The following is a 56,085-nucleotide window of genomic DNA, read 5'->3' as shown; positions in this document are numbered from 1 at the left end:
AGGATGTAGAAGAGGAACAGCCGCGCCGCCATCGTGCGCAGCGCCGCCGGTATCGCCTCCTTCGGGTCTTTCGCCTCGCTCGCGGTGCCGACGACGAACTCCAGCCCCATGAACGAAAACAGCGCCATCAGCACGGCCATCCAGACGCCCGAAAAGCCGTTGGGCAGGAAACCGCCGGCAAGCCCGGTGACATTGTGCAGCCCGACCGGATCGCCGACGATACCAAAGATACGGCTCAGGCCCACGATGATGAAGCCGACGATCGCCGACACCTTGATGACGGTCAGCCAATATTCGACCGACCCGAAATTATGCACCGCGCGCGTATTGACCCAGACGACCGTCGCCGCGCTGCCCAGCGCCCACATCCACACCGGCGTGTCGGGCAACCACCATCCCATATAGATGCCGACCGCAACCGCCTCGCTGCCGATCAGCAGCACCTGCTGGATCCAGTAGGTATAGCGCACGATGAAGCCCATCATCGGGCCAAGGTAGATTTCGGCATAGGTGCCGAACGAACCCGCCGTAGGATGGACGACCGCCATCTCCGACAGGCTGAACACCATGATGACCGCGACCAGTGCCGCGATCAGATAGCTGATCAGGACGCCCGGCCCGGCGTAGCCGATCGCGATGCCCGATCCCATGAACAGGCCGGTACCGATCGCCCCGCCAAGGCCGATCATGATGATCTGCGCTTTGCTGAGTCCGCGCTCGAGCCCCGCCTCGCGGTCGAGATAGGCCTGTTCGTTCATCGTCATTCCCCCTGCCCCCGCATTCAGGTCACCGCGTCGCGGATTTGATGTTCGGGTCGTTTCCATATCCCGCCATCCATGATCGTCACCAGCCGGTCGACCGCATCCCAGACATCGGCATAGCCGACATAGAGCGGCGTGAAGCCGAAACGCACCGTATCGGGCGCGCGGAAATCGCCGATCACGCCCGCTGCGATCAGCGCGCGCATGATCGGATAACCATCGGCGTGCGCAAAGGACACCTGACTGCCGCGCGCCGCCGCCTCGCGCGGGGACGCGAGGGTGAAGCCATGGCCGACGCAACGCTCCTCGACGAGCCGGATGAACAGGTCGGTCAGCGCCATCGACTTGGTGCGGATCGCGTTCATGTCAGCGGCGCGATGGATGTCCAGACCGACTTCGACCAGCGCCATCGACAGGATCGGCTGCGTGCCGATCAGGAACTGGCGAATGTCGCGCTGCGGCCGATAGCCGGGCTCGAAAGCGAAGGGCGCGGCATGACCCCACCAGCCGGTCACGGGCTGCAGCGCCTGACCCTGGTGCCGCTTTGCCGCGAACAGGAAGGCGGGTGAGCCCGGACCGCCGTTCAGATATTTATAGGTGCAGCCGACCGCGAAGTCGGCGCCCGCGCTACACAGGTCGACCGGCATCGCGCCCGCGCTGTGGCACAAATCCCAGATCGCGAGCGCCCCGGCCGCCTGCGCGCGCGCGGTGATCGCGGCCATGTCGTGGATATGCCCGGTCTTGTAATGGACGTGGGTGATCGCGACCGCGATCGTGTCCTCGTCGATCGCATCCGCGATCTCGTCCTTTTCGCAGAGCCGCACCTCCACGCGCCCGCCGGTCGCGGCGGCAACGCCCTGGGCAATGTAATTGTTGGTCGGGAAATTGCTGCCTTCGAGGATCAAGACCTTGCGGTCCGGGCGGAGCGCGACCGCCGCCGACAGCACCTTGAACAGATTCTGGCTTGTCGAATCGCAGACGATGACCTCGCCGTCCCCCGCACCGATCAGCGGGGCAAGCTTGTCGCCGAGGCGCACCGGCAGGTCGAACCAGCCCGCGCTGTTCCAGCTCTTGATCAGGTCGGCGCCCCATTCGCGGGTCACCACGTCGTGCGCGCGCGCCGCCGCGCCCTTTGGCATCGCGCCGAGCGAATTGCCGTCGAGATAGATCATCCCCGTCGGGATATCGAAGCGATCGCGCAAGGGAGCGAGCGGATCGGCGGCATCCATGGCCGCACAGGCGGCGCGATCGAGACTATCAAGCGTCATGGTAGCAAATCACCTTCGTCTGCGACATTTCGCGCGCCGCAAAGCGCACCCCCTCGCGCCCCATATTCCCGCGTCCGGCACCGCCGAACGGCATGGCATCGAGGCGGTAGTCGGTCGAATCGTTGATCATCACCCCCGCCGCACGCAGCCACCGCGCCGCATGGCGGGCGGTGCGGTGCGATTCGGTGAAGATAGCCGCGTGGATCGCGTAGTCGGCGCCGTTCGCGGCGTCGATGGCTTCGTCCAGGTTAGCGAAGCGAAACAGGCTCGCGATGGGACCGAAGGCTTCATGACAGGCCACCGGCGCGTCGCCCGGAACATCGGCAAGCAGCGTCGGCCGCACCAGCGCCCCGGCCCGCTCACCGCCCGTAAGCAGGGTCGCGCCGCGCGCGACCGCGTCGTCGACCCAGGCGATGACGCGCGCCGCCTCGTCACCGCCGATCATCGGCCCGACGTCGGTTGCCGGGTCCAGCGGATCGCCGACGCGCAATGCTTCGGTCGCGGCGACGAGCGCGGCCTGAAAGACGTCATGGATCGCATCATGGACATAGATTCGCTGCACCCCGACGCAATTCTGCCCCGCCGCGCCAAAAGCGCCCGCCGCGCAGGCGGCCGCAGCCCTCCCGACATCGGCATCGTCCATCACGATCACCGGACCGTTGCCGCCAAGTTCCATCGCCAGCCGCTTGATCCCGGCCGCGCGGCAGATCGCCTGCGCCACCTTTGCTCCACCGGTAAAGCTGACCATCGCCACATCGGCGTGCCCGGTCAGCGCGTCGCCAAAATCGCCGCCGCGCCCGGTGAGCAGGTTGAGCGCTTCGCCGGGCAGGCCAGCGGCGAGCAGCAGGCGGGCGAGCCGGATCGCGACGAGCGGCGCCTGCTCCGCGGGCTTGAGCACAACGGCGTTGCCCGCGGCGAAGGCGGGACCGAGCTTGTGACAGACAAGGTTGAGCGGATCGTTGAACGGTGTGATCGCGGCGACCACCCCGACAGGTTCGAGGACATAGTGGCCCGACCGCGCTTCGCCGCCGGGAAAGCTGTCAAAGGCAAGCGTCTCGCCCGCAAGCCGCACCGCCTCCTCGCCCGACAATCGCAGCGTGTTGACCGCGCGCGCCACTTCGCGCCGGGCGGCGCGGATCGGCTTGCCCGTTTCCGCCGTGATCGCTGCGGCGAAGCTTTCGGCTTCCGCCTCCAGCGCGGCGGCAGCGGCGTGGAGGATGCGCGACCGCGCACCGCTCGACAGATCGCGCATCGCCTCGGCACCGCGCAGCGCGCTCGCCACCGCGCGCGCGACGTGAGAAGGATCGGCGCAGGCGACCGCGCCGAGTGCCTCGCCCGACCACGGGTTGGTCACCGGCATCACCTGCTCCGCCGCTTCCCAGCGGCCGCCGATCAGCAGCGACCGTTCGCTGCCCAAGGCGGCGTGCATCATGGCTTGTCCTTGCGCAGCACCAGGTCGTCATATTCGCGGCTGTCGAGCAGGGCCTCGACGATCACCGGCCCGTCCGCGGCAAAGCCCGCAACGAGTGCCGCCCGAAATTCCGCCGGATCGCGCGCGACCGTTACCGGCACACCGAACAGCGACGGGCCGCCGATCGTTCCCTCGGCGCGCACCGGGGTGCCATAGATGGGATTGGATTTCTTTTCCTGCTTGATGCGGATCAGCGCGAGGTCGTTGTCGGTGAAGATCACGATCACCAGCGGCAGCTTTTCGCGCACGGCGGTCGCCAGTTCGCCCGCGGTCATCAGGAAGCCGCCGTCGCCGAGCACGCAGCAGACCGGCACCTCGGGGCGACAGAGCTTCGCGGCGATTGCGGCGGGAAGGCCGAAACCCATCGCTGACCAGCCGTTGGTCATGATCTGCGTGCCGGGTTTCGGCGTGCGCCAGTGCTGCCCGATCAAATGGGTGTGCGCGCCGACATCGCACGTCATGATGCCATTGTCAGGCAGCACGTCGCGCAGCACGTCGAGGGCCGCGCAAGGCGCGAAGGCGCCGTCCCGCCCCGCAAGCTTCGCGAACATCGCGGCCTTGCGATCGGCGAGCGCGGCGAGGTCCCAGCGCTTGTTGGCAGCGGGCAGCGCCAGCAGCGCGTCGAGCGCCGGCCCGATAGAACCGACGACCTCGGCGGCGACCGGATGCTTGTCGCGGTCGATATCGGCGGGCACGACGTCGATGCTGGCGAGCGCCAGCCCGTCCTTCATCCAGCTTTCGTAATTGAACTCGATCGGGTCATAGCCGACCGCGAGGACCAGATCGGCCTCGGCATGGGTCTGTCCCACCATGTCGGAGAGCGCGTGGAAGAGCACCCCGGCGTAATTCGGATGATCCTCGGCGATCATGCCCTTCGCCATCGGGGTGAGCAGCACCGGCAGGCCGAAGCGCTCGGCGAGCGCGGCGATGCGGTCCTGCACCCCGGCGTGAACGGCACCGAGACCGATTGCGAGGACAGGCCGTTCGGCGGCGGCAAAGGCGGCGACCAGCGCGGCGGTCGCGGCGGGGTCGGGCATCGGCAGCGGGTCGGCCTCGACCGCACCGATCGCCTGCGCTTCGACGGCTTCGGCGCTCATTCCCTGCGGCAGGCCGACATGCACTGCGCCGGGGCGCCCCGACAGCGCGATACGCGCGGCCTCGACCAACGTGTCGACCGCCGTGTCCGCCGCAATCCGCATCGTCGCCTTGGTCAGCGGCGCGAACAGCGCCTGATGGTCGATCCCCATCTGGACCGTGCGGCCGCGCAGCGGCGCCGGCATCTCGTCGGTCAGCGCGAGCATAGGCGATCGATCGAGCGTCGCGCCGCCGACGCCGGTCGCAAGATTGGTCGCGCCGGGACCGAAGGTGCCGAAGCACACTCCCGGAACGCCGGTCAGTCGCCCGCAGACGTCGGCCATGAAGCCCGCGCCGCCTTCGTGGCTGGCCAGAACGAAATCGATACCGTCGGTCGTGCGGATCGCTTCCATATAATCGACCCAGCCGCCGCTCGGCACGCCGAAGATATGGCGGACGCCCAGATCGCGCAGCCCCGTTACGACGTTACGGGCGACTGTGGTCGATGTCATGTGCGATCCTTCATCCGAGAGCCAGTTTCGCGACCGGCCTAGGCGCCGAAGCCATACACAAAAAATACCGAATGGCCGTCATGATATATCGATGCGGTTATAGGAAGCGGTTGGCTATGGTCCCGATGCCGTCGACACCGCCTTCGACGACATCGCCCGCGACGATACGGCCTACCCCCGCGGGCGTGCCGGTGTAGATCAGGTCGCCGGGCCGCAGTTCGACATAGGCCGACAGTTCGGCAATGATGTCGGCCACCGGCCAGATCATGTCGGTGATGTCGCCCGCCTGCCGCGGCTCGCCATTGACCGACAGCCAGATGCGCGCGTGCGTCGGGTGGCCGACCTCGGTGGCCGGGCGAATCGGCGACAGGACGGCGCTATGGTCGAAGCCCTTTGCCATGTCCCACGGCCGCCCGGCGGCCTTTGCGTCGGCTTGCAAATCGCGGCGCGTCAGGTCGTTGCCGACGGCATAGCCGAAGATATGCGACAGAGCGTCGGCCGCCGCGATATTCGCACCGCCTTTGCCCAGCGCCACCACCAGCTCGATCTCGTGATGCAGATTGTCGGTGCGCGGCGGCATCGCGATGTCGGCGGTCGCTCCGACGAGCGCGTCGGCGGGCTTCGAAAAGAAGAAGGGTGGCTCCCGCGTCGGATCGCCGCCCATTTCGCGCGCATGATCGGCGTAATTCTTGCCGACGCAAAAAATACGGCGAACCGGAAAGCGATCGGCGCTGCCGGCAATCTCGGCAGAAGGTGCGGCAACGGCAAATGGCAGGGTCATGAAAAGGGCGTCCTCGATGTCAGGAAGACGGATAGAGCGCCGCGCGACACTTGCCGAGGTCGGCGCCCGCAAGGCCGCCTTCCCTCACCGCATTCCACGGGCTGCCCATCTTGTCTTCGGGGCGATACCAGAAGCCATAGAGCTTGCCGTTCGCCGCGACCAGCGTCGCCGCGCCGATGCTGCCCTCTTCCTTCGAATACCAGGCAAGCCGCATGATGCGCCCGAATACCGTCCCGCGCAGCGTGCCGAGCCCGTCGTTGTAGCAACCGAATATCTCATTGCCCTGCTGCCGCAACAGGATCGGGCCATATTCGTGCGAATAGACGCCGCTCGCATCGGCATCGGCAACCGCCGCGTCGCCGCGGCGATCGAGCGTGCCGAGCACGGCAAGATCGGAAAGCCGCGTCGGCCCGCGGCCCTTCCAATTGCTGTCGATGCGCAGTCGGAGCCAGCGTGCCGATGCGGCCGTCGGCAGTTTCACGACGGTTCGCGCGTCCGCTTTCGCCTCCCCCTCGACCAGTGTTTCATAGGGCCCCTCCGGCCCCTTGTCCGAGCCGAGCAGCGCGAAGCGCCGTACCGGCGACCCTTCGGCGGTCTGCGACATCGATCCATCCTCACGCACCACCGGCTCGAACCGGTTGTCGAGCGCGACGGCATCGATCTTTCCGGTGCCAGCCAGCTCGAAATTCAGCGCGTGCGGCAGCGTGACGCCCTTGTCCGACAGCCAGCCATAGGCAGGCCCACCATCGACCAGGTTTATCGCCCAGGTCGACCAGTGGCGCTTCGCCTCGCCCGCATCCGCTTCGGCAATTCCGCCCCAGCTGATGTGCAGGATATTGTCGCCCGCGGGTTCGGCGGGAGCCTGCGGCGCCTGTTTACCGGGCGTGTTGGAGCATCCGGCAAGGAGCAAGGCCCCCGCCAGCGCCATTGTGGCTGTGCGCATCCGTTTGTCCTTCTAAAACATTTCTTCCGTCATCCCGGCGAAGGCCGGGATCCCGACCTCGCGTCTCACCGCACCGTCTAGACCCCGGCCTTCGCCGGGGTGACGAACAACTTTCTATTTCCGCTCGGGCCAGATATTCTTCGGCGCACCGAGGTTCGGCTTGCCGAGCAGCGGGCTCGACAGCGCGTAGACGCCGTTCACCGAAAAGGCCCAGATGATGTTGCGGTCATATTCGGTGTAGACCGCGAACGTGGAATTGCCGAACGTATAGTCTGGCATTTCCTTTTCGTTGGCGAAGCGCGGAACGAAATAGCCCGCGATCGTCGGCTTTGCCGGGTCCTTGACGTCGAAAATCTGGATACCGGCGTTGTAAAAGGCATAGATGGCAAGGCCCTGCCGGCCGCGCTGGGGCTGGGTCAGCCCGCCCGACCGTTTCGGTCCGAAGCTGCCGCGACGCTGGCAGAAATCGGTGAAGGAGGCCTCGGGCGGCGGCGTCGGGCGCGGGAAAGTCGCCGCGACCTTCGGATGCGCGGGATCGCGCACGTCGATCGAATAGATCGGCTTGAACGGCTCGTAACAGCTTTCGTTCATCGGATAGCCGTTGGAAAAGACGAAGCCGGTGCGGTCATATTGGCTGACATCGACATTGTCGAACTCGGTCCCCGCATAGCTCGGCGGCACCGACAGATGGCCGAGCGTCTTGGGGTTCGCCGGATCGCTGAGGTCGAAGCTGTAGAAGCCGAGGCCGCCCATGCCGCCGAAGCCGATCTTGCCGCCCGCCTCGACCGGCTTCGACGTCACGATCGGATAGCGCGAACCCATCCAGCTCGTCCGGTTGCCCGCGCGCGGATTGGCTCGGTACGCCGCTTCGCTTTCGGGATCGCCGAGGCGCTGGCCGGGGACGGTGATCTGCGAAACGAACTTCGGATCGGCGGGATCCTCCATGTCCCAGACCTGATAGCCGGGCGAATAGAGATAGTCGGGATATTCGGTGAGCGAATAGCTGTCGTCGGGCGCCGACGAGAGAAGCATATATTTGCCCCCGAACCATGTCGCCGCGTCGAGCGCGCCCGATCCCTGCTGCTCGCCCACGGGCGCATCGGGATGTTTGTAGTCGGTGGTGCGCGTCGCGATCAGGTCCCATTTGTCGGGCGTCGGCCCGTTCATAACGAAGACCTTGAAACCCTTGAGCGAATTATAGTGCCGCTGCGCAGCGACCTTGTCGGGCTCGCGGCGCTTGTCCTCCATCAGGCCGAAACGGCCGATCTCGTAAGAGGCGACCAGGACATTTCGTTGCAGCTTCTTGCTCCAAGCCACCGTGACGCCGCCGAAATAATCGGTGACCGCCGACGGATCCCAATCCTCGCTCGATCCCTTGGCGCTCCATACGCCGCCCTTCGACCAGACGATCTTCGCCTTGCGCGGATCGGTAACGTCAAGGATGCGCAGATAGTCGCGGTCGTGGGTGTAAAGATAGCGGCGGCCGGAAAAATCGACGACGTTCGCCCACGCATGCCAGGGCGACGTTACCGTTGGATAGAAGGCGATAACCTTCACATTCTTGGCATAGCTGTTCTGGTCCCAATGATCGAGCTGCCCCGGAAAAGACGGCGGATCGTTGGTCAATCGGGTCGCGACCGGATGCCGGAAGCTGCCATCGGGATTCATGCCATAATCGACGCCCGGCACCGGATCCTTGGGAGGATTGTCGGGCGTCGCCGCGATCCAGGCTTTCAGCCAGGGATCGCGAACGTCGATCGGCGCGTCGGCATGACTGCCGCTCCAATCCGCCGCCATAGGCGCGGTCGCGCTGAGCAGAGCGGCGACTGCCAGACTGGTCCCCGCCATGATCTTGATACCGCGCTTCATTATGATTCCTCCTTCTCGTTGACTCACATCGTCATTGCGAGCGAAGCGACGCGGCAATCCAGAGTAGGCGTAAACCGCTCTGAATTGCCTCACTCCTCGCAATGACGATCATTGTGGTCCTCATCGACCCTAGAAGCGGAACCGCGCGGTCACGCCGTAGGTGCGCGGCGGGATGTAGGTGGAATAGATGGTTCCGAACAGTTCGAGCTTGCTGGTGAAGTTGAGCTCGTTCGTGAGATTCTTCGCCCACGCCGTCACTTCCCATTTGTCGTCGGCATCGCGCAGACCGATCCGTGCATTGAGCAGGATTTCGGAGTCGAACTTCAGGATGGGCGTGTTCGGATTGTCGAAGAAATTCGCGCCGGTATATTGGAAATCGCTACCCAGAACGAGCACCAGATTATCGGCGATCGGCTGGTCGAGATTGGCGGCGACATTGAAGGCGTGTTTGGGCGTGCGGCGACACGTATTGCCGTCGAGATCGGTTCCCTCATCGTCGATGATCAGTTCGCCGGTGAAATTGCAGCGCGAATAGGCATAATTGCCCGACAGGGTGAAGGCGTCGGTGATGCGCGCCTGGAAATCGAGCTCCAGGCCGTAGGCGCGCGTACCGTTCTTCGCATTGAAGACGAAATTGTCGGGCGGCATTCCCGGCCCCGGTGACAGGAACTGGTTGGTCTGCAGATTGTCATAGTTGGTATAATAGGCCGCCGCATTGATGAACAGGCGCCGGCCTGCCAGCGCGAGCTTTGCGCCGACCTCGAAGCTGTTGGCGGTTTCCGGGTCGAACGATACCAGCGCCTCTGCGGGCGTGTTTGCGTCCTCGCCGGTCCAGCCGCCGGGCTTGTAGCCCTTGGCATAGCGGGCGTAGAGCGTGACATCGTTGCTCGGTTCGAAACGCAGCGTCGCACTCGGCAACCATGCATCCCAGCTGCGCGTTTCGCCGACCACGAAATTGACGGCCTCACCCTCGAACGACACGCCGGAGCGGTTGTTCGAATAGCGTTTGTGGTCATAGGCGTAGCGCAGTCCGGCCTCGAAAGTCAGCTTGTCGGTGATGCTGTAGCTGAGCTCGCCGAAGACGCCGACATTGTCGTTGCGCGAGGTGGTGACGGTGTGGTTCGATCCCGGTGACGGCGTCGCGGGGGTGCCGCCATAGGCCATGGCGAAGGCGAATTCCTCGATCGCCTGATAGTCGGGGAAGAGGAAGTTCACATCCTCGGCGCGGCGGATATTCTCGTGCAGATAATAGGCGCCACCTTCGATACGGAGCGGGCCGCCATTATCCCAGCGCAGGCGCAGTTCCTGCGAGAATTGCGTCACATCCTCGCCCTTGCCGCTGTCGAAATAGCTGTCGGGAACGGTGGCCAGATAAGTGTCGAGCCCAGCAACCATCGCCGAGGTGATGTCGGGCGCGTTGGTCGCGGGACCGATCGGGAAGTTGAAAAGCATCCCCGACCCGTCTTCGCGCGCCGTCAGCGAACTGTCGCGATAGACGGTTTGCGACGTGACGCTGAGCCCGCCGCCGGCCTGCCAGTCGATCGTACCGCTGACCCCGTACATGTCGCTGTTCTGGAAACCCGTGAAATTATGATTTCCCGACCGCGGATCGGCGCTCTTGAAGGGCGCGTTGCGGTTCGGCAGCACGAAGCCCGGCAGGCTATCGATCGTCGGCGCATAATAGCCGAGATAGGTCACTTCCTCACTGTCGCCCGGAATGAGGATATCGACCCAGCGCGCCCCGTCGCGGTGGCGGGTGTAGTCGGCAGCCAGATTGACGTCGAGCGATGGCGTCGGTCGCCAGCGAAGCTGGGCACGCACCGACTGCATATTCTGGTCTTCCTCGTCGCCGCCGCGCAAATTCTTCGCATAACCGTCATGGCTGCGCGAACTGGCGACAAGGCCCAGGCTCAACGTGTCGGACACCGGCCCGCGCACCGATCCGGCGACGTCGAGGCGGTTGTAATTGCCATAGGTCGCCTCGAACCGTCCTTCGAACGTATCGCCGGGCTTCTTGGTCACATAGTTGATCAGGCCGCCGACGACGCTCTTGCCGAAGCGCAACGCCTGCGGCCCCTTCAGCACCTCGACGCGTTCAAGGTCATAGAGGTCGAGCAGCGATCCCGTGCCGCGCGACAGATAGGCGCCGTCGACGAAGATGCCGACCGCCGCATCGGCGCCCGCACCCTGAATATCGGAGCCGATGCCGCGAATGAAGAGTTCGGTGTCGACCGCCCGCTCGGCGCTGAGCTTCAGGCCCGGAACGCGGTAAGCGACTTCAGAGAAATCCTTGATTCCGGCGCGTTCGAGCGCCGCGCTGCTGAACGCCTGAACCGAGATCGGCACATCCTGCAGGCTCTCCTCGCGCTTGCGCGCCGTCACCACGATCTCGTCACCCGGTGCCGCGGCCGCAGCCTCGTCGGGTGCCGATTGCGCAAATGCCGTCGCCGGCGTCAATTGTGCCGCCGCGGTTGCCAGAAGCGCCCAGCGCAGATTCCCCCTAGATCCCATTTTCTACCTCCCGAGCAGCCATGCGCCTTTGCCTTCAAATGCGGCACTGTCGACACTGGCCTTGTTGATCGCCGGGTATGGATAGGTCGCCACAATATATCGATATAATAGATTATGCACGCATCACTATTCCAAAATGGCCATATCGCGAGCGACACTTGTTGCGCCGATCACCCGCCGCCGCCGACGACACGACCGCCCGCGCCCGAAGATGCCATTTTTTGAAAGACATAAGCCCGACGCCGACCTTCACGCCCGTGCGAAAGCCGCATGTTATGCGGTTCAACGCCTGCGCTGGGATGCGCTCGAGCGGGCGGACACCCGTGAAAATGCCGTAAGGGACTTGGTGCGCCCGACAGGATTCGAACCTGTGGCCCCCAGATTAGGAATCTGATGCTCTATCCTGCTGAGCTACGGGCGCGTCGGCGCTCGTTTAGCGGGGCAAGGCGCGCAGCGTCAATCGGCGCGGTCAGTTGATTGCGTCGGGCGGCGCGATCGGGACGAGGAGTGGCATGGCGGCGATCCCGTCGTCGTGCAGCGCCTGCGCCTCTTCGGGCGAGGTCTGCCCGTAGATCAGGTCTTCGGGCGCGCGGCCTTCGTGCATCGCGCGCGCGGCATCGGCAAAATCGCGTCCGACCCAGCGCGATTGCGGCAACATCTCGGCCTGTTTGGCGGCGATCGCTGCAAGAACTGCCTGGACCATTTCGGCAGAGGGTGCTGCATCGGGTGCCGGTGCGGCTGTCGGCGCGGCGACCGCCTGCTGGTTCGACTTGGCGCCGACGCGCGGCGCCATCACCGCCTTCTTCACCCTGCTGTCGCCGCATATCGGGCAGGCGATCAGGCCGCGGGCCTGCTGGTCGGCGAAGCTGTCGCTGCTCGCGAACCAGGCCTCGAACCGGTGATCCCCGGCGTCGCAGCAGAGATCGAAGACGATCAAGAGTCAGCCCGCGCCGAGCAGCGGGTCGAGCCCGCCCCGTGCATCGAGCGCCGCCAGATCGTCGCTGCCGCCGATATGCCGGCCATCGATGAACACCTGCGGCACCGTGCGGCGACCGCCAGCCCGTGCGACCATCGCGTCGAAACCGGCGCGGTCCATCGTCACGTCGATCTCCTCGAACGCGGCGCCCTTGTTCTCGAGCAGCGCCTTCGCCCGCGTGCAATAGGGGCAGAGGAATTTGGTATAGACTTCGATCCTGGCCATGGGACTGATTTCATCCTTTCACCGCTGCATATCGGAATCGAGCGCCGCAAAGTCAAATGGCGCGGCATTGTCCGGCACATCGCGGACGACGCGCGCCCAGCAGAGCGCCGACACGCGCGCGGCACCGCTGCGGCGCAGCGCCCGCGCCGCAGCACGCAGCGTCGCCCCGCTGGCATGCACATCATCGATAAGGATGAGGTGCCGACCCGCGGCGCGCACCTTGGCATCGGGCGCCAGCGCGAAGGCCCCCGCGACGATCTTCTCACGCTCGCGGCGCCCCTTGCCGCGCAGCGCCGCGGTCGCCTTGCGCCGGACAAGCAGATGCGGATCATGCGCCGCGCCGGTCAGCCGCGCCAGTTCGTCGGCGATCAGCGCCGCCTGATTGAAGCCGCGCGACCAGAGCCGCCAGCGGTGCAACGGAACGGGCACGAGCAGCGGTTCGGCTTCGCCCGCCAGCGCCTCAAAAGGCCGCGCCATCAGGCGCGCCATCAGCCGGGCATGGCCAAGGCGCCGTCCATATTTGAGCCGTAGCGCCACCGTCCGTGCGACGGGTCCATAGGCCAAAGCCGCTGGCGCGCCGTCGAACGGTGGCGGATCGGCCAGGCACGCGCCGCATTCGCTCACGACGCCGGGGAGCGCCGTCGGCAGCGGCACCGAACAGCGGGCGCATGAAGGGCCATCCAGAAAATGCAGCGAATTCCAGCAATCGAGGCAGAACTGCCCGACTTCACCCACCACCAGCCCGCACCCCGGACAACGCGGCGGCAGCGCATAATCGAGGAGCGCCGTGCCCAGTCGGCGAATGCCGCGCGACAGGACGGGCGCCGCCGGCGCCGGCGCATCATCCTCGCTGTCTTCGGCCATCGTCGCCATCGGCCTCTTGTGAAACATCGCGCCCGGCGGCACAAGCGCGCCCATGTCGCAGCCGCCGCCGCTCTTTTCCGCCGCCCGCCACCGCGCCCAACGCGACCGGCTGGCGCGCCTGCCCGCTGATGCCAATTTCCTGGCGCCGATCCTGGCCGAAACGCTGCTCGACCGGCTGGAAATGGTCACGCGCGACTTCGACCGCATCTTGCTGATCGGCGCCCACGATGCCGCGCTTGCCGACGCGTTGCGCGCACGCGGACGGGCGCTCGACCTCTTCGAGGCCGGACCGCGGCTCGCCGCGGCGACGGGAGCGATCGTCGGTGAAGTCGATGCAATCAACCTGCCGCTCGGCCAATATGATCTGATCGTCTGGCCCGGCGGTCTCGACGCCGTGAACGACGTTCCCGGTGCGCTGGTGCGGCTGCGCGCGCTGCTGGCGCCCGACGGCCTGCTGCTCGGCGCCTTTGTCGGCGACGGCAGCCTGCCGCGCCTGCGCCGTGCGACGATGGCAGAGGGGGTGCGCACCATCGCGCGGATGCACCCGCAGATCGACCTCGCCGCGATGGGCAATCTGCTCCAGCGCACCGGCTTTGCGTTGCCCGTCGTCGATGTCGAGGCGCTGACGGTGCGCTATGCGGCGCTGCCGGGGCTCGTGCGCGATCTGCGCGCGGCGGGCCTCACGAGCCGCCTCACGCCGACGCCGCTGCCGCTGACACGCGCCGAAGCCGCGCGCATCGCGGTCGCCTTTGCCGAAGGCGCCGACCCCGACGGGCGCATTGCCGAGCAATTCCGTATCATTCATTTCAGCGGCTGGGCGCCGCACCCCGACCAGCCCCGTCCCGCCCGCCGCGGCAGCGGCACGGCGTCGCTGATCGACGCGCTGTCTCCCCGCCCCTAGGTCGGCTGCGCAGTCCGGCGACCGGCGCCTATTGCTTCGCCATGTCGAGCGCGACATCGACGATCATGTCTTCCTGTCCGCCGACCATCTTGCGGCGGCCGAGTTCGACGAGGATCGCGCGCGTGTCGAGGCCGTGCTCGGCCGCCGCTTTTTCGGCATGTCGGAGGAAGCTGGAGTAAACCCCCGCATAGCCGAGCGTCAGCGTCTCGCGATCGACGCGCACCGGGCGGTCCTGCAGCGGGCGCACCAGTTCCTCGGCCGCATCCATCAGCGCGAACAGGTCGCAGCCATGGTTCCAGCCATATACATCGGCGGCGGCGATGAAGACTTCGAGCGGCGCATTGCCCGCCCCTGCCCCCATGCCGGCGAGGCTGGCGTCGACGCGGATCGCACCATTCTGCACCGCGACGATGCTGTTCGCGACGCCGAGGCTGAGATTGTGGTGCGCGTGGACCCCGCGCTGCGTCTCGGGCTTGAGGACGCAGTCATAGGCGGCGAGGCGCGCCGCATAACCGTCCATCGTCAGCGCGCCGCCGCTGTCGGTGACATAGACGCAATGTGCGCCATAATCCTCCATCAGCTTCGCCTGGTTCGCGAGCGCGTGGGGCTCCGACATGTGGCTCATCATCAGGAAGCCGGCGACGTCCATGCCGAGCCCGCGCGCAAACTCGATATGCTGTTTCGCGACATCCGCCTCGGTGCAATGCGTCGCGATGCGGACCGAGCGCACGCCCATTTCGTAAGCGTGCTTCAGGTCGTGGATCGTCCCGATGCCGGGGAGCAGCAGGGTCGTCAGCACGCTATGCTCGAGTACCTCGGCGACCGCGCCGATCCAGTCCCAGTCGGTGTGGGCGCCGAAGCCGTAATTGAAGGAGGAACCGCTCAGCCCATCGCCATGCGACACCTCGATCGCATCGACCTTTGCCCGGTCGAGCGCGCGGGCGATCGCCTGCACATGATCGAGCCCATATTGGTGGCGGATCGCGTGCATTCCGTCGCGGAGGGTGACGTCCTGGATATAGAGTTTGGTCGTGGTCGGGTCGAAGCTCATGCGGCCACTCCTTCGTTCATGCGGAGCGCGATCTTCTCGGCGGTCTTGAGTGCCGCCGAGGTCATGATGTCGAGATTGCCCGCATAGGCCGGCAGATAATGCGCCGCGCCCTCAACCTCGAGGAAGACGCTGACCTTCAGGCCCGTGAAGCTGCCGCCCATTTCGGGAATGCGTAAGGGCGCATTGCCGCCGATGCTTTCGAACTGGACCGCCTGCTTGAGGCGATAGCCGGGGACATAGGCCTGTACTTCGGCGACCATATCCTCGACCGACTGGCGGATCGCCGCACGGTCGCCGTCGTCGCACAGGCAATAGACGGTATCGCGCATGATCAGCGGCGGTTCGGCGGGGTTGAGGACGATGATCGCCTTGCCGCGCGTCGCACCGCCAACCTTTACGATCGCCTCGCTCGTCGTTTCGGTGAACTCGTCGATATTGGCGCGCGTGCCGGGGCCGGCGCTTTTCGACGAGATCGAGGCGACAATCTCGCCATAATGCACCTTGGCGACGCGGTTCACGGCCGCGACGATCGGGATCGTCGCCTGCCCGCCGCAGGTCACCATGTTGACGTTATCGGCATCGAGGTGCGCGTCGCCGTTGACCGGCGGGATCGTGTAGGGACCGATCGCCGCCGGGGTCAGGTCGACGACGCGCTTGCCGTGCGCGATCAGCACGTCGCTGTGCCGCTGGTGCGCCCCCGCCGAGGTCGCGTCGAAGACGATGCCGATGTCGGCGAAGCCCGGCATGGCGATCAGCCCATCAAGACCGTCGGCGGTGATCGGAACGCCGAGCCGTTCGGCCCGCTTCAACCCGTCGCTCTCGGGATCGATGCCGACGAAGGCGCCCATTTCGAGCGTGTCGGACAGGCGCATGATCTTGATCATCAGGTCGGTGCCGATATTGCCCGACCCGATGATCGCGACCTTGGTCTTGCCATTGGCGGTCTTCGTCATTTCGCTATGCCTTGTATGTAAAACTGCAGGTGCCGATGCCGGCGATGCGTGCCTCGACATGGTCGCCGGGGGTCAGCGCAACCATCGGCCCGAGCGCGCCCGCGAGCAGGATATCGCCGGCCTTCAGCGGCTCGCCGCGCCCCGCCAGCGTCCGCGCGAGCCAGGCCGCGGCATTGAGCGGGTTGCCAAGCGCGGCGGCGCCGACGCCGGTCGAAGCGACCGCGCCATTGACGGTCATCTCCATCGCCGCGCCTTCGAGGTCGAGCCCGGCGAGCGGCAGGCCTTCGTCGGCCAGCACGAAGAAGGCCGAGGAGCCATTATCCGCCACGGTGTCGGCGAAGCTGATTTTCCAGTCGGCGATGCGGCTGTCTACGATCTCGATCGCGGCGTGAACCGACGCCACTGCCGCTGCGACCTGATCGGGCGTCGTATCGGCACTCGGCAGGTCGGCATCCAGGATGAAAGCGATCTCGGCCTCGGCCTTCGGCTGGATCGTGCGTGCCGGGTCGAGGCGTCCGCGATCGGCGACGCGCATGTCGTCGAACAGGACGCCGAAGTCGGGCTGGTCGACGCCGAGTTGCGCCTGCACCGCCTTCGCGGTCAGCCCCGCCTTGCGCCCGACAATCCGCCGGCCCTGCGCTTCCCAGAAGCGCGTGTTGATCGTCTGCACCGCATAAGCGCCCGAGGCATCGGTCGGATCCAGCGCATCGCGCAGCGGCGGGACAACCCCGCCCGCATAGGCATCGCGCAGGCGACGGGCGACGGCTTCGTGGGTTGCCGTCATCGCGCTTTGCCCGGATGGACGGCGCCGCAGTGGCCGCAGGTGCGCAGTTCCTCGCTGGCGTAGAAGGCTTCGAACAAGGGCGGCAGATCGCGGACGATGCTCTGGAGCTGCACCTCGACGCGATGGACGATATGGCCGCAATCGTCGCAATACCATTGGAAGGCGTCGATCAACCCGTCGAGGCGCTTGCGTTCGATAACGAGGCCGACGCTGCCCGCGACGGGGCGCTGCGGCGAGTGCGGGACGTTCGGCGGCAACAGGAAAATGTCGCCTTCGCGGATCGGCATGTCCTTCGGGCCGTCATCGGTCCACAGGCGCAGGTTCATGTCGCCCTCGATCTGGTAGAAAAACTCCTCGAGCGGATCGACATGATAGTCGGTGCGCTGGTTCGGACCGCCGACGACGGTGACGATGAAGTCGGCATCTTCCCAGATCTGCGCATTGCCGACCGGGGGTCGCAGCACGTCGCGATGATCTTCGATCCATTCGCGGAAGTTAAAGGGCAGTCCATAAGTCAGCATGGCGTCATCCTTTGGGCGCGCGCGGGATGAAGGCAGTCGCCTTGATCTCGATCAGCAGATGCGGGTGGGGAAGCTGGTGGACCGCGACGGTCGTCCGCGCGGGACCGGCTTCGTCGAAATATTCGGCATAGACAGCGTTATAGCCGCCGAAATCGTTCATGCTGACGAGGAAACTCGTTACATCGACGACGTCGGCGAGCGAACCGCCCGCGTCGGCGAGGATCGCGGCGATATTCTCTATCACCGCGCGCGTCTGCGCGGCGATGTCGAGGGTGACGGTGCCGAACTCGTCGGCTGAGGCGCCTGCGAAACTGTTGTCGGCGCGGCGCGAGCTGGTGCCCGAGACGAAGACGAAATCGCCGGCGCGGCGATAGTGCGGAAAACGCCCGCGCGGGCGCGCCTTGCCGGGGATAACCCTGCCCTCACTCTCGCTCATGCCGCGCCTCCTTCGATCGTGAAGCCGACGCGGCCGAGATGGCCTGCGTCGAGCGATACGCTGCGCGCGGTGCCGATCGCGGCCGCGGCGGTCGCGCCGCCGAGCATTATGGTCCAGCCCGGCTGAAGCACCAGCCCTGCCGCCCCCGCAAGCCGCGCCGCGGCGACGAGCGAGCGGATCGGATCGCCGAGGATCGCCGCGCTCGTCCCCGTCTCCACAAGCTCGCCATCGACGCGCATCGTCATCGCGACGTCCGACACGTCGGTATCGGCGGCAAGCCACGGCCCGGTGACGAAGGCCGACGACGACGCATTGTCGGCGACGACATCGCCGAGCGCGAAGCGGAAATTCTCGTAGCGGCTGTCGATGATCTCGAGCGCTGCGGCGACCGCATCGACCGCGGCGAGCGCTTCCGCACGCGTGACCTCGCCCGCGAGCGGCGCCTTCAGTCGCACAGCGACCTCGGGCTCGACGCGCGGGTGGATGAAGCGTGCGCGCTCGATCGCGGCGCCGTTGACGACGACCATGTCGGAGGTCAGCCGGCCCCAAATCTGGTCCTTGAGCCCCATCTGGATCATCTTGGCTTCGCTGGTGAACCCCATCTTCACCCCGACGAGCGTTGCGCCGCGCGCGAGGCGCCGGTCGATCGCGGCGCGCTGGATTTCATAGGCTTCGGCGAGCGGCAATTCGCCCTCTTGCCCGGTGATCTGCGCGATCGCGCGGGCACCGAGGGCGGCTTCGTCGAGCCTTGCGGCGATGGCGGCAATGTCGGCCATATTATCCTCTTACAGCTTCACGCAGATATTGGTCGGTTCGGAATAGAAATTCAGCGAATGTTCGCCGCCTTCGCGGCCGATGCCCGACAGCTTCATACCGCCGAAGGGCGTACGAAGGTCGCGCAGGAACCATTCGTTGACCCAGACGATGCCCACCTCCATCTGTGCCGCAACGCGGTGCGCACGACCGGCGTCGCGCGTCCAGATCGCCGCGGCAAGGCCATAATCGGTATCGTTGGCGCGTTCGATCGCCTCTTCCTCGCTGTCGAAGGGCGCGATGTGGCAGACGGGGCCGAAAATCTCCTCGCGCACGCAGCGCGCATCGTCGGCGAGCCCGGTCAGGATCGTCGGCTGTACGAAGGCGCCGCCCGCGAGTGCACCATCGAGTTCGGGAACGCCGCCGCCTGTCACGACCGTCGCGCCTTCTTCGCGCGCGAGCGCATAATAGGACAGCACCTTCTCGCGGTGGCCATGCGAGATCAGCGGTCCCATGTCGGCACCCGACCACGGATCGCCGACGGTCAGCGCCTTCGCGCGTTCGGCGAGCGTGGCGACGAAGCGGTCGAAGATCGGCCGCTCGACATAGATGCGCTCGGTGCACAAGCACACCTGTCCGCAGTTCGAGAAGACCGAGCGCATCGCCCCCGCGACCGCCTCGTCGAAATCGCAGTCGGCGAAGACGAGCGCGGCATTCTTGCCGCCGAGTTCGAACGACACGGGTTTCACCCCGGCCGCGGCGACGCGCATGATCGCGCCGCCGGTCGCGGATTCGCCGGTGAAGGTGATCGCGTCGATATCGGGGTTGGCGGTCAGCCATTCGCCGGTCGAGTCGGCGCCGAAGCCGTGGACGAGGTTGAACACCCCCGGCGGCAGCCCTGCCGCATCCATCACCTCGGCGAGCAGGGTCGCAGTCGAGGGCGTTTCCTCGCTCGGCTTGACGACCACGACATTGCCGCAGGCGAGCGCGGGCGCGACCTTCCACGTCATCAGCAGCAGCGGCAGGTTCCACGGCGAGACGATCGCGACGACACCCAAGGGCCGCGCGATCGCATAGTTGATCGCGCTGCGTCCGCCCGGCAGATCGGTGCGGAAGCTCGGCATCGCGCGCGCCTCGGCGATCGCGGCGAAGGCGCGGAAATTGGCGGCGCCGCGCGGGATATCGATCGTCCGTGCCTGATGCAGCGACTTGCCGGTGTCGGCGATCTCGGCCGCGGCGAACTCGTCGAAGCGCGCTTCGATCCCCTCGGCGATGCGGACGAGCAGCTTGCAGCGCTCGGCCTGCGACATCTTGCCCCACGGCCCCTTGAGCGCCGCGCGCCCGGCAGCGACGGCGCGGTCGACGAGGTCGCGGCTCGCCTGCGACACGCGCCCGGCGACGCTGCCGTCGACCGGGTTCACATTGTCGAACCAGCCATCGCCCTCGACGAAAGCGCCATCGACATAGTTGAGAACGGGCCGATCAGCGAAGGGATAGCCGGTCACGCCGCACCCCCGACCGGGACGTAGCCCGCGGCATTGCTGTGCGCCGCGCCCGCCTTGCCGACGTGGCCCGCCATCTGGAGCAGCGACAGTATCGTGTCGTTGAACTGTGTGGGTGCTTCGAGAAAGGCCGAATGGCCCGCGTCGTTGATCTCGACGAGGAAGGAGCTCGGCACCTCGGCCTGCGCGACGCGCACCGCCTCGATCGGGAAAAGCCGATCCTCGACCCCGCAAAGGAAGAGAATCGGGAACCCCTTACCGCCGAGATCGACCGCGGGACGCGCGTCGAAGCGGCCCGCCAGATTGTGGCGATCGGCGATGTTGAAGCTTGCGATCTGGCGATAGAGCGCCGCCAGCTCGCGCGGTGCATTGGCGCCAAGCACGCGCTCGATCTGCGCGAGGTCGGCGGTGTTCGCGCGCGCGGCGTCCATGATCGTCTTGATCTCGGCGCTTTCGGCAATCCCGTGCAGGCTGTCGCAGATCGCGAGCGCGGCAACACGCTCGGGCGCGCGGTGTGCGAAACCGATGCAGGTGCCGGCGCCCATCGATTGACCGACGAGCGCCACCTTCGCTTCCCCCAGGTGGTCGAGCAGCGCCGTCAGGTCTTCGACGAAGGCGTCGCGCCCGCGCCCGTCGAGGTCGCGCGACAGGCCGAAGCCGCGATGGTCGAAGGTGATGACGCGGTTCGAGCGCGAGAGCGCATCGATCTGGCGATACCAGATCGCATGGTTGCCGCCGACGCCGTGCGCAAGCACGACCGCGGGGCCCTCCCCAAGCGCCTGCCAGTATATTTCGGCACCCGCCGTCGCCAGCATACCGCTGTCCATCACGATACTCCCATCAATTTGCTGAGCCGCACGACATAGTCGCCAAACGCCGGATCCTCGCGCGTCATGCTCGGATCGCGCGGGCGCGGCAGGTCGATGCGGACATCCTCGATAATCGTCCCCGGCCGCTCCGACATCACCAGCACGCGGTCGGAGAGCAGTACGGCTTCCGAAATGCTGTGAGTGACGAGCAGCACCGTCTTGCGGTCGCGCTGCCAGATGCGCAGCAGCTCCATATTGAGCCGGTCGCGCGTCAACGCGTCGAGCGCCCCGAAGGGCTCGTCCATCAGCAGCACCTGCGGTCCGCGGGCGAGCGCCTGACCGATCGCGACGCGGTGGCGCATCCCGCCCGAAAGCTGGTGCGGATGGCTGTCCTCGAAACCTGTCAGCCCCAGCGTCTCCACCAGTTTGGCCAGCGCCGCCGCGTCGGGACGTTTCGCCGCCGGGTCGAGATCAACCCCGAGCAGCAGATTGTCGCGGACATTGAGCCAGGGCAGCAGGTTCGAGGTCTGGAAGACGAAGCCCATGTCGGGCGACGGGGCCTGCACCACCGCGCCGTTGAACAATATGCCGCCGTCTTCGAAGGGCTCGAGTCCGGCGATCAGGCGGAGCAGCGTGCTCTTGCCGCAGCCCGAAGGCCCGAGCACCGAGACGAATTCGGCCGCGCCGATTTCGGCGCTGACGTTGGTCAGCACCTTGCGGCCATCGAATGCCTTGCCGGCACCGGCCATGGAGATCACCGCGCTCATGCCGCGCGCCACCAGATGAAGCGTTCCCAATAGGCGACGCCATAGAAAAGAAGGAGCGACAGCAAGGTCACCGCGATCAACGCTGCAAAGGTCAGCGTCGTATGGCCCGAACCGGAGGCCGTGAGGATAAGATTGCCGAGCCCGTCGTTAGAGCCGACGAATTCGCCGACGACCGCACCGATCACCCCGAGCGGCATCGCGACCTTGCAACCGTCGAGGAAGCTCGGCAGCGCGGCGGGCACACGCAGCCGCCAGAAGCTTTGCATCGGCGAGGCACGGAGTGCGCGGAAATGCTCTTCGAGATGCGCGGGCGTGCTCGCCAGTCCACCGAGCGTCGCGATGATGATCGGGAAGAAGGCGAAGAGGAACGCCATGATCAGCTTCGACGCGAGGCCGTAGCCGAACCAGACGACGATCAGCGGCGCGAGTCCGATCTTGGGGACGCTCTGCAACGCGACGAACAGCGGATAGACCGTGCTTTTCGCGGTGCGCGAGAAATAGATTAGCGCCGCGATTGGGACGCCGAGCGCGACCGCGATGATGAAGCCCCAGAACACCTCGGTCAGCGTGACGAGGCTCTGCGACAGGATCGGCCCGCGCGACTGCCAAAGCTCGCCGAGGATCGCGCTCGGCGGCGGCAGCAGGTAGGACTGTACCCCCGACCAGCGGACGCCATATTCCCATGCGAGGCCGAGCGCCGCAAAGAAGGCGATGCTGATCGCGGCGTCGCGATTGAACCACCTGCTCACGCGTCGCCGTCCTTGCCCAGCAAGGCGACGATGCGCGCCGGTGGCGGTACGAGGAAGCGATCAAGGTGCCAGCGGTCGAAGGTTTCGAGGTCCTTGCCGTCCCAAACCGAGGGTTCATAGGGGCTGCCGGCGGTGATCTGCGTCATGTCGGTGTAGAATTCGACATTGTTGCCGTCGGGGTCGCGGAAGACGAGGAAGCTGTTCGCCCCCGGGCCATGCTTGCCGATGCCGCGGTCGATCGGGATGGCGCGCGCGACGAGCATCTCGGCGACCTTCTCCATCTCCTCGATCGTTTCGAGGCGGTAGGAGAAATGCTCGACCGCGGGATAATGGCCTTCGGGAATATCGGTATGACCCGGCGGCAGCTGGAGCAGCGCGAGGTCGTGGTGATCCTCGCTGGCACGCAGGAAGACCATATGATGGTCGATCCAGTCGGACACGGTCAACCCGACGACCTCGGTATAGAAAGCGAGGCTCCGGTCGATGTCGCGTACCTTGAGCACGAGGTGGCCGAGCCGCGTCGGGCGCGGGCGGTAGGAAGCGGGATCGGTCATGGCTGATGCCCCATCGGAACGAAGGCGTTGGTGAAGAGCTGCGGCGTCTGGTCAAAGCCCCGAAGCTGGCCGCTCGCCTGCAGATAGGTGACTGTGCGCGCGACCTTTTCGGGCGTCAGGCGATGCGAACCGCCCTCGGCCGCCATCAGGTCGGCGGTCTCGCGGATCTGGCGTTCGGTCACCGCCTCGTCGAGCAGCGGATAGGATTCGCGGATGATCGCGAGCGCTCCCTTCGGATCGCGCGCCGCGTCGGCGTAACCGCGATAGGCCGCCTTGAGGAAGGCGCGCACCAGCTCGGGATCCCTCTCGATAAGCACGTCCTGCGTCGCGAAGCCGCTGCCGTATACATCGAGCCCGAAATCGGCATAGGCGATGCGGCCGATGCTGACGCCCTTCGCCTTCGCCGCCTTGTCGAACAGCGCCATCGAATTGCCGAGCCAGCATTCGGCGGCGTCGATCCGCCCCTCGACAAGCGACGAAACCACGATCGCCGGATCGAGCTGGATCTGCTCGACGCGCGCCGGATCGACGCCATTGTCCTTGAGCCACGCCGGAAGCAGCGCCTGGATCATCGAGCTTTGCCCGGCGCCGAAGCGCAGTCCGGCAAGGTCGGCGGGCTTCGCGATCTTGTGCCGCTCCTTGACGAAGCAGGCGCCGGCGGGAAGCCGCATGTTGATGCCGCCGATCATCCGCACCTTGCCACCCTTCGCGCGGCTGAGCGCGACCGACAGCGGGTCGATATAGGCGAATTCAAACATGCCCTGGTCGAGTTCGTTCGCGGTCCGCATGCCGCCGAAACCGCGCACCGCTTCGACGTTGAGTCCGGCATCGGCGAAATAGCCTTTGTCGATCGCGACGAAAATGCCCGCCATGCTGCCCTGCGGCAGCCACGCCATGTTGAAGCGCACGGTTCGCGCTCCTTCCGCCTGCTTCGCGGCCTGCGGCGCGTTGCCGCCGAAGGCGCTCCACAGCGTCAGCACGGCGATGGCCGCAACGACGAGCAGCGGCGCGATCAGCGCGTGGCGCGAAAAGGCGGCCCGAGGCGTCATGCGCGCGGCAGGTGTGGCGCGGAAACGGGGTTGCGAAGCTCGCCGATCCCTTCGACCCAGGCATCCATGACGTCGCCGTCCTTCAGGAAGACGCCGCGCCCCATGCCGACCCCGGCGGGGGTGCCCGAGGCGATCAGGTCGCCCGACCGGAGTTCGAGGATCGTCGACAGATAGGCAATCTGTTCGTAGATGTTGAAGATCATCTCGGACGTGTTGCCGTCCTGCATCGCCTCGCCATTGACCTTGAGCCCCAAGCGGATGGCGTGCGGATCGCCGAGGCAGTCGCGCGGGACGAATACGGGGCCGAGCGGCGTGAAGCTGTCGAAGCTCTTGCCGCGGAACCAGTCGTGCGAGAAGGGAAAGTCGCTGCGCCGGGTGCGGTCGCGCGCCGAGACGTCGTTGACGATCGTATAGCCAGCGATCAGGTCATGCGCGTCGGCCGCCGCGACATTCTTGCCCGCGCGGCCGAGGACGACGCCGAGTTCGACCTCCCAGTCGGGGCGCGACACCTGCGACGGGACGACGACCGTTTCGTTCAGGCCGACGACGCTCTCGACGGTCTTGAGGAAGATATACGGCTCGCTCTCGGCCTTGGCGGCGAGCTTGGTCTGCATTTCCTCGGCATGTTCGATGAAGTTCGACGCGGCGGCGAAGATGCGCCGCGGCTCGAACGGCGCCGCAAGCGTGGGCGCGTCGATTCCGCCCGCCGCGCCTTCCAGCACATGGGCGAGCGCGAACAGCCCTTCGCGGCGGGTATCCCAGTCGCGTATGATCGTGGTGACATCGTCCGCCACCGCGGTAAAGCCATGCGTTGCCGCCGCATCGTGCAAATCATGAAAAGCGTCGCCGACCCGGATCATCGGGCGCGCACCGTCCGGTGTGAGGCGGGTGGCAAGGGCAAAGCGGGTCATGCGTAGATCATCCTTCTGAAAATTGCGTGCGAAGCCGGGCGCGGCGCAGCCGAGAGCAAGGCCGGCGCCGATCGCGGCCAGTGCCGCACGGCGGTCGAATGTCGCCACCCCCCGCTCACCCGAAGGCCCGGATCAGCATCCGCACCGCGACGACGGTGAGAAAGAGGCCGAACAGGATGCTGAGCTGGCGTTTGGAGAGCGCATGCGCGATGCGGGCGCCCCACGGCGCGGTGACGAAGGTTGCGGGGCCGATGACGGCAAGGCCGATCAGATTGACATAGCCAAGGCTGCCCGGCGGCAGGCCTTCGACGTGCCAGCCGGTAACGACGAAGGCGACCGCGGCGGGCGCGCTGATCAGCAGCCCGAATAGCGCCGCGGTGCCCACCGCGCGATGGATGGGCACGTTGAACAAGGTCATCACGGGCACGCTGAGCGTCCCGCCGCCGATCCCCATCATGCTCGAAATGCCGCCGATCGCGAAGGGGATCGCCTGCCCGGCCACGCCCTCCGGCATCGTCTCGGCGATATGCTTGCCCTCCAGCGGCAGCAGCATCTTCACCGCGACGAGCAAAGCGACGATGCCGAACACCGCCGACAGCACGTCGCCGCTGACGCGGCTCGCGAGCAGCACGCCCGCGATCGCTCCGAGGAAGATCGCGACGCCCCAGCACCTGAGCTGGTCATGATCGACCGCGCCCTTCGCTTCGTGCGCGCGCGATGAGGAGATAGCGGTGGGGATGATCGTCGCAAGCGAGGTCGCAACGGCGACGTGCATGCGCACGGAGGAATCGATGCCCAGTGCCGCGAGCACGAGGTCGAGCACCGGGACGATCACGATCCCGCCGCCGACGCCCAGCATCCCCGCGATCACGCCGCCGACCGCGCCGGTCAACAGCATCATCGCCGCGAGCATCGCCATATCCGGATTCAAAAGCGCCTGCATGGCCTCCCCCAACAGTTCGATCCTGCTTGTGCGGGGCAGACGATATGCAGTCAAAGATAGAAAATGCGCCTATCTATAATCAAAAATAGATAGCGGTGGTCCAAGCGTCTTTATAGCCGTTCGCAGATAGCGAAACGGACAATCGATATTATCGCATATAGCAATACCCCCTTAGCGCAAGGTCATGAAACGCATTGGCATCGCCGGGTTCGGCACCATCGGCCGCGTCGTCGCGCGCCATATCGAGAATAGCGATCTGCCGCTGGCGCTTGCCGCCGTCTCGGCAGGTGATCGCACCCGCGCCGAAGTCGCCATGGCACAGCTTGCACGGCCGGTGCCGATCGTCGACACCGACGAACTCGTCGCCTTGTCCGATGTCATCGTCGACAGCGCGCCGACCGCGGCGTTCCGCGACATCGCCGAAGCGACATTATGCGCAGGCAAGACGCTGGTTACGGTCAGCGGCGCGGCGTTGATGCAATGGCCCGGGGCGGCCGGGTTCGCGCGCGACCATGGCGGCCGCATCATCCTGGCCACCGGCGCGCTGCTCGGTCTCGATGCGGTGCGCGCGGCGGCGGTCGGCTCGATCCATTCGGTGACGATGGTGACGCGCAAACCGGTCAAATCGCTCGTCAAGGCCGACCATGTCGTGCGCAACGGCATCGATCTCACTGAAATCGACGAACCGCTGAAGATATTCGAAGGCAGCGCGCGCGAAGGTGCCATCGCCTTTCCGGCCAACGTCAATGTCGCCGCTGCATTGGGCCTGGCCGGAACAGGCCCCGACCAGACGCGGCTCGAAATCTGGGCCGACCCGGCCCTTACGCGCAACACGCACCGCATCATCGTCGATTCGGACAGCGCGCGCTTCGAACTCGCGATCGAGAATATCCCCACCGACGAAAATCCCGGCACCGGCCGCATCACCGCACAAAGCATCGTCGCGGCGCTGCACGATCTCGTCAGCCCCATTCGTATCGGAACATAGAAAGGTTTCCCCGATGACCACCCGCCTCCGCCATGTGGCAATCGCCTCGGCCGACCCCGACAATTCGGTCGGCTTCTTCACCGAAGTCCTCGGCTGGACCGTCGCGGGCAAGATCGATAGCCGCAACGCGCGCGGCTATTATGTCACCGACGGCCACATCAACATCGCGCTGCTCTGCTTCAAGAACCGCCCCGCCGCGGGAATGGAATTTCCCGAAGGCTATACCGGGCTGCACCACATCGGTTTCCAGTGCGACGATATCGCCGAAGTGGTCGAACGCTTCGAAAATTCGGGCTACGCGCCGCGCCACGACGTCAATCTGGCGCAAGGCCTCGGCAAAAACCCCGCCAAGGACAATGCCGAGTACAAGATGACGGGGCCGGAGAATGTGATGGTGGACGTGTCCGAACGCGGCTGGGCCGGTACCGAAAGCTTCAAAAGCGCCAGCTAGGAAGCGCGGCGGCGGGCTAGTGGCGGCGCAATGTGCGTCGTCCCGGCTCCGCCTAGCGCGCCTTCGCCTTGCCGTCGATCAGCACCGCCTGTTGCCACCGGCTTGGCGCCTTGTCGGTGCGGTGGATGCACCCCGCCCAGCAGCAGGGGCGCTTCTTGCCTTCCTGCAACTCCTCGACGGTCCGGCCGATGCGCCGGGCGCGCGTCGCCGCCTGTTTCGCATCCTCCACCCAGCAGATGAATTCATTGCGCCCGAGCGGCGTCAGCCCTTGCCACAGCGCGAAGACCGCCGGATCGGCGCATATCGCGGTCTGCATATCGTCGCCCGCCTGATGCACGGTGCCCTGAAGAAAATCGTCGCTCATGCCAGCGTCCCTTCCGTGTCCCGCCGCGCGCCCTAGCGCGCCCTGCCGCACGCCACCGTGCCGGTGCCGACGTTGCGCACGGTGCAGACGGGGCGCCCCAGCACCACGGTCTTGCCGCTGCCGCGCGTGGTGATCGCGGCCGATTTGACCGCGTTGAAGATATGGTCGCCCGTCCCTTCGCTGTCCGAAATCAGTCCGTCGACCGCCAGCTTGCCGGCATCGACGACTCCCGAGCCCGACAGCGTCATCTGCGCCTGCTTCGCCTTGCCGCCAAGCGTCAGCGTGCCGTTGCCGATCATCGCAACGGCCAACCGGTCGGTATCGACGGCGTCGACGCTCAGCTTGCCCGGACCGCGCAGGCCGAGTGCGACGCGCTGGCCCTTCATCCCGTCGATGTGAAGCGACCCCGCGCCGACCAGCGTTGCCGATTGCAGCGTCGCGGCGTTGATGCGGAGCAGCACCGCGCCCGGCGAACTGCCGCGGCGGTCATCACCCGCGAACTGGCGCATCCCGATCACCAGCCGTCCGTCGCGATTTTCGACGGTCAGCCGGTCGAGCGCATCCTGCGATCCCGTTGCCACCGCGCTCACCGGCGCGCGCGTCACCACCTCGACATCGACATCGGCGCCGACTTCGATCGCCGCGAAACTGGTGAGGCCGAAGCGCTTTTCGGCGGCGTGCGCCGACGCAGCGGACAAGAGGGCGGTCGCCGCGATCGCGGCCCATCGCATGATGCTGGTCATGCCGCCGCCTTAACCGGTTCGCGGCGGCGGCACCAGCGCGCGATCATTTGCAGGTCGCGGTGCCCGATCCCATTTCGCGCGAGGTGCAGGTCGCACCGCCGGTCAGCGTCACATCGCCTGACCCCAGGATATTGATCGCCGCGGTGCCGCTCGCCCGTCCTTCGACATTGCCCGATCCCGCGACCGACACGTCGAGCGTCTGCGCCGCAAGCCCCTTGGCATCGACGTCGCCCGATCCGGTCACGCTGATCGCGCCCGAATTGACCGTACCGCCGCCGATATCGACGTCGCCAGACCCCGAGATCGCGATTTTAGCGCTCTGTCCGGTCATCTTCGCGATCTTGAGGTCGCCCGATCCGGTCACCGTCGCCTCCAGCGCGTCGCCATCGACGCTGTCGGCGTCGATCGAACCCGATCCGGTCAGGCGCAGCATCGACAGTTTCGGCATGGTGATGCTGATCTCGACACCCTCATGGTCGCGCCCGCCGAAGCTGAAGCCGTCGCGCTTGCGGCCGATCGACAATGTCGAGCCGTCGGTCACGATCTCGAGCTGGTCGAGCTCGCCTTGCGGCCCCTTGGCCGTGATGGCGAAGGCGTCGCCCTGGCGAATCGTGACATCGTCGGGGCCGGTGACCTTGACGCCGGTGAAGCCGTTCAGCGCGAAGCCGCGGGTGGTAACCGGTCCCGCATCGCGGGCACCCGACTTGCTGTCCTTGTCGCTGTCGATCGTGAAAGATCCGCCACAGGCCGCGGTCGCCATCACAAGCGCCAGCGGCAAAACGCCAATCAACCGGTTTCGCATCATCAATCTCCTCTGTATTAGTCGCCTAACACAGAGGAGGCATACTGTCCAGTCCGTCCTACCAGCGCAGCAGCGGCGGCAGGATCAGGCGCCCGGCAATCGCCGACAGGATGACGACAAGCCCGTGCCACAGCGCGATATGGACCATATTGTCCGACGAACAATGAAGCGCGAGCACCGCCGCACCAGCCGCACCTGCCGCGACCCCGACAACCCAGCCGGCGCGTTCGAGCGAGGTCGGGGCACCGCCCTTCAACCACGCGAACAGCGCGGCTCCGACCCCGAGCCCGGCAACCAGTCCGTCGAGCGTGCAGCGCATCCCGCCGTGCGGGTCCATCCCGTGCATCGCCGCATGGGTATCGCCCAGCCCGACGACGAGCGCCGTCAGCGGCAGCGCGAGCGCCGCGAGCCCGGCCCAGCGCCACCCGCTATAGTCGCGCCCGACTCCGGGCAGCCCCATGCGCAAGGCGCTCCAGGTTGCGGCCAGTCCCAGCGCGACGATTAGCCAGAAGGCGAACATCGGCATCGGCGCCATAGAGGCACCATGAGCCAGATCGTGCCGCATCCCCAGCAGCCACAGCAGGGTGCCGCCGCCGATCAGCCACGCCGCCGCGGCCCAGGCCCCGCCGCGCAGCAGCCGGCGCGGCCGGATCGGCTTCAGATCATCGGCCAGGCCGTCGATCAGATCGTCGATCGATACGTCCGTCATGTCATTCGCTTTCAATATATTGGCTGAGCTTTTTCAAGCCGCGATGAATATTCACCTTCACCAGCGATTCGCTCTGCCCGCAAATCCGCGATGCCTCGGCGATCGACGCGCCCTCGATCTTGACCAGCGTGATCGCCTGCGCCTGTTTCGGCGGCAACAGCGCGAGCAGATGATCGAGGCTGAGCCGTGCATGGACCGCTTCGTCCTCGGCGCCCACGGCGGCGTCATTGTCGCCGAGCTCGGCCTCGTCACGCTGGCGGCGCAGCATGTCGATCCAGCGATAGCGCGCGATGGCGGCGAGCCACGGCAGAAAGGCGCGATCGCTGTCCCAGGTCGCCAGCTTGCGATGCATCGACACCAAAGTTTCCTGGATCAGATCGTCGACCTGATGCGGCGCGATCCGCCGCGCGAAATAGCGCGCGAGCCATGTCCGGCAATCGCCGAGCAGCGCGCGATAGGCCGCACGGTCCCCCCGCTGCGAAGCGGCCATCAGGCGCGCGAGCGAAGGTTCGTCGAGGCTCATTTCCCGCGCATCCTAACAAGCAAGGCGTCGAGGGAAAACAGGCCGCCGCCGCGCACGATCAGGATCGCGGCCATCGCGGTCCACAGCGAATGGACCGGCCACCACGCGTCTGGAAAGACGAATATCTGGATGACGAGCGTCATCACCAGCAGCGCGGCCGCCGAAAAGCGGCTGGCAAGGCCGATGATCAACAGCGCAGGGAAGATATGCTCGGCCCAGGTCGTCAGCGGCACCGCGATCGAGGCGTCGAGCGGCAGGCCTGCAAATTCGTTGCGGAACAGATCATAAGTGTTGGGATCGATGGTAAGGAAGCTCCCTTCGACCACCTTCGTCTGCCCCGATCGCCAGAAGACGCCGCCCAGCGCGACGCGCAGCAACAGCAGGGCGACACTTTCGGCGAGCCGGCCGGAAACGATCGCCACGCCGCGATCGTAAAATGCGACAATCTGCTTCATGCTATCCTTCTTCCTGCGCCGTTTCGAGCGCCCCGGTGGCGATCAGCGACGCGATCGCCGCGCCGCCGCCCGGATGCTTTTCGGCAAGAAGCGCGATCAGGTTACGCAGCGGGCCGAAATCATCGGCCAGCGCCAGCGCCGCGGCTTCGGCAGGGGCAAGCGCGTGAACGCGCACCTCCGCATCGGGCCGGGCGAGGAGCACGAGCCGTGCCGCCGCGAGCGCGGGGTCGAGCGCCGCCGCTGCATCGCTCGACAGGCGGACGATCCGCGCGGCGGGATGCCGCCGGACCGCCAGCGACAGCAGCGCCGCCTCGCTCTGCCCCGCCAGTTCGGCCAAGGTCAGCGCGGGCGCGTCCGCGGCGTGATAACATTCGAGCCACGCCCATTCGATCCGGGCGAGGTCCTGCGCGGGCGGCGGTGCTTTTACGCGCAGCCAGTCGGCAAAGCCGGCGCCGATATCGGCCAACGCCCGACGCCGCGCGCCGTTTGTTTCGACATAATGCCGCGACAGCCGGTTGAATGTTTCGGCGCCCAGCAGATCGCGGCATAGCGGAAACGTCTCCTCCAGCGCGACGAGCCGCGCGTGCGAGATCGTATTGGCATGGACGCGCAGCCCGCGCAGGATCTGCGCCGGATCGCCCGCGAACAGCCAGTCGGGCAAATGGTCGGGCCCGCCGTTGATCGCCGCGGTGATGGCGGCCTGATCGCGCTCAAGCATCGGCGGTGACGGGTGAACAGGCCGCGATGAGCGTGTCGGCGCGCACGGCTTCGGCGTGTAGCACCGCATAATCCGGAACGTCGCTGTCCCATTCGACGAGCACCGGCGTCGGCCCTGCCCGGTGCAGAAAGCGGTCGAGCAAAGTCCAGCAGGCCGCGCCGACCGGCGATCCATGATCGTCGATGGCGATCGTGCCGCCGTCGCCATCGGGCTTTACCGCATGGCCCGCCACATGAATTTCGCCGACCAGCCGCGGGTCGAAGGCGTCAAGCCAGGCTTCGGGGTCGCGATCCAGATTATGGGCGGAAACGAGAATGTTATTGATGTCGAGCAACAGGCCGCAGCCGGTCCGGCGACACAATTCGTGCAGGAAATCGACCTCGCACCAATTGCTTGCCGCAAAGGCAAGATAGCGCGACGGATTTTCGATGAGGATCGTGCGGCCGAGCCGGTCCTGCACGCGCGCCACTTCGCCCGCAAAATGCACGAGCGCGGCGCTGGTATAGGGCATCGGCAACAGGTCGGGAAATTTGTCACCGGGGCCGTTGCTCCAGCTCAGATGGTCCGACACCATGGCAGGCACATAGCGCGCGCACAGCGCCGCCAGCGCATCGAGCTCGCCGCGATCGACGCCGCCCGACGACCCCAGCGACAGGCCGACCGAATGAAAGCTGAGCGGCATATGCTCGGCGACCGCGGTCAGCCAGCGATGCGGGGCCCCGCCCGGGCCGAAATAATTCTGGGGGTGGATTTCGGCCCAGGCGGGTGCCGTGCCCGCCTCCACCGCGGCAAGAAGCGCGGCATAATGCTGAGATTTCAGTCCTATGCCGGCGCTTCGGGGCAGCCGGGGGGTAGTGGAGGCGGACACGGCGGGGGCTCAGCTCTTCTTTTGCGGCACCGGCTTGGCATTGCCCTCATGCGCGGTCAGCGTGCCGCCCATCTTGACGCAGGTGCCGGCCGGAACCGACTTCCAGGCATTGCCCTGATAATTGACGGTCGAGGTACCGGCGCAGCTCGTGCCCGGGCCGGCGGCGCAATCATTCTTGCCCTTCAGCGCGACACCGAAGCATTTTTCGGTCTTTCCGGCCGCGGCGGCGGTTCCCGGCGCCATCGCGCCGGCGGCCATGGCCAGAACGGCCGAGGCGGCCAGCGACAGTTTCAAGGCATTGCTCATTCTTCACTCCATTCACAACAAAGGGGGATGCGGGGGGATGGCATCGAAGGGAAATTCGCCGCGCCGCCCGGCAAGGTTACAGCGCGCCATCTTGTCGCCACCTTCGCGCGGCAAAGGAGCCTTTCCCTTCCCCGATACCGAGAGAGAAACGTGAGCGTAGCGTTCCGCCGCGGAATGCTACGTAATTTTATTACAACGTAAGCGTCTGAAAAGATTATAAAATATCGAGTTTTGGCGATTTTAGTGGGATACGATTACGTTGCTCCGTGCGCCCTAATGCGCCGTGGGATATGGGCGGGATACGGGAACAGATAAAAATCACGCTATTTCAGTTGCTTGATGCCGACCGTAGCCTTTCAGGCTGAAAGGCTACCGCGAGCGGATAAACGGGATGTTTGACCTTCTGGTTGGGTCGCTGTGACGCGCCCAGTCATTGCCTACAATTCAGAGCGATCGACGGGGCCAACGCCTTCTGACTGGGCCGGTTTGATGAAGGACTCTGAATCGCCTGGCGCAAATGCGTCCGCTAGGGAAATGCGTCCTATGCACACCCTATAGACTGAATCTCGCAGATTTGCTATATGGCCCCCAGCATGACGGCTGGGGGCCTGCCGGTTCAACCGGCTAGATTCTTATTAACGCCGTCATGCTATCACCTTCCTTTCTCCCGTGCAGGGAATGGGGGTTGAAACGGATCCTAACTTCGGGGTGTCGTCCCAAAGAGAGGACCATCTGAGGCGCCAGCGGTTCGTCCGCTTGGCGCTTCAGTCCTTTTTGCCAACGGGATTACGACGCCCGATTTGGCCAATCTTTTAAATTCCTCGCTTGCATTCGGACCGATCCGCAACTGTCGCTCCAGATGGCCGAACCCTTCAATTTCTCCGCGCTTCTTGAAGCGCGCAATTGCATTGTAAGCGCTACCGTCATTGCCTTCCAATCGCTCTGCAATCTCCGCATCGCGCTTGCAGAGCTCTCCGATGACTTCCTTCGCTACCAATCCAGGCGAGGCCGCGACGACCTCGAGAATCATGTTAGTCATTTTGGTCGCACGGGACATTGAGCGCGTCGTGTCCTTGTCCGGCTTGATGCCTGCTTCGACCTTTCGCAGATAGCTTCGCAAGTTTTCAGGCGTAAACACGTAACCGCGATAATCGACGAGCGCGTCAGCGTTTTTCAGCCGTCGCAGCGCATGGTAGAACCCTTTATCACTCTTGCGGAAGCGTTTGGAGAGTGGGCTAAGGAGGATTGCCTCCCTAATGTCATCATAAGTGGCACCATCTGCCGCCCTCTCGACAATGGCCATGACAGCCTTGGGAAATGCGTCCTTTTCTTCCAGCTCACTAAGAGCTTCATTGATGAATTTTCCAGATGATGAGTCATCACCTCTCGCGGCCGCGAGCCGACGCGCTTCGTCCGACAACCTTTCCGCCATCGAAATTAGCGAGACCAACTTCTCCTTTTCCGCACCCAAGCTCCGAATCTCCTCTTCGATCTGTTGGACGCGATGACGCCAGCCAAAAAGCTGGCTTTCGTTCACGATCTGATGATGGGGATTCTCGCCACTCATTAGTCACTCATACCATGTTCAAGCCGAAATGCAATATGGAGTGTGGCTATGACCGAAGGGGCGGGTTTGGCATGAAAGTTCCAGCTATGTCCCTCCAACCGCTCACAATTGAAGCTGCATAATGTCGGGGCTATATAGGGCATACAGCGCCGCTGCGCGGTGCAACGAGATAGACCAGTGAGCCGGCTCATTCCGACAAGTCGCATTACGCGATGCCTTTACGGGCTAGGTGTGGGTCGGCTCCACCCTTTTAGGGGGCGCGTTTGCAAAAGCCGCTATACGCAATTCTGGTCGATGGTGGGTATATCACCAAGCTCCTTAAAGACCGCAATAAACAACCTGCGACGGCTGATCAGGTCGAGGCGGAATGCCAGCGCATTATGGCGCTGCCCTTAGTCGCTGATTACGAGCTGCTGCGCATTTATTATTACGACGCCTACCCGTCCACTGATACCGTCAAAAAGCCCATCTCTGGGGAAGCATTTCCTCTGGCGGCGACCACGCGCTTCAATGAGGCGCAAGCGCTCTATGACCGATTGATTCTAAAGCCTCATTTTGCTCTTCGTATGGGTTCGGTATCCTTGTCGCCTTATGTCTGGAAAATGAAGTCTCGCGTCGCGAAAGAGTTGATGAAAACGCCACGCGCTTTGCAAGATGACGACTTCGTCCTCGATATGAGCCAGAAAGGCGTCGATATCCGCATTGGGATGGATATGGCACGGCTTGCGCTGCGCGAAATGGTTCGAGCGGTCGTCGTCGTGACAGGTGACACTGACTTTGTCCCGGCATTCAAATACGTCCGGCGGGAAGGCGTTAAAGTATTCCTAGAAACCCTTGGTGGTGGTGGGCGCGTAGAATTACGCAGCCATGCGGATATCGTAATCTCGTAAAAGCCCCACTAGGCAGTTGGAGAACGCGCTTCTCTACACGTGCGTCAAAGGGATAAACGGGTAAAAGTCATCTAACGATTGGCCGCAACAGCTCCATGGGGTCTATTCCCAGAGGCCGGCTTAACTCGTGAAGCGTCAAGACCGTCGGGTTGCGGCGTCCACGCTCAAGGCCGCTTAGATACTGCTGGCTCACCCCGGTCAGTTCGGATGCCTGCTCCTGGGTCAGTCCGCGGGCAATGCGCAGCCTCTTGAAGTTCAACCCAACTTGGAGGCGCACGTCCATGTAGCGGACCCTGCCGGAATGGAGGATTGAAATTTATCAACTATAATATGTAATTGCTGATGAGGGATGCGAGCGGTTGGCTCGCTCGGTCTGAGGTTTGCGCGACATGAAATCTGTCAGGAAGTCTCCAACGGATCGCACTGTAACGACGCCGCCAGTGCCTCGACTGCTGGGAAACGACATGGCGGCCGCATACCTCGGCGTCAGTGAACGGACTTTCGACCACATAAAGTCACAAGCCAATTTTCCACTCCCGATCAGATTTGGCCGAAGGACACTATGGGATCGGAAAGCGTTAGATGTTTTCATTGATCGCCTTTCGGCGGAGTCTTTGACTCCCTATGATCCATGGGATGACGTCAGAGTAAGCAAAGCGGGCGACCAACGAAGAAAATGGCGCCGAAAAAAGCTCGATTGAGACCAAAGAGCATAAAAAATTTTCGATCGGCGGACGAACGGAAGGAGGGAGGGGCCATGCAAGCGAAAGCAGGCCAAGGCGCTCAACCCTCCATCGCTTATGCACAAACTGAACCTCTGCTGCATGCGACTTAACATACATGACGGCGATGAAATCGTGTTCGACCGCTACGGCGAGGAGTGCTACGGGGGCATCTGAACTCGTGCCTCACGACGAGACCCCAGTGGGATACGTGACAAACTCGGCGTATCCCACCAAAACACAACTATGCACAACTATGCACAATTTGGGGTGATTTCGTATCCCACCCTCTAAATTTTATCGTTTATTTTCAATAGGGTATGTATGAGTGTAGCTTTTCGCCGCGAAAGCGATGACGAACATATGGAACCGGTCTTCGAATGGCCGATCCCGCCGGGCGCCAATCTGGTGACCCCGCGCGGACATCGTCTGCTCGGCGAAGAACTCGCGCAGATCGAAGCCGCCATCGCGGCGGCGGAAACCGACGATGCGCGCAAGAAATTGCAACGCCGCCAGCGCTATGTCGCCACGCGCCACGCGACCGCGGAGGTGCAGGTCGCGCCCGCGGACGGGATCGTCGGGGTCGGCAGCGCGGTACGCTATCGGCTCGCGGGTACCGAGCGCGCCGTGACGATCGTCGGGCATGACGAAGCCGATCCGGCGGCAGGGCGGATCGCCTTCACCGCGCCGCTCGGCCGCGCCCTGATGGGCGCCGAGGTCGGCGAGAACGTCGAATTCCAGAGCCGCGAGGATGCCATCACCGTCCTTGCCGCCGCGCCCGATGCGGAGGAAATGGCATGAAGGACAAGTTCGAACGCCACAAGCAGCCGTGGACCGCCGCCGAAATCGACAAGCTCCACACGCTGGCAAAAAAGGGCATGGCGCTCAAGGCCATCGCCAAGGCCCTGACGCGCAGCGAAGAGTCGGTTAAGATCCGCGCCAAGGCCGACGGCCTGTCGATCGCAAAGCTGCGCTGACGTCCCTCGCATGACCGCCCCCGATTATGATGCCATCGTGCTGGGTGCCGGCGCGGCCGGGCTGATGTGCGCCGCGGTCGCGGGGCAAAGGGGTCGCCGCGTCCTGCTGCTCGACCATGCCGAGCAGGTGGGCAAGAAAATCCTGATCTCGGGCGGCGGCCGCTGCAATTTCACCAATATCCACACCGCGCCCGACCGCTATATTTCGGCGAATCCGCATTTCGCCAAATCGGCGCTCGCGCGCTACACGCCCGCCGATTTTATCGCGCTGGTCGATGCCTATGGCATTGCACATCACGAAAAGACGCTCGGCCAGCTGTTCTGCGATGGGTCGGCGAAACAGATCGTGGCGATGCTGCTCGAGGAATGTGCAAAGGGCGGAGTTGAAGTCCGCTGCGGCCAGCCGGTGCGCGCGGTCACGCATGCGGATGGCATCTTCTCCGTCGCCTTCGGCGACCGGCCTGTCCGCGCGTCCAACCTCGTCATCGCTACCGGCGGCCCATCGATCCCGAAGATGGGTGCGACCGGCTTTGCTTACGATCTGGCGCGCCAGTTCGGCCTGAAAATCGTCGAGCCGCGCCCCGCGCTCGTCCCGCTGACGCTCGGCGGTGACGATGTGCTGTTCCGCGACCTGTCGGGTGTCGCAACCCCGGTCGAAGCACACGCCGGCAAGGCGGCGTTCCGCGAAGCGGCGCTGTTCACCCACAAGGGGCTGTCGGGTCCGGCGATCCTCCAGATCAGCAGCTATTGGCGTCCCGGCGATCCGGTAACGATCGATTTCCTGCCCGCCGCCGCACCCGGCTGGCTGATCGACGCAAAGCGCGCGCGTCCACGCGCCACGCTCGCCGCAACGCTGCCCTTGCCCGATCGGCTGGCGCAGACACTCGCCGAGCGGCTGGCGCTGCCCGGCGAGCTCGGCGCGCAGACCGACCGCAAGCTCGCCGATGCCGAGGCGCGGCTGGCGCGCTGGACCTTCCGTCCGAACGGCACCGAAGGCTTCGCCAAGGCCGAAGTGACGGTGGGCGGCATTTCGACCGCAAATCTCTCATCGCAAACAATGATGGCCAAAAGCGTGCCGGGACTGTATGCGGTCGGCGAAGCCGTGGACGTCACCGGGTGGCTGGGCGGCTATAATTTTCAATGGGCTTGGGCCAGCGGATACACGGCGGGTCAGGCTCTTTAGGAAAAAACCCAGATATTTCTTCGTCATGCCGAACGGGTTTCGGCATCCATGACCAGTGTTTCGATCGCGGGCGACAGACCCCGGGACGCAGACTGGGCAGCGAGGACCAAACAGCGGCGCCTTTGCTGCACAGGATAAGAAGAATAAAATGCCTTTTGAAAATCTCTCGCCCGTCCTTGCGGACGCCCTTGCCGCGCGCGGCTATGAAGGACTCACCCCCGTCCAGACCCACGTCGTCGAAGCCGAAGCTGTCGGCCGCGACCTGCTCGTCTCGGCACAGACCGGATCGGGCAAGACCGTTGCCTTTGGTCTCGCCATGGCCGGCGAATTGCTCGAGGATGGGCGCCTGCCCTTCGCGGCCGCGCCACTGGCGCTGATCATCGCACCGACGCGCGAACTCGCGTTGCAGGTCAGCCGCGAACTGAGCTGGCTCTACGCGAAGGCCGGCGCGCGCATCGCGACCTGCGTCGGCGGCATGGATGCAAGCCGCGAGCGCCGGATGCTCAGCCAGGGCGTGCACATCGTCGTCGGTACCCCCGGCCGCCTGCGCGACCATCTCGAACGCGGCGCTCTCGACCTGGAATCGCTGCGCGTCGCCGTGCTCGACGAGGCCGACGAAATGCTCGACATGGGCTTTCGCGAAGACCTTGAGGAAATCCTCGACGCGACCCCCGAAACGCGCCGCACTTTGCTCTTTTCGGCGACGATCCCCAAGCCGATCGCCCAGCTTGCCAAACATTATCAACGCGACGCGCTGCGCATCTCGACCGTCGGCGAAGATCGCGGCCATGGCGACATCGCCTATCAGGTCGTCACCGTCGCCCCCGCCGATATCGAGGGCGCGGTCGTCAATTTGCTGCGGTTGCACGAGGCCGACACGGCAATGCTGTTCTGCGCCACGCGCGACAATGTCCGCCGCCTCCACGCCAGCCTCCTCGAACGCGGCTTCGCGGCGGTGGCGCTGTCGGGCGAGCACAGCCAGTCCGAACGCAACCACGCGCTGCAGGCACTGCGCGACCGCCGCGCACGCGTCTGCGTCGCGACCGACGTCGCCGCGCGCGGTATCGACCTGCCGAGCCTCAGCCTCGTCATTCACGTTGAAATCCCGCGCGATGCCGAAACGCTTCAGCACCGCTCGGGCCGCACCGGTCGCGCGGGGAAAAAGGGCACCGCCGTGCTCATCGTCCCCTATCCGCGCCGCCGCCGCGTCGACGGTATGCTGCGCGGTGCGAAGATCGACGCTCAATGGATGAACGCGCCGACGGCGACCGACGTGCGCGCGCGCGACAAGGAACGGCTGATCGAGGCGCTGCTCGCGCCGGTCGAACATGAGGCTGATGACATCGAACTCGGCCAGCGCCTGCTCGCGGAGCGCAGCGCAGAAGACATCGCCGCCGCGCTCGTCCGCGCGCACCGCGCGACGATGCCGCCGCCCGAGGATCTGATCGATAACGGCCCGCGCCCGCGCGGCGAGCGCCCCGAACGCGGTGAGCGTCTCGAGCGCGCCGATCGTGGGGCGGACCGCGAACAGTTCGACGACAGCGTCTGGTTCCGGCTCAACATCGGCCGCCGCCAGAACGCCGATCCGCGCTGGATCCTGCCGCTGCTCTGTCGCCGCGGCCATGTGACCAAGCACGAAATCGGCGCGATCCGCATCGGCCCCAACGAAACGCTGTTCAACATCCCGCTCGCGATCGCCGATCGCTTCGCCGAAGCCGTGTCGCGCACCGCGAACAAGGATGGCGAAGACGATAGCGGCGTCGCCATCACCCCGGCGCCCGAAGGCAGCACCTATCCGCCGCGCCGCGACACGCGCCCCCATAAGGGCGGGCGCCGCGACGCTGGCCCGCGCCACGACGGCCCGCGCGGCGACGGTCCGCGCAAACCGCGCGGCCCCGGCGCCCCCGGCGGCGGCACAGACCGTTACAAGCCCAAACCCTACGGCCAGCGCAACCCGCGCAAGACCGGGAAATATTAAGGCGTAGAGCCCTTGCGCCCTCTCCGCCGCCGTCCCAAATCGGGCGAACAGCAGGAGAGGACGTATGGAAGCGGTTGAAGCCTTTATCGAGAAGCAGGGCGGACCCGACGTCATCCAGTGGCGCAGCGTCACGCTGGGCGCCCCCGGCCCGGGCGAGGTGCTGGTCCGCCAGACTGCGGTCGGGCTCAATTATATCGACGCCTATCATCGCGACGGCACCTACCCGGTCGACCTTCCTGGCGGTCTGGGGCTCGAGGCGGCGGGCGAGATCGTGGCGATCGGTGCCGACGTCCACGGGCTGAAGCCCGGCGACCGCGTCGCGACCTTCGGCCCCCGCCGCACGGCCTATGCGACCGCGCGGCTCGTCCCCGCAGCCGCGCTGTTCAAGCTGCCCGCGGCGATCGACGACGAGACCGCGGCCGCCGCGCTGCTCAAGGCCTGCACGGTCGAAGCGCTCGTCGAACGCTGCGCCAAGGTCGAGGCGGGCTGGCCGGTGCTCGTCCACGCCGCCGCCGGCGGTGTTGGCCTGATCCTCGTCCAATGGCTGAAAGCCGTCGGCGCCACCGTGATCGGCACCGTCAGCACCGCAGCCAAGGAACAGGCCGCGCGCGACGCCGGCGCCGACCATGTCATCCGCTACCGGGACGAAGATGTCGCCGCGCACGTCCGCGAAATCACCGACGGCCAAGGCGTTCCCGTCACTTTCGACGGCATCGGCATGGCGACCTGGGCGACCTCGCTCAAGGCCACCGCGCGGCGCGGGCTGATCGTCAGCTACGGCAATGCCGGCGGGCCGGTGACCGGCGTCAATCTCGGCATCCTGGCGCAGCACGGATCGCAGTTCGTCACGCGCCCGACCTTGTTCGACTATTATCTCGATCCCGGCGAACGCGCCGCCGGCGCCGCGCGCGTGTTCGAGATGATCGAAAACGGCGCGGTCGCGATCACCATCGGTCAGCGCTACCCGCTCCGCGATGCGGCTCGCGCACACGAAGATCTGGAAGCGGGACGGACCACGGGATCGACGCTGCTGCTTCCTTGACCCTTCCCCTCCCGCAGGCGGGAGGGGAGCAACTAAGCCTTCAACCGCTCCGCGTGCCAGGCGACATGCTCGGCCATGAAGGTCGAGATGAAATAATAGCTGTGGTCATAGCCCGGCTGCATGCGGATTTCTGCTTTCTGCCCCGCCTTCTCGCACGCCTCGACCAGCAGATGCGTCTTGAGCTGATCTTCGAGGAAGCTGTCCGCCTCTCCCTGATCGACGAGCAGGTCGGCAACGCGCGCGCCGCCTTCGATCAGCGCGCAGGCGTCATAGTGACTCCACGGCTCGCGATCGGCGCCGAGGTAGTTCGACAGCGCCTTTTCGCCCCATGGGCATTGCAGCGGCGCGACGATCGGCGAAAAGGCCGAGACCGAGCGGAAGCGGTCGGGCGTGCGCAGCGCCACGGTCAGCGCGCCATGACCACCCATCGAATGACCGCTGATCCCCTGCCGCGTCATGTCGGCCATCGGGAAATTGCGCAGTACTACCGACGGGAGTTCATCCTCGATATAGGAGCGCATGCGGTAATTCTTTGCCCATGGCGCCTCGGTCGCATCCACATAGAAGCCGGCGCCGAGTCCGAAATCCCATGCGCCTTCGGGGTCGTCGGGCACGCCCTCTCCGCGCGGGCTCGTGTCGGGAGCGATGAAGATGATGCCGTGCTGCGCGCAGGCGGCGCGATATTCGCCCTTTTCCATCACATTGGCATGGGTGCAGGTCAGCCCCGACAGATACCACAGCACCGGCAGCTTCGCGCCCGGCGCATGATCGGGAACGAACACCGCAAAGGTCATGTCGGTGCCGGTGGTGTCGCTGGCATGGCGATAGACGCCCTGCGTGCCGCCATGGCTGCGATTGGTCGATAGCGTTTCGAGGGTCATGGATTGTCCTGCACGGGTATGGAAGCGATCAACGGCTCATGCCCCCAATGACGCAAGAGGTCGAGGATCGTTGCGCCCGCAAGGCCGATGGTTCCGGTGTTGCGCAGCGGATGGACGTTGACGCGCTCCGCAGCCGCAAGCCCGGCATCGAGCACCACCGTGATGCTTCCCGGTGCGGCGTTGATCGCGGCAAGCGGCGTCACCGATCCCGGGGCGATGCCGAGCAGCCGCTGCATGTCGTCGGCCTTGCCGAAGCTCACGCGCTTGCATCCGATCGCGGCGGGCAGCGTTTTCAGGTCGACGCGCGCTTCGCCCGGCACGGTGACGAGCCAGAAGGCCCCGCCCGCGTCCTTCAGGAACAGATTTTTGGTGTGCGCGCCGGGAATCGCGGCATTCACCGTGTCGCTTTCGGCGACGGTGAACACCGCGACATGCTCGTGCGCGATGAAGGGGATGGCGAGCGCATCCAGATCCGCCAGCAATCCCGCCTCACCGCGCATAAGCCCTCAGAAAGTCAGACGACGCGGTGCAGCGCGCACAGCTTGTTGCCCGACGGATCGCGGAGATAAGCGAGGTACAGGCTGCCGAAGCCGCCTTCGCGCACGCCCGGCGGATCTTCGATCGAAGTGCCGCCCGCGGCGACGCCGGCGTCATGCCACGCCTTCGCCTGCTCGGGCCCTTCCATTGCGAAACCGATGGTGCAGCCATTGCCCGCAGTCGCTGGCTGGCCGTCGATCGGTGCCGTCACGAGGAACAGTCCGCCATTGTGCATATAGATGAGGCGCCCCTTGTCGTCGACGATGCCCGGCTTGCCGCCGATCGCCTGAAAGGTCGCGTCATAGAATTTCTTCGATGCGTCGAGGTCGTTCGATCCGACCATATTGTGACTGTACATCGCCCTTGGCTCCTCCTGATTTGGTTGCGAATCGGGACTTATCCTGTTCGCGTGACTAACGGAAGACCACCGTCTTGCGTCCGTCGATCAACACCCGCTGTTCGGCGACCCAGCGCACCGCGCGCGCGAGCACCTGCGCCTCGACATCGCGGCCGATACGGATCAGGTCTTCGATCCCGTCGCGATGATCGACGCGCTCGACCGCCTGCTCGATGATCGGGCCTTCGTCGAGGTCGCTCGTCACGAAATGCGCCGTCGCACCGATCAGCTTCACCCCGCGTTCGTGCGCGCGATGATAGGGCTTGGCCCCCTTGAAGCCGGGCAGGAAACTGTGGTGGATATTGATGCAGCGCCCCGACAGCCGCGCCGACAGATCGGCCGAAAGCACCTGCATATAGCGTGCGAGCACCAGATAATCGGCGCCGCCGTGTGCCATGACGTCCAGCATCGCGGCTTCCTGTTCGGCGCGGTTCGCGTCGCTGACGGGCAGATAGTGGAAGGGCACGCCGTGCCATTCGGTCAGGCGGCGCAAATGTTCGTGGTTGGACACCACGCCGACGATGTCGATCGCCAGATTGCCCGTCGACCAGCGGTGGAGCAGGTCGTTGAGGCAATGGCTGCCCTGCGACACGGCGATCACGAAGCGCGGCTTGGCCCCGGCATCGCTGATCCGCGCCTCCATAGCGAACCGCGCGACGATCGGCGCGAACGCCGCGCGCACCGCGTCCAGCGTCTGCGGAAAGCGCGGCCCCGCGCCGCGAAATTCGACGCGCATGAAAAAGCGCCCCGAATCGAGGTCGGCATATTGCTGGCTGTCGAGGATGAAGCCGTCGGTTTCGGCAAGCAGCCCCGTCACCGCCGCGACGATGCCCACCGCATCGACGCAGCTGAAGGTCAGGACGAAAGCGGCCGGACGTTCGGTCGTCATGTCAGCCCGAAATCTTGTGGAATGCGCACAGCTTGTTGCCCGCCGGATCGCGCAGATAGGCCAGATACAGCACCCGGCCTTCGGTCGCGTTGCGAATGCCCGGCGGATCCTCGGCGCTCGTCCCGCCATTGGCAAGGCCCGCGGCGTGCCACGCATCGACCGCCTCGGGCGAGGCCGCGAGCAGGCCGAGCGTATGGCCGTTTCCGCACGCCGCCGCTTCGCCATTCACCGGCTTGGTGATGACGAGCCGTCCGCCGTCATGCGCGTAGATCAACCGGCCACGCTCATCGACGCGGCCGACGGGGATGCCGAGCGCACCAAGCGCCGCATCGTAAAAGCGCTTGGTCGCCGCAATATCGTTGGCGCCGAGCGTGACATGGCTGAACATGCTGCGCGTCCTTCCGCGTCAATACACGACAACGCTGCGGATGCTTTCCCCCGCATGCATCAGGTCGAACCCCTTGTTGATCTCTTCGAGGCCCATGACATGGGTGATCATCGGGTCGATCTCGATCTTGCCCTGCATATACATGTCGACGATCTTGGGCACGTCGGTGCGGCCCTTGGCGCCGCCGAAGGCCGTGCCGCGCCAGTTGCGGCCGGTGACGAGCTGGAACGGCCGCGTCGCGATCTCCTTGCCCGCCTCGGCGACGCCGATGATGATCGAGGTGCCCCAGCCGCGATGGCAGGCTTCGAGTGCGATCCGCATCACCTCGGTGTTGCCCGTCGCGTCGAAGGTGTAATCGGCGCCGCCGTCGGTCATCGCGACGATCGCCGCGACGACATCCTCGCGGCTCATGCCCTTCGAATTGAGGAAATCGGTCATGCCGAACTTGCGGCCCCATTCTTCGCGATCGGGGTTGATGTCGACACCGATGATCTGGTTCGCACCGGCAAGCCGCGCGCCCTGGATCACGTTGAGCCCGATGCCGCCCAAACCGAAGACGACGACATTGTCGCCGACCTGCACCTTCGCGGTGTTGATCACCGCGCCGACGCCGGTGGTCACACCGCAGCCTATGTAGCAGCTCGACTGGAAGGGCGCGTCCTCGCGGATCTTCGCGACCGCGATTTCGGGCAGCACCGTGAAGTTCGAGAAAGTCGAGCAGCCCATGTAATGGAAGATCGGCTGGCCCTTGTACGAAAAGCGCGTCGTGCCGTCGGGCATCAGCCCCTTGCCCTGCGTGGCGCGGATCGCGGTGCAGAGGTTGGTCTTGCCCGACAGGCAGCTTTTGCACTGGCGGCATTCGGGGGTGTAGAGCGGGATCACATGGTCGCCCGGCTTCACGCTGGTGACGCCCACGCCGACCTCGCGCACCACGCCCGCGCCCTCATGCCCCAGCACGCTCGGGAAGATCCCCTCGCTGTCGAAACCGTCGAGCGTATAGGCGTCGGTGTGGCAGATGCCCGTCGCCATGATCTCGACCAGCACCTCGCCCGCCTTCGGGCCTTCGAGGTCGAGTTCGACAATCTCCAGCGGCTTCTTCGCTTCGAAGGCAACGGCTGCACGGGTCTTCATGGGGCGATCTCCTTTTCGCCCGCCCCAATCAGACAAATGGGGTCGCAATGCAAGATACTCCCGATCCTCCCTGCTGCGAGGCCGTGGGGAGGGGGACCGCCCGAAGGGTGGTGGAGGGGCCGCGACGTCACGCCATTGCCCCTCCGTCAGCGCTTCGCGCTGCCACCTCCCCACCGCGTCGCGGCAGGGAGGATCAGGCCATCAACACTCCACGACGCTGACCGCCAGCCCGCCCTTCGACGTTTCCTTATATTTATCGCGCATATCCCGCCCCGTCTGCAGCATCGTTGCGATCACCGTGTCGAGGCTGACGACGTGCGTGCCGTCGCCGATCATCGCGATGCGGCTGGCGTCGATCGCCTTGATCGCGCCCATCGCGTTGCGCTCGATGCACGGGATCTGCACCAGCCCGCCGATCGGGTCGCAGGTGAGGCCGAGGTTGTGCTCCATGCCGATTTCGGCGGCGTTCTCGACCTGCGCGTTGGTGCCGCCGAGCGCCGCGGTCAGCCCCGCCGCCGCCATCGAACAGGCGACGCCGACCTCGCCCTGGCAGCCGACCTCGGCGCCCGAGATGCTGGCGTTGCGCTTGTACAATGCCCCGACCGCCCCAGCGGCGAGCAGGAAGGTGCGCACCCCCGCCGCGTCGCCGCGATAGCTGCGCCGGTAATAGCGGATCACCGCCGGGATGATCCCCGCCGCGCCATTGGTGGGCGCGGTGACGACCTTGCCGCCCGCGGCATTTTCCTCGTTCACCGCCATCGCCCACAGGTTGATCCAGTCCATCATCGCCATCGGATCGGACAGGTTCGCCTCGTGCCGTTCGCGGATGTCGGCGGCGATCTGCGGCGCGCGGCGCTTGACCTTCAGTCCGCCGGGCAGCGTTCCGGTGCTGCAGCAACCCGCATCGATCGAGCCGTCCATCGCCGCGGCGATCTGGTCGAGCCCGGCCTCGACCTCCTCGACGCTGCGGTGCACCAGCTCGTTGTCGAGCATCATTTCGGCAAAACTCTTGCCCGACGCCGCGCCCATGCTGAGGAGGTCGGCGCCCGAGGTGAAGGCGAAAGGCAGCGCCACCTCGTCCTCGGCGCCGCGGCTGTTGCGCCCCGCCTCCTCCTCGTCGACGACGAAACCGCCGCCGATCGAGAAATACATGCGCTTGGCCAGTATCTCGCCATCGCCGTCACGCGCGGTGAAGCTCAAGGCGTTGCTATGAAAGGGCTGGCGCTGCTTCATCTGGAAATGCAGGTCGCGCGCCGGTTGAAAGCGGACGCGCTGGCGGCCGAGCAGATAAAGAAACCCCTCATTCTCGGCGCGGTCCCAATGCGCCTTGATCGCAGCGAGGCTGGTTTCGGCCGGGATTTCGCCCGCCAGCCCGGCAACCACTGCGGTATCGGCCGCGTGCCCCTTCCCCGTCAGCGCAAGCGAGCCATAGAGATCGGCCTCGACATGCGCCGCCTTGCCGAGCAGGCCGCGTTCGTCGAGCCAGACGGTGAAGCGCCGCGCCGCAACCATCGGTCCGACGGTATGCGAGCTCGATGGCCCGACACCGATTTTGAAAAGTTCGAAGAGGCTGATCGTCATGCCGCGCCTATAGGCGAGGAAATAGTCTTATGACAGAAGCCAATGCCTTGACGTCTAAAGCCGTGTCCCCCCGCGAAGGCGGGGGTCCATCATCCGTGGGCGAAAAATAGCACCGACCGGAGATGGGTCCCCGCCTTCGCGGGGACGCACGGCCTTTTCTTTGACGGGAAATTACGCCGGATAGGTCCAGGCGCCGTCGCGCGCCAGATTCTCGGCGGCGAAATCCCAGTTGAGCAGCTCGTCGACCACCGCGTCGACGTAGGCCGGGCGCAGGTTCTTGCGGTCGATGTAATAGGCATGTTCCCACACGTCGATGACGAGCAGCGGCTTGATCCCCGCGGTCACTTCGGTGCCGGCGTCATGCGTGTCGGTGACCGACAGCTTGCCGTCCTTGGCGACCAGCCACGCCCAGCCCGAGGCGAAATGGTTGACCGCCGTGTCCTTCAGCTTCTTCTTGAGATCGTCCAGCGACCCGAAGTCGCGGTCGATCGCGGCGGCGAGATCCCCCGACGGGGTGGTCTTGGTCGGTGACAGGCAGTTCCAGTAGAAAGCGTGGTTCCACGACTGGGCGCTGTTGTTGAACAGCCCCTTGTTGCCCGACCCTTCGGCATGGTGGATGATTTCTTCCAGGCTCTTGCCGGCGAGGTCGGTGCCTTCGATCGCGGCATTGGTCTTGTCGACATAGGCCTTGTGATGCTTGCCATGATGCGTCGCGAGCGTGTCGGCCGAAATATGCGGCGCCAGCGCGTCCTCGGCATATGGCAGCGGCGGAAAAGCGATTGTCATGGCAGTCTCCTTTTTTGGTGTTCGGGGGTGTAACTCGGTATGTTTGACGCGAGTTGCAACCCCGTGACGACGAATTCTGGCGTTATTTTTACGTCACCATGCTGCGCAGCGTCGCGATCCGGTCGGCTTCCTCCGCCGGCTTGTCGCGCCGGATGCGCGCGATGCGCGGGAAACGCATCGCCAGCCCCGATTTGTGCCGCTTCGATGCGTGGATCGAATCGAAGGCAACTTCGAGCACCAGCGTCTTTTCGACCTCGCGCACCGGGCCGAAGCGATCGACCGTGTTGTCGCGCACGAACTTGTCGAGCCACTTCAGCTCCGCGTCGGTGAAGCCCGAATAGGCCTTGCCCACCGGCAGCAATTCGCCCGCCTCGGTCCAGCAGCCGAAGGTATAATCCGAATAGAAGCTGGCGCGGCGCCCGTTCCCGCGCTGCGCATACATCATCACGCAATCGGCGGTCAGCGGGTCGCGTTTCCATTTGTACCACAGCCCCGCCCGCCGCCCGGCGACATAGGGGGCATCGCGCCGCTTGAGCATCACGCCTTCGATCGCGGCGTCGCGCGCGCCGGCGCGCAGATCGGCGAGTGCACTGAAATCTTCGGCCGCGATGAGCGGCGACAGGTCGAAATGGCTGGCGGCCAGCCGCGGCACGAACGCCTCCAACTGGCGTCGTCGCTCGGTCCACGGCAGCCCGCGCAGATCGTCGCCGGCAACGGCGAGCAGGTCATAGACGCGCACGAAGGCTGGATAATCGGCGAGCATCTTTTTCGACACGGTCTTGCGCCCGAGCCGCTGCTGCAGCGCGTTGAAGCTCGCCGCCCCTCCCTGTGTTTCTGGCCCGCCCTGCACCTCGCCGCGCACGAGCAATTCGCCGTCGATCACCGCCTCCTGATCGAAGGCCGCGACCAGTTCGGGGAACGCCCCGCTGATCTCCTCGCCGCCGCGGCTGTAAATACGCGTCTCGCCGGCGGCACGCACGATCTGGACGCGGATGCCGTCCCATTTCCATTCGGCGGCGAAGTCGGCAAGGTCGATAGCCTCTTGCTCAAGCGGGTGCGCCAGCATGAAGGGCCGAAAGAAGGCGACGTCCGCAAGGTCGGGGCGCGGCGCCCGTCCCTCACCCCAGGCGAACAGCGGCGCATAGGGCGGCGGGATCGCGTGCCACAGCTCCTCGACATCGTCGACCGGCACGCCGAACGCCTGTGCAAACGCCTGTTTCGCCAGCCGCGCCGACACCCCGACGCGCATCCCGCCCAAAGCCAGTTTGAGCAGCGCATAACGCCCGTCGGCGTCGAGCCGGTCGAGCAATGCGGCGACGATCGCGGGCGCATCGCTGCGGCTGGCGGCGGCCAGCGCGTCGACGGCTTCGGAGACCGAGAGTGAAGATTGCGCAGTGTCCGAATCCCGCATCCCCGAGCGAAGCCGAGGGGCCATGCCGAGCGAAGTCGAGGCCGCAACGCCCGATATTCTCGCTGCGCTCGAAAGAGCCCCTCGGCTTCGCTCGGGGATGCGGATTGTTTCTGTCCGGTTGTCTGAATCAGGCCATAACAGCGCCGCCGTCTCCGCCGTATCGCCGACGAAATGCCGCGACAGCCGGAACAGCTCTTCATCCAGGCGCGTCGCGAGCAGCGTCCGCACCGTCCCCGCCTTCACCGCCGGAAAGTCGAGCGCCTCGGTCAACGCCGCAAGCGCCCAGCCGCGATCGGGATCGGGCGTATGCTTCAGATAATCGACGATCAGCGCCAGCTTGCTGTTGCGCGAGCGCGTGTAGATCAGCCGGTCGATCAGGGCGGCGAAGCGCTTCACGCCTCCTCCTCCAGGTCGCGGCCGACGAGGTGCAGCGCGCGCGCCTTGCGCTGGGTGAGTTCGCACCAGCGCAAGAGGCCGTCCTCGCTGCCGTGGGTGATCCAGCTCTCCTTGGGGTTCACTTCGGCGATCGTCGCGGTCAGTTCGTCCCAGTCGGCATGGTCGGAGATGACGAGCGGCAGTTCGACCATCCGTTGCCGCGCGCGCTGGCGTACCCGCATCCAGCCCGACGCCATCGCGGTGACGGGATCGGGGAGCCGCCGCGACCAGCGGTCGTTGAGCGCGGACGGCGGGGCAATGACGATCTGCCCCGCCATCGCCGCCTTGTCGGTTTCGGATACCAGCCGCAATTCGCCCAGATCGACGCCGTGCGCAGCATAGAGCGCGCACATCCGTTCGAGCGCGCCGTGAATATAGATCGGCGCATTCCAGCCCGCGCCGCGAAGTTCGGCGATCACCCGCTGCGCCTTGCCGAGCGCATAGGCGCCGACGAGTATCGCGCGGTCGGGCTCGGCACGCACCGCGCCGATCAGCTTGGCGATCTCGTCCCCAGTCGGCGGGTGCCGGAACACCGGCAGGCCAAAGGTCGCCTCCGTCACGAAAATATCGCACGGCACCACCTCGAACGGTGCGCAGGTCGGGTCGGCCCGGCGCTTGTAATCGCCGGTGACGACGATCCGCTCGCCGCGATACTCCATCAATATCTGCGCGCTGCCGAGCACATGGCCGGCGGGATGGAAGCTGAACCGCACCCCGCCGCGCTCGAACCCGTCGCCATAGGCAAAGGCCTGATTATGGCTCGCCTCGGCATCGACGCCATAGCGCAGGGCCATGATCGCGAGCGTCTCCGGCGTCGCGAAGACCGCTCCATGCCCGCTGCGCGCATGATCGGCGTGGCCGTGGGTGACCGCAGCGCGCGCAACGGGGCGCGACGGATCGATCCACAAGTCGGCGGGCTTCACATAGATGCCGCTCGGGTGCGGCTCGATCCAGCTAGCGCCGGGCATCAGGCGGCCAGCTTTCGCGCGCGGATCAGGTCGGCGACGAACATGTCGCGCTCCTTGGCCGCGCGTTCGCGGTCGGGCAGGCGGAGCAGGAACGACGGATGGACCGTCGCGATCAGCTTCGACCCGCCCTCCAATTCATGCACCGACCCGCGCATCGACGCGATCGTCGCGCTTCGCCCCGTCACCCCGCGCAGGGCGCTGCCGCCCAGCGTCACGATCACGTCGGGCCGGACCAGCGCGCGCTCCTTGTCGAGCCACCAGCGGCACAGGTCGATCTCGGCAGCCGTCGGATTCTGGTGCAGCCTTCGCTTGCCGCGCGGTTCGAATTTGAAATGCTTGACCGCGTTGGTCAGAAACAGCCGCCGTCGGTCCATGCCCGCTTCGTCGAGCGCTTCGTTCAGCACTTGCCCTGCCGGGCCGACGAAGGGCCGTCCCTGCAAATCCTCCTGATCGCCGGGCTGTTCGCCGACCAGCATGATCCGCGCCGTCGCCGGTCCCTCGCCCGCGACCGCCTGCGTCGCGTCGCAATAGAGCGGACAGCGCGTGCAGCGATCGAGCGCGCGCGCGATCGCGTCGAGCGTATCAAGGGCTTCGGTCGAGGCGTCGTCGTCGGTCACGCGTTTGCGCCATTTCTCCGTTCGCGCATTCGCAGCCGAAACGGCCACCGCGCGCATCCGTTCCACGCGCGCCTCGGCGCCTGCCAGCAACCGCGCAATATCCTGCGCCTCGGGCAGGTTGTGCCAATATTTTTTCGGCATTTCGGCGCGCATCGCGGCGATATTGACGCGCGCGGGGTTGAAAATCGCGCCATAATAGGTGCGCCACTGATCCTCGACCACATCGCTCTCCGGCACTTCGTCCCGCGTCCCGCCGGGGCCGTAACGCAGCGCCTCGTCCTCCCAGATCGCACGCGCGTCGGGGGTTACGATCGCCCAGTCCATGCCGGTGAAGCGACGCTGGAAAAAGGGGGCGGTCAGCCGCAGGATGCGGTGCGCGGGCTCGAACCACGCGGCGAAGCGCTCGCGCTCGCCATCCTCGCCCAGCCGCCGGAACCGCACGAAGGCGTGCATCTTGTGCACATCGCGGCGGATCGCCTTGTCGGCCTTCATCAGCCAGTCGACATCGACGTCGGTGCGCCGTTCAAGCAGCCGACGGTCTTGCAACGCGCGCCAAAGGACGCGGTAAAGACGTGCGGGCACCGCGGCATCGCGGTAACAGATCACCCGCTCGGCGATCGCAACCAGCTCGCGCGGCAGGCTGAGCGCGCCGGACGGCGGCAGCACCGCTGCCGCCTCGCCGAACAGCGATGCGCCCTCGCCGCCGCCGCGCCAGCTGATGTCCTCGGGCGCAATCCCGTCCGCCAACAGGCTGCGCGCGGCGCGGCGCCATTCGCCGAAATCGCCGGGCGTTTCGAGGACGACCTCCCTCACAGCGCCAGCGTCAGTTGTTCCGCGGGCGGCGCGAAGCGGGCGCGCAGGTCGGCACTGTCGGTGAGCTTGCCCGGCCGCCAGTCGGGTGTGACGATGAAGGGCAGCAGCTTTTTGACCGACGCCGTCAGCTTGGCGAGGTCGCCGAGCCGCACCTTGCCCAGCCGCCGCGCCGCCACGATGCGGTCGACCGCGCGCGTGCCAAGACCGGGCACGCGGAGCAGCAGTTCGCGCGGCGCCCGGTTGATGTCGACGGGAAAGCTCTCGCGCCGCTGGAGCGCCCACGCAAGCTTGGGATCGATCGCCAGGTCGAGCATACCGCCGCGCCCGCCCGCCATGATTTCGGCGCGCTCGAAGCCATAGAAGCGCAGCAGCCAGTCGGCCTGATACAGGCGGTGCTCACGCATCAGCGGCGGCCGCACCGGGGGCAGGTCGCTGCTCGCGTCGGGAATGGGGCTATAGGCCGAATAATAGACGCGGCGCAGCCTATAGCCCGAATAAAGGTTGGTCGCCGCGTGCAGAATGTCATCGTCGCGCGCGCCGTCGGCGCCGACGATCATCTGCGTCGATTGCCCGGCAGGCGCAAAGCGCGGCGGCGGTGCCTTGCCGATCAGCCGTCCCTTCGCGGCGTCGAGGACGTCGGCCTCGCGCGTGCGCACCGATGCCATCGTCTTGCGGATGACGCCGGGCTTCTTTTCGGGCGCAAAGCTCGCCAGTCCTGCCTCGGTCGGCAGTTCGACATTGGTCGACAGCCGGTCGGCATAGATGCCGGCAAGCGCGATCAGCGCGGGATCGGCGCCCGCGATCGTCTTCAAATGGATATAGCCCTGAAAGCGATGCTCCTCGCGCAGCAGCCGCGCGACCTCGACCAGCTGCTCCATTGTATAGTCTTCGGACCGGATGATCCCCGACGACAGGAACAGCCCCTCGATATAGTTGCGCTTGTAGAAATCGAGTGTCAGCCGCACGACCTCCTGCGGATCGAAACGCGCGCGCGCGACATTGCTCGACGCCCGGTTGATGCAGAAGCGGCAGTCATAAACGCAGAAATTGGTCAGCAGTATCTTGAGCAGCGAAATGCAACGGCCGTCCGGCGCGTAGCTGTGGCATATGCCCATGCCTTCGGTCGAACCGATGCCCTTGGTCGCGGTCGAATCGCGCCGCACCGTTCCCGAGGAGGCGCAGGAGGCATCATATTTCGCCGCATCGGCGAGGATCGCGAGCTTTTGCAGAATCGATTTTCCCGACATGCCACCCGTTTAACACGAGAACATTTTAGGAACAAATCGCCTCGTCGCGTTTCAGGCTTCGCGCCATTTGGCGGGCAGCGATATCTCGACGCGCAGGCCCTCGGGGTTCCAGTGCCGCGTAATCGTGCCCCCCAGATTGTTCCGGACGCTGCGCTCCATCAGCAGCGTGCCAAAGCTGGTGCGATCGGGCGGACCGATCGGCGCATCGCCGCCGCTTTCGGTCCAGTCGAGCCGGAACAGGCGCGGCTCGCTGCCTTCGGGGTCCTGGCTCCAGCTGACATCGACCTGCCCGCGCGCGCCGGTCAACGCGCCATGCTTGACCGCATTGGTTGCCAGTTCGTTGAACAGCAGCGCCATCGCCACCAGCGCATTTTCGGGCAGCAGCAGGTCGGGGCCCGACCAGCGCACGCGCGGAAAGGCGGCTTCGACCTCGCGCATCAGCGCGTGTATCGATCCGGTCATGAAATTTGCGCCGAGCAGGACGTTCTGCGCACGGTTAAGCGCGTCGAGCCGGCTGCTGATCCGCTCGACATAATCGTCGACATCGCGCGCCGAATTTTTGGTGAGCGAAATGATCGCGCCGACCGTTGCAAACAGGTTGCGCATCCGGTGGTGCAGCTCGCGCATCAACAGCGTCGCATTTTCCTGGCGGCTCTTCTGTTCGGTGATGTCGGCGCTGATCCCGGTCAGAATGGCATCGTCGCGGCGCACATCCCAGTCCCCGCGCGCCGCGATCCAGCGCACACCGCGTTCGGGATGGTCGATGCGGTACTCCATCGAATACGGCGCGCCGCTGTCGACAGAGGCATAGAGCACGCGGCGCACCGCGTCGCGATCCTCGGGATGGACGCGCGCGAAAAACCCCTCGCCGGTCCTCAATGCGGTTTCGAAATCGGCGCCCCATAGCTCGGTGGTGGCGCCGCGCCATTTGAGCTCGTCGGTGCGCGCGTCGAACTGCCAGGTCGCAATGCACGAAAAGTCGAGCGCGCGTTCCAGCATGTGCCGCGCCTCGTCGCGCTCCATCACGGTGCGCCGCAGGTCGGCCTCGGCCATGATGATCGCCGCCAGATCCTCGAGCCGTTCGCGCTCGCGGTCCGCAAAATCGGCGCGCGGCCGCCGGTCGATGATGCACAAAGTCCCCAGCACCGCGCCATTATAGGCGCGTAGCGGCACGCCGGCGTAAAAGCGGATCAGCGGTTCGCCGGTGACCAGCGGATTGCCGCGAAAACGGCTGTCCTCCAGCGTATCGGCGACGATCATCGCCTGCTCGCTGGTCACGACATATTGGCAAAAGCTGATCTCGCGCGGCGTTTCGGGCACATCGAGGCCGTAGGAGGATTTGAACCATTGCCGGCAATCGTCGACCAGCGAAACAAGTGCGATCGGCGCCTCGAACAAATCCGCTGCAAGTTTGGTGACACGGTCGAACGCCGGTTCGGGGGCGGTATCCAATATCCGGTATTCGCGAAGCGTCTCGAGCCGGCGGCGTTCGTGCTCGCGCATCTCCCTCGAACCCCCTTCGTCGCCCCCGTCGGCCAAAGCCCGCCCTCCGTCTTTTCCCGCCGCGCTCTTCTCCGAAGCGCCCTCGCTCGATGCCGTCGCATCGATTGCCGTGGTGGGGCGCTGTGCCATGAATCTGGTCCCTGCAAAAGCTTGTGAATGAGCGCGCAAGAAAAAGGCCATCTTTCTGCTACTTACGCGGCGATCCGGTAGCGTCCCGGCAGACTCTACGCATCAGGCGCGTGGTGGTTGCAGAAAATGGGGGGCTTTTTTGCGTCAATCCGGGAACCCGCCCCCGCGGGGCGCGTATGATCGGTTCAAAGAGGGAGGTTCCTGCATGAGCTTGGGCGAAGAAATCCGTGGCCATCTGCCGTTCCTGCGCCGCTATGCGCGCGCGCTCACGGGCAGTCAGCAACATGGCGACAATTTCGTCCACACCACGCTGGAAGTCATTGTCGCGGCGCCCCAGGAATTTCGCACCTGTCCCGATACGCGTATCGACCTCTACCGCAGTTTCCACCGCATCTGGGAAAGCGCCTATATCGACGACGGCGAAGGCAGCGACGCCGAACTCGACCCGGTGCTGCGCGCCGCGAACGACCGGTTGCGCCGGATCACCCCTCTCGGCCGTCAGATCCTCCTGCTGACCGCGCTCGAAGGCTTCTCGGCCGACGAGGCCGCGGCGATCACCGGCACCGACATCCCCACCGTCGAAACGCTGCTCGCCGAAGCGGTCGGCGATCTCGACCGCGAATCGCGCACCTCGGTCCTGATTATCGAGGACGAGCCGCTGATCGCGATGGAGCTGGAACAGATCGTCCGCGAACTCGGCCACGAGGTTGCCGGGATCGCGACGACGCACGACGATGCGGTTGCGGCGTTCGAACGCACCGAGGCCGGCCTCGTCCTCGCCGACATCCAGCTTGCCGACGGATCGTCGGGGATCGACGCGGTACAGGATATTTTGGCGATCGCCCCCGTCCCGGCGATCTTCATCACCGCCTTTCCCGAACGGCTGCTCACCGGCAACCGGGTCGAGCCGACCTTCCTGATCTCCAAGCCCTTCCGCCAGAACATGGTCCGCGCCGCGATCAGCCAGAGCCTTCTCTTCACCCCCCAGCTCGCGGCATAGGGCTTCGCTGGCCACCGGGGCGCTCACCCCGATACGGAGCGAGTGACCGGACACGACAGCTAGCGGTCGTCGGCCAGCTTTTCTTCCATCGTCATCCCGGCGAAGGCCGGGATCTCATACTATCATGGTAACGCACCGGCGAGATCCC

General features: G+C 65.6%; 59 protein-coding genes and 1 tRNA gene (1 of these 60 only partly in view). 10 read left to right on the top strand and 50 right to left on the bottom strand.

The genetic code is table 11. From position 1 onward, the window contains the following. From EBMC1_RS17445 to EBMC1_RS17390, 12 genes are all read right to left on the bottom strand, one after another. On the bottom strand, nt 1-758 hold the 5' portion of the coding sequence (locus EBMC1_RS17445; RefSeq protein WP_040590891.1) for an amino acid permease. It extends 622 nt beyond the left edge of the window; 758 of the gene's 1,380 nt are visible here — the first part of the coding sequence; it begins with the start codon at nt 756-758; its stop codon lies off the left edge, out of view. Nucleotides 759-781: 23 nt separating this feature from the next. Continuing rightward, nucleotides 782-2,029: a kynureninase gene (gene kynU, locus EBMC1_RS17440; protein WP_003052724.1), complete on the bottom strand. Its 1,248-nt coding sequence runs from the start codon at nt 2,027-2,029 to the stop codon at nt 782-784. Beyond that, nucleotides 2,019-3,461, bottom strand: a complete 1,443-nt coding sequence (locus EBMC1_RS17435; RefSeq protein ID WP_231292962.1) for an aldehyde dehydrogenase family protein — start codon at nt 3,459-3,461, stop codon at nt 2,019-2,021. Before EBMC1_RS17435 ends, kynU begins: the two co-directional genes overlap by 11 nt. Beyond that, the gene (locus EBMC1_RS17430) at nt 3,458-5,086 is read right to left on the bottom strand and encodes a thiamine pyrophosphate-binding protein (protein ID WP_003052718.1); all 1,629 of its coding nucleotides are present in this window, start codon (nt 5,084-5,086) and stop codon (nt 3,458-3,460) included. The genes EBMC1_RS17435 and EBMC1_RS17430 overlap by 4 nt, the downstream gene beginning before the upstream one ends. Before the next feature lie 97 nt (nt 5,087-5,183). Then, a complete protein-coding gene (locus EBMC1_RS17425; RefSeq protein ID WP_003052716.1) occupies nt 5,184-5,867 on the bottom strand; it encodes a fumarylacetoacetate hydrolase family protein in 684 nt (227 codons plus the stop codon). A gap of 19 nt (nt 5,868-5,886) precedes the next feature. Next, on the bottom strand, nt 5,887-6,810 hold the full coding sequence (locus EBMC1_RS17420; RefSeq protein WP_156001459.1) for a hypothetical protein: 924 nt from the start codon (nt 6,808-6,810) through the stop codon (nt 5,887-5,889). Between the two features lie 114 nt (nt 6,811-6,924). Beyond that, nucleotides 6,925-8,679, bottom strand: a complete 1,755-nt coding sequence (locus EBMC1_RS17415; RefSeq protein WP_003052710.1) for a hypothetical protein — start codon at nt 8,677-8,679, stop codon at nt 6,925-6,927. Between the two features lie 129 nt (nt 8,680-8,808). Continuing rightward, a complete protein-coding gene (locus tag EBMC1_RS17410) occupies nt 8,809-11,190 on the bottom strand; it encodes a TonB-dependent receptor (protein ID WP_081611233.1) in 2,382 nt (793 codons plus the stop codon). A gap of 344 nt (nt 11,191-11,534) precedes the next feature. Next, nucleotides 11,535-11,611: transfer RNA gene (locus EBMC1_RS17405), tRNA-Arg, on the bottom strand. 48 nt (nt 11,612-11,659) lie between these two features. After that, complete coding sequence (locus tag EBMC1_RS17400; RefSeq protein ID WP_003052705.1) at nt 11,660-12,127, bottom strand: DUF1178 family protein; 468 nt, start codon at nt 12,125-12,127, stop codon at nt 11,660-11,662. Between the two features lie 3 nt (nt 12,128-12,130). After that, nucleotides 12,131-12,391: a glutaredoxin 3 gene (grxC, locus tag EBMC1_RS17395; protein WP_003052703.1), complete on the bottom strand. Its 261-nt coding sequence runs from the start codon at nt 12,389-12,391 to the stop codon at nt 12,131-12,133. Nucleotides 12,392-12,409: 18 nt separating this feature from the next. Then, nucleotides 12,410-13,264: a ComF family protein gene (locus EBMC1_RS17390; protein WP_231292961.1), complete on the bottom strand. Its 855-nt coding sequence runs from the start codon at nt 13,262-13,264 to the stop codon at nt 12,410-12,412. Nucleotides 13,265-13,307: 43 nt separating this feature from the next. Between EBMC1_RS17390 and EBMC1_RS17385 the strand changes: the two genes are divergently transcribed. Then, the gene (locus tag EBMC1_RS17385; protein WP_003052700.1) at nt 13,308-14,156 is read left to right on the top strand and encodes a methyltransferase domain-containing protein; all 849 of its coding nucleotides are present in this window, start codon (nt 13,308-13,310) and stop codon (nt 14,154-14,156) included. A 28-nt stretch (nt 14,157-14,184) separates the two neighbouring features. Here the strand turns inward: EBMC1_RS17385 and dmpG are convergent, their stop codons facing one another. From dmpG to EBMC1_RS17315, 14 genes are read right to left on the bottom strand one after another with little or no spacing between them, the layout of a single operon-like run. Further along, complete coding sequence (gene dmpG / locus EBMC1_RS17380) at nt 14,185-15,207, bottom strand: 4-hydroxy-2-oxovalerate aldolase (protein WP_003052698.1); 1,023 nt, start codon at nt 15,205-15,207, stop codon at nt 14,185-14,187. Continuing rightward, a complete protein-coding gene (locus EBMC1_RS17375; protein WP_003052695.1) occupies nt 15,204-16,160 on the bottom strand; it encodes an acetaldehyde dehydrogenase (acetylating) in 957 nt (318 codons plus the stop codon). Before EBMC1_RS17375 ends, dmpG begins: the two co-directional genes overlap by 4 nt. A gap of 4 nt (nt 16,161-16,164) precedes the next feature. Beyond that, a complete protein-coding gene (locus EBMC1_RS17370; protein ID WP_003052692.1) occupies nt 16,165-16,944 on the bottom strand; it encodes a 2-keto-4-pentenoate hydratase in 780 nt (259 codons plus the stop codon). Continuing rightward, nucleotides 16,941-17,465: a 3-hydroxyanthranilate 3,4-dioxygenase gene (locus EBMC1_RS17365; protein ID WP_003052690.1), complete on the bottom strand. Its 525-nt coding sequence runs from the start codon at nt 17,463-17,465 to the stop codon at nt 16,941-16,943. Before EBMC1_RS17365 ends, EBMC1_RS17370 begins: the two co-directional genes overlap by 4 nt. A 4-nt stretch (nt 17,466-17,469) precedes the next feature. Then, entirely contained in the window at nt 17,470-17,901 is a 432-nt protein-coding gene (locus EBMC1_RS17360) for a RidA family protein (RefSeq protein ID WP_003052687.1), read from the bottom strand. After that, a complete protein-coding gene (locus EBMC1_RS17355; protein ID WP_003052685.1) occupies nt 17,898-18,677 on the bottom strand; it encodes a 2-keto-4-pentenoate hydratase in 780 nt (259 codons plus the stop codon). The genes EBMC1_RS17360 and EBMC1_RS17355 overlap by 4 nt, the downstream gene beginning before the upstream one ends. A gap of 9 nt (nt 18,678-18,686) precedes the next feature. Then, complete coding sequence (locus EBMC1_RS17350) at nt 18,687-20,159, bottom strand: 2-hydroxymuconic semialdehyde dehydrogenase (protein ID WP_003052682.1); 1,473 nt, start codon at nt 20,157-20,159, stop codon at nt 18,687-18,689. Further along, entirely contained in the window at nt 20,156-20,983 is an 828-nt protein-coding gene (locus EBMC1_RS17345) for an alpha/beta fold hydrolase (RefSeq protein ID WP_003052679.1), read from the bottom strand. The genes EBMC1_RS17350 and EBMC1_RS17345 overlap by 4 nt, the downstream gene beginning before the upstream one ends. Continuing rightward, a complete protein-coding gene (locus EBMC1_RS17340) occupies nt 20,983-21,744 on the bottom strand; it encodes an ABC transporter ATP-binding protein (RefSeq protein WP_003052677.1) in 762 nt (253 codons plus the stop codon). The genes EBMC1_RS17345 and EBMC1_RS17340 overlap by 1 nt, the downstream gene beginning before the upstream one ends. Next, nucleotides 21,729-22,481: an ABC transporter permease gene (locus EBMC1_RS17335; RefSeq protein WP_003052674.1), complete on the bottom strand. Its 753-nt coding sequence runs from the start codon at nt 22,479-22,481 to the stop codon at nt 21,729-21,731. The genes EBMC1_RS17340 and EBMC1_RS17335 overlap by 16 nt, the downstream gene beginning before the upstream one ends. Beyond that, on the bottom strand, nt 22,478-23,035 hold the full coding sequence (locus EBMC1_RS17330; protein WP_003052671.1) for a VOC family protein: 558 nt from the start codon (nt 23,033-23,035) through the stop codon (nt 22,478-22,480). Before EBMC1_RS17330 ends, EBMC1_RS17335 begins: the two co-directional genes overlap by 4 nt. Next, nucleotides 23,032-24,084, bottom strand: a complete 1,053-nt coding sequence (locus EBMC1_RS17325; protein WP_003052668.1) for an ABC transporter substrate-binding protein — start codon at nt 24,082-24,084, stop codon at nt 23,032-23,034. Before EBMC1_RS17325 ends, EBMC1_RS17330 begins: the two co-directional genes overlap by 4 nt. Beyond that, complete coding sequence (locus EBMC1_RS17320; protein ID WP_003052665.1) at nt 24,081-25,103, bottom strand: fumarylacetoacetate hydrolase family protein; 1,023 nt, start codon at nt 25,101-25,103, stop codon at nt 24,081-24,083. The genes EBMC1_RS17325 and EBMC1_RS17320 overlap by 4 nt, the downstream gene beginning before the upstream one ends. Nucleotides 25,104-25,110: 7 nt before the next feature. Then, complete coding sequence (locus tag EBMC1_RS17315) at nt 25,111-25,938, bottom strand: sulfite exporter TauE/SafE family protein (RefSeq protein ID WP_003052662.1); 828 nt, start codon at nt 25,936-25,938, stop codon at nt 25,111-25,113. A gap of 184 nt (nt 25,939-26,122) precedes the next feature. Here EBMC1_RS17315 and EBMC1_RS17310 point away from each other — a divergent pair, with 184 nt between their 5' ends. Continuing rightward, nucleotides 26,123-26,926, top strand: coding sequence for an aspartate dehydrogenase (locus EBMC1_RS17310; RefSeq protein WP_003052659.1), 804 nt, complete (start codon nt 26,123-26,125; stop codon nt 26,924-26,926). Nucleotides 26,927-26,939: 13 nt separating this feature from the next. Continuing rightward, on the top strand, nt 26,940-27,377 hold the full coding sequence (locus EBMC1_RS17305; protein ID WP_003052658.1) for a VOC family protein: 438 nt from the start codon (nt 26,940-26,942) through the stop codon (nt 27,375-27,377). Nucleotides 27,378-27,429: 52 nt separating this feature from the next. Here the strand turns inward: EBMC1_RS17305 and EBMC1_RS17300 are convergent, their stop codons facing one another. From EBMC1_RS17300 to EBMC1_RS17255, 10 genes are all read right to left on the bottom strand, one after another. Continuing rightward, nucleotides 27,430-27,741 (bottom strand): YdeI/OmpD-associated family protein, encoded by a 312-nt coding sequence (locus EBMC1_RS17300; RefSeq protein ID WP_003052655.1) that lies wholly within the window; start codon nt 27,739-27,741, stop codon nt 27,430-27,432. A 32-nt stretch (nt 27,742-27,773) separates the two neighbouring features. Then, on the bottom strand, nt 27,774-28,484 hold the full coding sequence (locus EBMC1_RS17295; protein WP_003052652.1) for a head GIN domain-containing protein: 711 nt from the start codon (nt 28,482-28,484) through the stop codon (nt 27,774-27,776). 43 nt (nt 28,485-28,527) lie between these two features. After that, complete coding sequence (locus EBMC1_RS17290) at nt 28,528-29,244, bottom strand: head GIN domain-containing protein (RefSeq protein ID WP_231292960.1); 717 nt, start codon at nt 29,242-29,244, stop codon at nt 28,528-28,530. Between the two features lie 100 nt (nt 29,245-29,344). Continuing rightward, nucleotides 29,345-29,995 carry an NrsF family protein gene (locus tag EBMC1_RS17285; RefSeq protein WP_003052648.1) on the bottom strand — a complete coding sequence of 217 codons (651 nt, stop codon included), beginning with the start codon at nt 29,993-29,995 and terminating at the stop codon, nt 29,345-29,347. Nucleotide 29,996: 1 nt separating this feature from the next. Then, nucleotides 29,997-30,518: a sigma-70 family RNA polymerase sigma factor gene (locus tag EBMC1_RS17280; protein ID WP_003052645.1), complete on the bottom strand. Its 522-nt coding sequence runs from the start codon at nt 30,516-30,518 to the stop codon at nt 29,997-29,999. After that, a complete protein-coding gene (locus EBMC1_RS17275) occupies nt 30,515-30,973 on the bottom strand; it encodes a DoxX family protein (protein ID WP_003052642.1) in 459 nt (152 codons plus the stop codon). The genes EBMC1_RS17280 and EBMC1_RS17275 overlap by 4 nt, the downstream gene beginning before the upstream one ends. Nucleotide 30,974: 1 nt before the next feature. Continuing rightward, nucleotides 30,975-31,691 carry an HvfC/BufC N-terminal domain-containing protein gene (locus EBMC1_RS17270; RefSeq protein ID WP_003052640.1) on the bottom strand — a complete coding sequence of 239 codons (717 nt, stop codon included), beginning with the start codon at nt 31,689-31,691 and terminating at the stop codon, nt 30,975-30,977. Further along, nucleotides 31,684-32,559 (bottom strand): MNIO family bufferin maturase, encoded by an 876-nt coding sequence (bufB, locus tag EBMC1_RS17265; protein WP_040590865.1) that lies wholly within the window; start codon nt 32,557-32,559, stop codon nt 31,684-31,686. The genes EBMC1_RS17270 and bufB overlap by 8 nt, the downstream gene beginning before the upstream one ends. A gap of 9 nt (nt 32,560-32,568) precedes the next feature. After that, entirely contained in the window at nt 32,569-32,865 is a 297-nt protein-coding gene (locus EBMC1_RS17260; protein ID WP_003052634.1) for a BufA1 family periplasmic bufferin-type metallophore, read from the bottom strand. A 697-nt stretch (nt 32,866-33,562) separates the two neighbouring features. Continuing rightward, the gene (locus EBMC1_RS17255) at nt 33,563-34,432 is read right to left on the bottom strand and encodes a hypothetical protein (protein WP_003052632.1); all 870 of its coding nucleotides are present in this window, start codon (nt 34,430-34,432) and stop codon (nt 33,563-33,565) included. Nucleotides 34,433-34,695: 263 nt separating this feature from the next. Between EBMC1_RS17255 and EBMC1_RS17250 the strand changes: the two genes are divergently transcribed. After that, on the top strand, nt 34,696-35,322 hold the full coding sequence (locus tag EBMC1_RS17250; RefSeq protein WP_003052629.1) for an NYN domain-containing protein: 627 nt from the start codon (nt 34,696-34,698) through the stop codon (nt 35,320-35,322). Nucleotides 35,323-35,389: 67 nt separating this feature from the next. Here EBMC1_RS17250 and EBMC1_RS17245 read toward each other — a convergent pair whose 3' ends face one another. Further along, a complete protein-coding gene (locus EBMC1_RS17245; RefSeq protein ID WP_003052625.1) occupies nt 35,390-35,605 on the bottom strand; it encodes a helix-turn-helix domain-containing protein in 216 nt (71 codons plus the stop codon). Nucleotides 35,606-36,368: 763 nt separating this feature from the next. Here EBMC1_RS17245 and EBMC1_RS17240 point away from each other — a divergent pair. From EBMC1_RS17240 to EBMC1_RS17220, 5 genes are all read left to right on the top strand, one after another. Next, on the top strand, nt 36,369-36,845 hold the full coding sequence (locus EBMC1_RS17240) for a GreA/GreB family elongation factor (RefSeq protein ID WP_040590862.1): 477 nt from the start codon (nt 36,369-36,371) through the stop codon (nt 36,843-36,845). Further along, entirely contained in the window at nt 36,842-37,021 is a 180-nt protein-coding gene (locus tag EBMC1_RS17235; RefSeq protein WP_003052619.1) for a hypothetical protein, read from the top strand. Before EBMC1_RS17240 ends, EBMC1_RS17235 begins: the two co-directional genes overlap by 4 nt. Nucleotides 37,022-37,031: 10 nt before the next feature. Beyond that, on the top strand, nt 37,032-38,204 hold the full coding sequence (locus EBMC1_RS17230) for an NAD(P)/FAD-dependent oxidoreductase (RefSeq protein ID WP_003052616.1): 1,173 nt from the start codon (nt 37,032-37,034) through the stop codon (nt 38,202-38,204). Nucleotides 38,205-38,352: 148 nt separating this feature from the next. Then, nucleotides 38,353-40,182, top strand: coding sequence for a DEAD/DEAH box helicase (locus tag EBMC1_RS17225; protein ID WP_003052614.1), 1,830 nt, complete (start codon nt 38,353-38,355; stop codon nt 40,180-40,182). 64 nt (nt 40,183-40,246) lie between these two features. Further along, nucleotides 40,247-41,224, top strand: a complete 978-nt coding sequence (locus EBMC1_RS17220; protein ID WP_003052611.1) for a quinone oxidoreductase family protein — start codon at nt 40,247-40,249, stop codon at nt 41,222-41,224. Between the two features lie 32 nt (nt 41,225-41,256). Here the strand turns inward: EBMC1_RS17220 and fghA are convergent, their stop codons facing one another. The 13 genes from fghA to EBMC1_RS17155 form a co-directional block, all read right to left on the bottom strand. After that, nucleotides 41,257-42,105, bottom strand: coding sequence for an S-formylglutathione hydrolase (gene fghA, locus EBMC1_RS17215; RefSeq protein ID WP_003052606.1), 849 nt, complete (start codon nt 42,103-42,105; stop codon nt 41,257-41,259). Then, nucleotides 42,102-42,605, bottom strand: a complete 504-nt coding sequence (locus EBMC1_RS17210) for a prolyl-tRNA synthetase associated domain-containing protein (protein WP_003052603.1) — start codon at nt 42,603-42,605, stop codon at nt 42,102-42,104. Before EBMC1_RS17210 ends, fghA begins: the two co-directional genes overlap by 4 nt. 14 nt (nt 42,606-42,619) lie before the next feature. After that, the gene (locus EBMC1_RS17205; RefSeq protein ID WP_003052600.1) at nt 42,620-43,000 is read right to left on the bottom strand and encodes a VOC family protein; all 381 of its coding nucleotides are present in this window, start codon (nt 42,998-43,000) and stop codon (nt 42,620-42,622) included. Nucleotides 43,001-43,055: 55 nt separating this feature from the next. Beyond that, nucleotides 43,056-43,928: a formyltetrahydrofolate deformylase gene (purU, locus tag EBMC1_RS17200; protein WP_003052597.1), complete on the bottom strand. Its 873-nt coding sequence runs from the start codon at nt 43,926-43,928 to the stop codon at nt 43,056-43,058. Nucleotide 43,929: 1 nt separating this feature from the next. Continuing rightward, nucleotides 43,930-44,316 carry a VOC family protein gene (locus tag EBMC1_RS17195; RefSeq protein ID WP_003052594.1) on the bottom strand — a complete coding sequence of 129 codons (387 nt, stop codon included), beginning with the start codon at nt 44,314-44,316 and terminating at the stop codon, nt 43,930-43,932. An 18-nt stretch (nt 44,317-44,334) separates the two neighbouring features. Next, entirely contained in the window at nt 44,335-45,447 is a 1,113-nt protein-coding gene (locus EBMC1_RS17190) for an S-(hydroxymethyl)glutathione dehydrogenase/class III alcohol dehydrogenase (protein ID WP_003052592.1), read from the bottom strand. 201 nt (nt 45,448-45,648) lie between these two features. Further along, on the bottom strand, nt 45,649-47,028 hold the full coding sequence (locus tag EBMC1_RS17185; protein ID WP_003052589.1) for an L-serine ammonia-lyase: 1,380 nt from the start codon (nt 47,026-47,028) through the stop codon (nt 45,649-45,651). 171 nt (nt 47,029-47,199) lie between these two features. Continuing rightward, complete coding sequence (locus EBMC1_RS17180) at nt 47,200-47,814, bottom strand: superoxide dismutase (protein WP_003052586.1); 615 nt, start codon at nt 47,812-47,814, stop codon at nt 47,200-47,202. An 88-nt stretch (nt 47,815-47,902) separates the two neighbouring features. Further along, a complete protein-coding gene (locus EBMC1_RS17175) occupies nt 47,903-49,621 on the bottom strand; it encodes a cisplatin damage response ATP-dependent DNA ligase (protein ID WP_003052584.1) in 1,719 nt (572 codons plus the stop codon). Further along, nucleotides 49,618-50,628: a ligase-associated DNA damage response exonuclease gene (locus EBMC1_RS17170; RefSeq protein WP_003052581.1), complete on the bottom strand. Its 1,011-nt coding sequence runs from the start codon at nt 50,626-50,628 to the stop codon at nt 49,618-49,620. The genes EBMC1_RS17175 and EBMC1_RS17170 overlap by 4 nt, the downstream gene beginning before the upstream one ends. Further along, nucleotides 50,628-52,058: a UdgX family uracil-DNA binding protein gene (locus tag EBMC1_RS17165; RefSeq protein ID WP_003052579.1), complete on the bottom strand. Its 1,431-nt coding sequence runs from the start codon at nt 52,056-52,058 to the stop codon at nt 50,628-50,630. The genes EBMC1_RS17170 and EBMC1_RS17165 overlap by 1 nt, the downstream gene beginning before the upstream one ends. After that, a complete protein-coding gene (locus EBMC1_RS17160; protein ID WP_003052577.1) occupies nt 52,055-53,305 on the bottom strand; it encodes a putative DNA modification/repair radical SAM protein in 1,251 nt (416 codons plus the stop codon). Before EBMC1_RS17160 ends, EBMC1_RS17165 begins: the two co-directional genes overlap by 4 nt. A gap of 51 nt (nt 53,306-53,356) precedes the next feature. Next, nucleotides 53,357-54,808, bottom strand: a complete 1,452-nt coding sequence (locus tag EBMC1_RS17155; RefSeq protein ID WP_003052574.1) for a GAF domain-containing protein — start codon at nt 54,806-54,808, stop codon at nt 53,357-53,359. Nucleotides 54,809-55,142: 334 nt separating this feature from the next. On the opposite strand from EBMC1_RS17155, the gene EBMC1_RS17150 reads away from it, so the two are divergent. After that, on the top strand, nt 55,143-55,937 hold the full coding sequence (locus EBMC1_RS17150; RefSeq protein ID WP_003052571.1) for a response regulator: 795 nt from the start codon (nt 55,143-55,145) through the stop codon (nt 55,935-55,937). The last annotated feature ends 148 nt before the right edge of the window (nt 55,938-56,085 follow it).

The organism is Sphingopyxis sp. MC1 (genome assembly GCF_000371385.1).
GTDB classification, from domain to species: Bacteria; Pseudomonadota; Alphaproteobacteria; order Sphingomonadales; family Sphingomonadaceae; genus Sphingopyxis; species Sphingopyxis terrae.
The sequence above is the reverse complement of the archived record's forward strand: the minus strand, read 5'-3'. Positions and strand labels throughout refer to the sequence as shown.

Coding starts and splice junctions, on each gene's coding strand:
- kynU (WP_003052724.1), bottom strand. CDS start 2,029: ATGACGCTTGATAGTCTCGATCGCGCCGCCTGTGCGGCCATGGATGCC.
- EBMC1_RS17435 (WP_231292962.1), bottom strand. CDS start 3,461: ATGATGCACGCCGCCTTGGGCAGCGAACGGTCGCTGCTGATCGGCGGC.
- EBMC1_RS17430 (WP_003052718.1), bottom strand. CDS start 5,086: ATGACATCGACCACAGTCGCCCGTAACGTCGTAACGGGGCTGCGCGAT.
- EBMC1_RS17425 (WP_003052716.1), bottom strand. CDS start 5,867: ATGACCCTGCCATTTGCCGTTGCCGCACCTTCTGCCGAGATTGCCGGC.
- EBMC1_RS17420 (WP_156001459.1), bottom strand. CDS start 6,810: ATGCGCACAGCCACAATGGCGCTGGCGGGGGCCTTGCTCCTTGCCGGA.
- EBMC1_RS17415 (WP_003052710.1), bottom strand. CDS start 8,679: ATGAAGCGCGGTATCAAGATCATGGCGGGGACCAGTCTGGCAGTCGCC.
- EBMC1_RS17410 (WP_081611233.1), bottom strand. CDS start 11,190: ATGGGATCTAGGGGGAATCTGCGCTGGGCGCTTCTGGCAACCGCGGCG.
- grxC (WP_003052703.1), bottom strand. CDS start 12,391: ATGGCCAGGATCGAAGTCTATACCAAATTCCTCTGCCCCTATTGCACG.
- EBMC1_RS17390 (WP_231292961.1), bottom strand. CDS start 13,264: ATGGCGACGATGGCCGAAGACAGCGAGGATGATGCGCCGGCGCCGGCG.
- EBMC1_RS17385 (WP_003052700.1), top strand. CDS start 13,308: ATGTCGCAGCCGCCGCCGCTCTTTTCCGCCGCCCGCCACCGCGCCCAA.
- dmpG (WP_003052698.1), bottom strand. CDS start 15,207: ATGAGCTTCGACCCGACCACGACCAAACTCTATATCCAGGACGTCACC.
- EBMC1_RS17375 (WP_003052695.1), bottom strand. CDS start 16,160: ATGACGAAGACCGCCAATGGCAAGACCAAGGTCGCGATCATCGGGTCG.
- EBMC1_RS17370 (WP_003052692.1), bottom strand. CDS start 16,944: ATGACGGCAACCCACGAAGCCGTCGCCCGTCGCCTGCGCGATGCCTAT.
- EBMC1_RS17365 (WP_003052690.1), bottom strand. CDS start 17,465: ATGCTGACTTATGGACTGCCCTTTAACTTCCGCGAATGGATCGAAGAT.
- EBMC1_RS17360 (WP_003052687.1), bottom strand. CDS start 17,901: ATGAGCGAGAGTGAGGGCAGGGTTATCCCCGGCAAGGCGCGCCCGCGC.
- EBMC1_RS17355 (WP_003052685.1), bottom strand. CDS start 18,677: ATGGCCGACATTGCCGCCATCGCCGCAAGGCTCGACGAAGCCGCCCTC.
- EBMC1_RS17345 (WP_003052679.1), bottom strand. CDS start 20,983: ATGGACAGCGGTATGCTGGCGACGGCGGGTGCCGAAATATACTGGCAG.
- EBMC1_RS17330 (WP_003052671.1), bottom strand. CDS start 23,035: ATGACCGATCCCGCTTCCTACCGCCCGCGCCCGACGCGGCTCGGCCAC.
- EBMC1_RS17325 (WP_003052668.1), bottom strand. CDS start 24,084: ATGACGCCTCGGGCCGCCTTTTCGCGCCACGCGCTGATCGCGCCGCTG.
- EBMC1_RS17315 (WP_003052662.1), bottom strand. CDS start 25,938: ATGCAGGCGCTTTTGAATCCGGATATGGCGATGCTCGCGGCGATGATG.
- EBMC1_RS17310 (WP_003052659.1), top strand. CDS start 26,123: ATGAAACGCATTGGCATCGCCGGGTTCGGCACCATCGGCCGCGTCGTC.
- EBMC1_RS17305 (WP_003052658.1), top strand. CDS start 26,940: ATGACCACCCGCCTCCGCCATGTGGCAATCGCCTCGGCCGACCCCGAC.
- EBMC1_RS17300 (WP_003052655.1), bottom strand. CDS start 27,741: ATGAGCGACGATTTTCTTCAGGGCACCGTGCATCAGGCGGGCGACGAT.
- EBMC1_RS17295 (WP_003052652.1), bottom strand. CDS start 28,484: ATGACCAGCATCATGCGATGGGCCGCGATCGCGGCGACCGCCCTCTTG.
- EBMC1_RS17290 (WP_231292960.1), bottom strand. CDS start 29,244: ATGGCGACCGCGGCCTGTGGCGGATCTTTCACGATCGACAGCGACAAG.
- EBMC1_RS17285 (WP_003052648.1), bottom strand. CDS start 29,995: ATGACGGACGTATCGATCGACGATCTGATCGACGGCCTGGCCGATGAT.
- EBMC1_RS17280 (WP_003052645.1), bottom strand. CDS start 30,518: ATGAGCCTCGACGAACCTTCGCTCGCGCGCCTGATGGCCGCTTCGCAG.
- EBMC1_RS17275 (WP_003052642.1), bottom strand. CDS start 30,973: ATGAAGCAGATTGTCGCATTTTACGATCGCGGCGTGGCGATCGTTTCC.
- EBMC1_RS17270 (WP_003052640.1), bottom strand. CDS start 31,691: ATGCTTGAGCGCGATCAGGCCGCCATCACCGCGGCGATCAACGGCGGG.
- EBMC1_RS17260 (WP_003052634.1), bottom strand. CDS start 32,865: ATGAGCAATGCCTTGAAACTGTCGCTGGCCGCCTCGGCCGTTCTGGCC.
- EBMC1_RS17255 (WP_003052632.1), bottom strand. CDS start 34,432: ATGAGTGGCGAGAATCCCCATCATCAGATCGTGAACGAAAGCCAGCTT.
- EBMC1_RS17245 (WP_003052625.1), bottom strand. CDS start 35,605: ATGGACGTGCGCCTCCAAGTTGGGTTGAACTTCAAGAGGCTGCGCATT.
- EBMC1_RS17240 (WP_040590862.1), top strand. CDS start 36,369: ATGAGTGTAGCTTTTCGCCGCGAAAGCGATGACGAACATATGGAACCG.
- EBMC1_RS17235 (WP_003052619.1), top strand. CDS start 36,842: ATGAAGGACAAGTTCGAACGCCACAAGCAGCCGTGGACCGCCGCCGAA.
- EBMC1_RS17230 (WP_003052616.1), top strand. CDS start 37,032: ATGACCGCCCCCGATTATGATGCCATCGTGCTGGGTGCCGGCGCGGCC.
- EBMC1_RS17225 (WP_003052614.1), top strand. CDS start 38,353: ATGCCTTTTGAAAATCTCTCGCCCGTCCTTGCGGACGCCCTTGCCGCG.
- EBMC1_RS17220 (WP_003052611.1), top strand. CDS start 40,247: ATGGAAGCGGTTGAAGCCTTTATCGAGAAGCAGGGCGGACCCGACGTC.
- fghA (WP_003052606.1), bottom strand. CDS start 42,105: ATGACCCTCGAAACGCTATCGACCAATCGCAGCCATGGCGGCACGCAG.
- EBMC1_RS17210 (WP_003052603.1), bottom strand. CDS start 42,605: ATGCGCGGTGAGGCGGGATTGCTGGCGGATCTGGATGCGCTCGCCATC.
- EBMC1_RS17205 (WP_003052600.1), bottom strand. CDS start 43,000: ATGTACAGTCACAATATGGTCGGATCGAACGACCTCGACGCATCGAAG.
- purU (WP_003052597.1), bottom strand. CDS start 43,928: ATGACGACCGAACGTCCGGCCGCTTTCGTCCTGACCTTCAGCTGCGTC.
- EBMC1_RS17195 (WP_003052594.1), bottom strand. CDS start 44,316: ATGTTCAGCCATGTCACGCTCGGCGCCAACGATATTGCGGCGACCAAG.
- EBMC1_RS17190 (WP_003052592.1), bottom strand. CDS start 45,447: ATGAAGACCCGTGCAGCCGTTGCCTTCGAAGCGAAGAAGCCGCTGGAG.
- EBMC1_RS17185 (WP_003052589.1), bottom strand. CDS start 47,028: ATGACGATCAGCCTCTTCGAACTTTTCAAAATCGGTGTCGGGCCATCG.
- EBMC1_RS17180 (WP_003052586.1), bottom strand. CDS start 47,814: ATGACAATCGCTTTTCCGCCGCTGCCATATGCCGAGGACGCGCTGGCG.
- EBMC1_RS17170 (WP_003052581.1), bottom strand. CDS start 50,628: ATGCCCGGCGCTAGCTGGATCGAGCCGCACCCGAGCGGCATCTATGTG.
- EBMC1_RS17160 (WP_003052577.1), bottom strand. CDS start 53,305: ATGTCGGGAAAATCGATTCTGCAAAAGCTCGCGATCCTCGCCGATGCG.
- EBMC1_RS17155 (WP_003052574.1), bottom strand. CDS start 54,808: ATGCGCGAGCACGAACGCCGCCGGCTCGAGACGCTTCGCGAATACCGG.
- EBMC1_RS17150 (WP_003052571.1), top strand. CDS start 55,143: ATGAGCTTGGGCGAAGAAATCCGTGGCCATCTGCCGTTCCTGCGCCGC.